Annotated in this window: 56 protein-coding genes, 5 pseudogenes and 1 other annotated feature (1 of these 62 only partly in view); of the genes and pseudogenes, 51 read left to right on the top strand and 10 right to left on the bottom strand. The window is 39.2% G+C overall.

Going from position 1 to position 57,671, the window contains the following annotated elements; translation table 11 throughout:
- Positions 1–277 carry the 3' portion of an alkyl hydroperoxide reductase subunit F gene (gene ahpF, locus HMPREF2933_RS02390; RefSeq protein ID WP_024052114.1) on the top strand. It extends 1,256 nt beyond the left edge of the window, so the window shows 277 of its 1,533 coding nt (coding positions 1,257–1,533); its start codon lies off the left edge, out of view; the stop codon is at positions 275–277.
- 46 nt (positions 278–323) lie between these two features.
- On the opposite strand, the gene HMPREF2933_RS02385 is transcribed toward ahpF, so the two are convergent.
- Positions 324–806: an S-ribosylhomocysteine lyase gene (locus HMPREF2933_RS02385; protein ID WP_024052113.1), complete on the bottom strand. Its 483-nt coding sequence runs from the start codon at positions 804–806 to the stop codon at positions 324–326.
- Between the two features lie 216 nt (positions 807–1,022).
- Here HMPREF2933_RS02385 and HMPREF2933_RS02380 point away from each other — a divergent pair, with 216 nt between their 5' ends.
- The 13 genes from HMPREF2933_RS02380 to HMPREF2933_RS02320 all read left to right on the top strand — a co-directional run bounded on the left by HMPREF2933_RS02380 (position 1,023) and on the right by HMPREF2933_RS02320 (position 15,538).
- Entirely contained in the window at positions 1,023–2,630 is a 1,608-nt protein-coding gene (locus tag HMPREF2933_RS02380; protein ID WP_024052112.1) for a ribonuclease Y, read from the top strand.
- Positions 2,631–2,791: 161 nt separating this feature from the next.
- The gene (gene gmk, locus HMPREF2933_RS02375) at positions 2,792–3,418 is read left to right on the top strand and encodes a guanylate kinase (RefSeq protein ID WP_070672439.1); all 627 of its coding nucleotides are present in this window, start codon (positions 2,792–2,794) and stop codon (positions 3,416–3,418) included.
- 25 nt (positions 3,419–3,443) lie between these two features.
- The gene (gene rpoZ / locus HMPREF2933_RS02370) at positions 3,444–3,758 is read left to right on the top strand and encodes a DNA-directed RNA polymerase subunit omega (RefSeq protein ID WP_003031464.1); all 315 of its coding nucleotides are present in this window, start codon (positions 3,444–3,446) and stop codon (positions 3,756–3,758) included.
- A 58-nt stretch (positions 3,759–3,816) separates the two neighbouring features.
- Positions 3,817–6,198: a primosomal protein N' gene (locus tag HMPREF2933_RS02365; protein ID WP_042754016.1), complete on the top strand. Its 2,382-nt coding sequence runs from the start codon at positions 3,817–3,819 to the stop codon at positions 6,196–6,198.
- A 73-nt stretch (positions 6,199–6,271) separates the two neighbouring features.
- Positions 6,272–7,207, top strand: a complete 936-nt coding sequence (gene fmt, locus HMPREF2933_RS02360) for a methionyl-tRNA formyltransferase (RefSeq protein ID WP_024052110.1) — start codon at positions 6,272–6,274, stop codon at positions 7,205–7,207.
- Positions 7,197–8,510, top strand: coding sequence for a 16S rRNA (cytosine(967)-C(5))-methyltransferase RsmB (gene rsmB, locus HMPREF2933_RS02355; protein ID WP_042754015.1), 1,314 nt, complete (start codon positions 7,197–7,199; stop codon positions 8,508–8,510). The genes fmt and rsmB overlap by 11 nt, the downstream gene beginning before the upstream one ends.
- An 18-nt stretch (positions 8,511–8,528) precedes the next feature.
- Positions 8,529–9,269, top strand: a complete 741-nt coding sequence (locus tag HMPREF2933_RS02350) for a Stp1/IreP family PP2C-type Ser/Thr phosphatase (RefSeq protein ID WP_022526377.1) — start codon at positions 8,529–8,531, stop codon at positions 9,267–9,269.
- Complete coding sequence (pknB, locus tag HMPREF2933_RS02345; protein ID WP_024052108.1) at positions 9,266–11,140, top strand: Stk1 family PASTA domain-containing Ser/Thr kinase; 1,875 nt, start codon at positions 9,266–9,268, stop codon at positions 11,138–11,140. The genes HMPREF2933_RS02350 and pknB overlap by 4 nt, the downstream gene beginning before the upstream one ends.
- 260 nt (positions 11,141–11,400) lie before the next feature.
- On the top strand, positions 11,401–12,099 hold the full coding sequence (gene liaF / locus HMPREF2933_RS02340; protein ID WP_024052107.1) for a cell wall-active antibiotics response protein LiaF: 699 nt from the start codon (positions 11,401–11,403) through the stop codon (positions 12,097–12,099).
- Positions 12,096–13,091, top strand: coding sequence for an envelope stress sensor histidine kinase LiaS (locus HMPREF2933_RS02335; protein WP_024052106.1), 996 nt, complete (start codon positions 12,096–12,098; stop codon positions 13,089–13,091). Before liaF ends, HMPREF2933_RS02335 begins: the two co-directional genes overlap by 4 nt.
- Before the next feature lies 1 nt (position 13,092).
- Complete coding sequence (locus tag HMPREF2933_RS02330; protein ID WP_024052105.1) at positions 13,093–13,725, top strand: response regulator transcription factor; 633 nt, start codon at positions 13,093–13,095, stop codon at positions 13,723–13,725.
- A gap of 39 nt (positions 13,726–13,764) precedes the next feature.
- Entirely contained in the window at positions 13,765–15,165 is a 1,401-nt protein-coding gene (locus tag HMPREF2933_RS02325; RefSeq protein WP_024052104.1) for a bifunctional Cof-type HAD-IIB family hydrolase/peptidylprolyl isomerase, read from the top strand.
- 1 nt (position 15,166) lies between these two features.
- Entirely contained in the window at positions 15,167–15,538 is a 372-nt protein-coding gene (locus tag HMPREF2933_RS02320; protein WP_024052103.1) for a S1 RNA-binding domain-containing protein, read from the top strand.
- 133 nt (positions 15,539–15,671) lie between these two features.
- Here HMPREF2933_RS02320 and HMPREF2933_RS02315 read toward each other — a convergent pair whose 3' ends face one another.
- The 4 genes from HMPREF2933_RS02315 to HMPREF2933_RS02300 form a co-directional block, all read right to left on the bottom strand.
- The gene (locus tag HMPREF2933_RS02315) at positions 15,672–15,989 is read right to left on the bottom strand and encodes a DUF960 domain-containing protein (protein WP_024052102.1); all 318 of its coding nucleotides are present in this window, start codon (positions 15,987–15,989) and stop codon (positions 15,672–15,674) included.
- A 119-nt stretch (positions 15,990–16,108) separates the two neighbouring features.
- Positions 16,109–16,642, bottom strand: a complete 534-nt coding sequence (locus HMPREF2933_RS02310) for a nucleoside tri-diphosphate phosphatase (RefSeq protein ID WP_024052101.1) — start codon at positions 16,640–16,642, stop codon at positions 16,109–16,111.
- Positions 16,643–16,719: 77 nt separating this feature from the next.
- Positions 16,720–17,505 (bottom strand): recombination regulator RecX, encoded by a 786-nt coding sequence (gene recX, locus HMPREF2933_RS02305; RefSeq protein ID WP_042754014.1) that lies wholly within the window; start codon positions 17,503–17,505, stop codon positions 16,720–16,722.
- A 63-nt stretch (positions 17,506–17,568) separates the two neighbouring features.
- Positions 17,569–18,345 carry an aminoglycoside 3'-phosphotransferase gene (locus tag HMPREF2933_RS02300; protein ID WP_024052099.1) on the bottom strand — a complete coding sequence of 259 codons (777 nt, stop codon included), beginning with the start codon at positions 18,343–18,345 and terminating at the stop codon, positions 17,569–17,571.
- A gap of 56 nt (positions 18,346–18,401) precedes the next feature.
- On the opposite strand from HMPREF2933_RS02300, the gene rlmD reads away from it, so the two are divergent.
- Positions 18,402–19,760: a 23S rRNA (uracil(1939)-C(5))-methyltransferase RlmD gene (gene rlmD, locus HMPREF2933_RS02295; RefSeq protein WP_024052098.1), complete on the top strand. Its 1,359-nt coding sequence runs from the start codon at positions 18,402–18,404 to the stop codon at positions 19,758–19,760.
- A 1-nt stretch (position 19,761) separates the two neighbouring features.
- Positions 19,762–20,192: pseudogene (locus HMPREF2933_RS02290) on the top strand (cytidine deaminase family protein).
- A gap of 290 nt (positions 20,193–20,482) precedes the next feature.
- Here the strand turns inward: HMPREF2933_RS02290 and HMPREF2933_RS02285 are convergent.
- Positions 20,483–21,415: a nitronate monooxygenase gene (locus HMPREF2933_RS02285; protein WP_070241556.1), complete on the bottom strand. Its 933-nt coding sequence runs from the start codon at positions 21,413–21,415 to the stop codon at positions 20,483–20,485.
- Between the two features lie 312 nt (positions 21,416–21,727).
- On the opposite strand from HMPREF2933_RS02285, the gene HMPREF2933_RS02280 reads away from it, so the two are divergent.
- From HMPREF2933_RS02280 to HMPREF2933_RS02245, 8 genes and pseudogenes are all read left to right on the top strand, one after another.
- Entirely contained in the window at positions 21,728–21,961 is a 234-nt protein-coding gene (locus HMPREF2933_RS02280) for a DUF1858 domain-containing protein (protein WP_070672434.1), read from the top strand.
- Complete coding sequence (locus HMPREF2933_RS02275) at positions 21,961–23,325, top strand: DUF438 domain-containing protein (RefSeq protein WP_024052095.1); 1,365 nt, start codon at positions 21,961–21,963, stop codon at positions 23,323–23,325. Before HMPREF2933_RS02280 ends, HMPREF2933_RS02275 begins: the two co-directional genes overlap by 1 nt.
- A 10-nt stretch (positions 23,326–23,335) precedes the next feature.
- Positions 23,336–23,590, top strand: coding sequence for a DUF1912 family protein (locus tag HMPREF2933_RS02270; RefSeq protein WP_024052094.1), 255 nt, complete (start codon positions 23,336–23,338; stop codon positions 23,588–23,590).
- Between the two features lie 401 nt (positions 23,591–23,991).
- The gene (locus HMPREF2933_RS02265) at positions 23,992–24,510 is read left to right on the top strand and encodes a GNAT family N-acetyltransferase (RefSeq protein WP_224783676.1); all 519 of its coding nucleotides are present in this window, start codon (positions 23,992–23,994) and stop codon (positions 24,508–24,510) included.
- Complete coding sequence (locus HMPREF2933_RS02260) at positions 24,510–25,073, top strand: shikimate kinase (protein WP_070241557.1); 564 nt, start codon at positions 24,510–24,512, stop codon at positions 25,071–25,073. Before HMPREF2933_RS02265 ends, HMPREF2933_RS02260 begins: the two co-directional genes overlap by 1 nt.
- Before the next feature lie 12 nt (positions 25,074–25,085).
- Positions 25,086–27,737: a valine--tRNA ligase gene (locus tag HMPREF2933_RS02255; RefSeq protein WP_070672431.1), complete on the top strand. Its 2,652-nt coding sequence runs from the start codon at positions 25,086–25,088 to the stop codon at positions 27,735–27,737.
- Positions 27,738–27,837: 100 nt separating this feature from the next.
- Positions 27,838–28,254 (top strand): hypothetical protein, encoded by a 417-nt coding sequence (locus tag HMPREF2933_RS02250; protein WP_024052089.1) that lies wholly within the window; start codon positions 27,838–27,840, stop codon positions 28,252–28,254.
- Positions 28,255–28,410: 156 nt separating this feature from the next.
- A pseudogene (locus HMPREF2933_RS02245) lies at positions 28,411–28,883 on the top strand (DNA cytosine methyltransferase); the annotation flags it as partial.
- Between the two features lie 294 nt (positions 28,884–29,177).
- Here HMPREF2933_RS02245 and cysK read toward each other — a convergent pair.
- Both cysK and HMPREF2933_RS02235 read right to left on the bottom strand, forming a co-directional pair.
- Positions 29,178–30,107, bottom strand: a complete 930-nt coding sequence (gene cysK, locus HMPREF2933_RS02240; RefSeq protein ID WP_024052086.1) for a cysteine synthase A — start codon at positions 30,105–30,107, stop codon at positions 29,178–29,180.
- A 99-nt stretch (positions 30,108–30,206) separates the two neighbouring features.
- Entirely contained in the window at positions 30,207–30,842 is a 636-nt protein-coding gene (locus tag HMPREF2933_RS02235) for a YigZ family protein (RefSeq protein WP_024052085.1), read from the bottom strand.
- Between the two features lie 56 nt (positions 30,843–30,898).
- On the opposite strand from HMPREF2933_RS02235, the gene HMPREF2933_RS02230 reads away from it, so the two are divergent.
- The 10 genes and pseudogenes from HMPREF2933_RS02230 (at position 30,899) to trpB (ending at position 39,658) form a co-directional block, all read left to right on the top strand.
- Positions 30,899–32,200 carry an ATP-dependent helicase ComFA gene (locus HMPREF2933_RS02230; RefSeq protein ID WP_070241559.1) on the top strand — a complete coding sequence of 434 codons (1,302 nt, stop codon included), beginning with the start codon at positions 30,899–30,901 and terminating at the stop codon, positions 32,198–32,200.
- Positions 32,197–32,862: a ComF family protein gene (locus HMPREF2933_RS02225; protein ID WP_024052083.1), complete on the top strand. Its 666-nt coding sequence runs from the start codon at positions 32,197–32,199 to the stop codon at positions 32,860–32,862. The genes HMPREF2933_RS02230 and HMPREF2933_RS02225 overlap by 4 nt, the downstream gene beginning before the upstream one ends.
- Positions 32,863–32,939: 77 nt before the next feature.
- Positions 32,940–33,482: a ribosome hibernation-promoting factor, HPF/YfiA family gene (gene hpf, locus HMPREF2933_RS02220; RefSeq protein ID WP_003025754.1), complete on the top strand. Its 543-nt coding sequence runs from the start codon at positions 32,940–32,942 to the stop codon at positions 33,480–33,482.
- Between the two features lie 187 nt (positions 33,483–33,669).
- Positions 33,670–34,218, top strand: coding sequence for a 16S rRNA (guanine(966)-N(2))-methyltransferase RsmD (rsmD, locus tag HMPREF2933_RS02215; protein ID WP_171021853.1), 549 nt, complete (start codon positions 33,670–33,672; stop codon positions 34,216–34,218).
- The gene (gene coaD / locus HMPREF2933_RS02210) at positions 34,208–34,705 is read left to right on the top strand and encodes a pantetheine-phosphate adenylyltransferase (RefSeq protein ID WP_021001374.1); all 498 of its coding nucleotides are present in this window, start codon (positions 34,208–34,210) and stop codon (positions 34,703–34,705) included. Before rsmD ends, coaD begins: the two co-directional genes overlap by 11 nt.
- Positions 34,686–35,741, top strand: coding sequence for a SepM family pheromone-processing serine protease (locus HMPREF2933_RS02205; RefSeq protein ID WP_024052081.1), 1,056 nt, complete (start codon positions 34,686–34,688; stop codon positions 35,739–35,741). Before coaD ends, HMPREF2933_RS02205 begins: the two co-directional genes overlap by 20 nt.
- A 138-nt stretch (positions 35,742–35,879) precedes the next feature.
- Positions 35,880–36,443 carry a YutD family protein gene (locus HMPREF2933_RS02200; protein ID WP_024052080.1) on the top strand — a complete coding sequence of 188 codons (564 nt, stop codon included), beginning with the start codon at positions 35,880–35,882 and terminating at the stop codon, positions 36,441–36,443.
- A gap of 40 nt (positions 36,444–36,483) precedes the next feature.
- Positions 36,484–37,566 (top strand): dual-specificity RNA methyltransferase RlmN, encoded by a 1,083-nt coding sequence (gene rlmN, locus HMPREF2933_RS02195; RefSeq protein WP_024052079.1) that lies wholly within the window; start codon positions 36,484–36,486, stop codon positions 37,564–37,566.
- Positions 37,559–38,089, top strand: a complete 531-nt coding sequence (locus HMPREF2933_RS02190) for a VanZ family protein (RefSeq protein ID WP_024052078.1) — start codon at positions 37,559–37,561, stop codon at positions 38,087–38,089. The genes rlmN and HMPREF2933_RS02190 overlap by 8 nt, the downstream gene beginning before the upstream one ends.
- A 73-nt stretch (positions 38,090–38,162) precedes the next feature.
- Positions 38,163–38,397, top strand: a binding site (T-box leader).
- Between the two features lie 52 nt (positions 38,398–38,449).
- Positions 38,450–39,658, top strand: a pseudogene (trpB, locus tag HMPREF2933_RS02185) (tryptophan synthase subunit beta).
- 160 nt (positions 39,659–39,818) lie between these two features.
- On the opposite strand, the gene HMPREF2933_RS02180 reads toward trpB, so the two are convergent.
- Entirely contained in the window at positions 39,819–40,478 is a 660-nt protein-coding gene (locus HMPREF2933_RS02180; RefSeq protein ID WP_024052075.1) for a prepilin peptidase, read from the bottom strand.
- 153 nt (positions 40,479–40,631) lie between these two features.
- On the opposite strand from HMPREF2933_RS02180, the gene HMPREF2933_RS02175 reads away from it, so the two are divergent.
- The 3 genes from HMPREF2933_RS02175 (at position 40,632) to HMPREF2933_RS02165 (ending at position 42,031) form a co-directional block, all read left to right on the top strand.
- Positions 40,632–41,159, top strand: a complete 528-nt coding sequence (locus tag HMPREF2933_RS02175; RefSeq protein ID WP_003032411.1) for a Dps family protein — start codon at positions 40,632–40,634, stop codon at positions 41,157–41,159.
- A 273-nt stretch (positions 41,160–41,432) separates the two neighbouring features.
- Entirely contained in the window at positions 41,433–41,657 is a 225-nt protein-coding gene (locus HMPREF2933_RS02170) for a YqgQ family protein (protein ID WP_003025724.1), read from the top strand.
- Positions 41,651–42,031, top strand: a complete 381-nt coding sequence (locus HMPREF2933_RS02165) for a rhodanese-like domain-containing protein (RefSeq protein ID WP_024052074.1) — start codon at positions 41,651–41,653, stop codon at positions 42,029–42,031. Before HMPREF2933_RS02170 ends, HMPREF2933_RS02165 begins: the two co-directional genes overlap by 7 nt.
- A 20-nt stretch (positions 42,032–42,051) precedes the next feature.
- On the opposite strand, the gene HMPREF2933_RS02160 is transcribed toward HMPREF2933_RS02165, so the two are convergent.
- On the bottom strand, positions 42,052–42,777 hold the full coding sequence (locus HMPREF2933_RS02160) for a 16S rRNA pseudouridine(516) synthase (RefSeq protein WP_024052073.1): 726 nt from the start codon (positions 42,775–42,777) through the stop codon (positions 42,052–42,054).
- 177 nt (positions 42,778–42,954) lie between these two features.
- Here HMPREF2933_RS02160 and typA point away from each other — a divergent pair, with 177 nt between their 5' ends.
- The 14 genes and pseudogenes from typA (at position 42,955) to ileS (ending at position 57,641) form a co-directional block, all read left to right on the top strand.
- Positions 42,955–44,796 carry a translational GTPase TypA gene (typA, locus tag HMPREF2933_RS02155; protein WP_003025716.1) on the top strand — a complete coding sequence of 614 codons (1,842 nt, stop codon included), beginning with the start codon at positions 42,955–42,957 and terminating at the stop codon, positions 44,794–44,796.
- A 64-nt stretch (positions 44,797–44,860) separates the two neighbouring features.
- Entirely contained in the window at positions 44,861–45,145 is a 285-nt protein-coding gene (locus HMPREF2933_RS02150) for a DUF3165 family protein (protein WP_024052072.1), read from the top strand.
- Positions 45,146–45,218: 73 nt separating this feature from the next.
- Positions 45,219–46,571 (top strand): UDP-N-acetylmuramoyl-L-alanine--D-glutamate ligase, encoded by a 1,353-nt coding sequence (murD, locus tag HMPREF2933_RS02145; protein WP_024052071.1) that lies wholly within the window; start codon positions 45,219–45,221, stop codon positions 46,569–46,571.
- A 1-nt stretch (position 46,572) separates the two neighbouring features.
- A complete protein-coding gene (locus HMPREF2933_RS02140; protein WP_070241564.1) occupies positions 46,573–47,643 on the top strand; it encodes a UDP-N-acetylglucosamine--N-acetylmuramyl-(pentapeptide) pyrophosphoryl-undecaprenol N-acetylglucosamine transferase in 1,071 nt (356 codons plus the stop codon).
- Positions 47,640–48,701, top strand: a complete 1,062-nt coding sequence (locus HMPREF2933_RS02135; protein WP_024052069.1) for a cell division protein FtsQ/DivIB — start codon at positions 47,640–47,642, stop codon at positions 48,699–48,701. Before HMPREF2933_RS02140 ends, HMPREF2933_RS02135 begins: the two co-directional genes overlap by 4 nt.
- A 122-nt stretch (positions 48,702–48,823) precedes the next feature.
- Positions 48,824–50,209 (top strand): cell division protein FtsA, encoded by a 1,386-nt coding sequence (gene ftsA, locus HMPREF2933_RS02130; protein ID WP_024052068.1) that lies wholly within the window; start codon positions 48,824–48,826, stop codon positions 50,207–50,209.
- Positions 50,210–50,227: 18 nt separating this feature from the next.
- Positions 50,228–51,502 carry a cell division protein FtsZ gene (ftsZ, locus tag HMPREF2933_RS02125; RefSeq protein ID WP_024052067.1) on the top strand — a complete coding sequence of 425 codons (1,275 nt, stop codon included), beginning with the start codon at positions 50,228–50,230 and terminating at the stop codon, positions 51,500–51,502.
- Position 51,503: 1 nt separating this feature from the next.
- Positions 51,504–52,175, top strand: a complete 672-nt coding sequence (locus tag HMPREF2933_RS02120; protein WP_003033946.1) for a YggS family pyridoxal phosphate-dependent enzyme — start codon at positions 51,504–51,506, stop codon at positions 52,173–52,175.
- Positions 52,176–52,184: 9 nt separating this feature from the next.
- Positions 52,185–52,275 (top strand): annotated as a pseudogene (locus tag HMPREF2933_RS10580) (cell division protein SepF); the annotation flags it as partial.
- An 86-nt stretch (positions 52,276–52,361) separates the two neighbouring features.
- Positions 52,362–52,727, top strand: a pseudogene (locus tag HMPREF2933_RS02115) (cell division protein SepF); the annotation flags it as partial.
- A 4-nt stretch (positions 52,728–52,731) separates the two neighbouring features.
- Positions 52,732–52,995: a YggT family protein gene (locus tag HMPREF2933_RS02110; protein ID WP_003033872.1), complete on the top strand. Its 264-nt coding sequence runs from the start codon at positions 52,732–52,734 to the stop codon at positions 52,993–52,995.
- Positions 52,996–52,999: 4 nt separating this feature from the next.
- Positions 53,000–53,791 (top strand): YlmH family RNA-binding protein, encoded by a 792-nt coding sequence (locus HMPREF2933_RS02105; protein ID WP_070672428.1) that lies wholly within the window; start codon positions 53,000–53,002, stop codon positions 53,789–53,791.
- A gap of 9 nt (positions 53,792–53,800) precedes the next feature.
- Positions 53,801–54,586 carry a DivIVA domain-containing protein gene (locus tag HMPREF2933_RS02100; protein WP_024052065.1) on the top strand — a complete coding sequence of 262 codons (786 nt, stop codon included), beginning with the start codon at positions 53,801–53,803 and terminating at the stop codon, positions 54,584–54,586.
- 262 nt (positions 54,587–54,848) lie between these two features.
- Positions 54,849–57,641, top strand: coding sequence for an isoleucine--tRNA ligase (gene ileS / locus HMPREF2933_RS02095; RefSeq protein WP_070672423.1), 2,793 nt, complete (start codon positions 54,849–54,851; stop codon positions 57,639–57,641).
- The last annotated feature ends 30 nt before the right edge of the window (positions 57,642–57,671 follow it).

The raw sequence follows: 57,671 nt of genomic DNA, 5'->3' as shown, positions 1-57,671 counted from the left end.
TTATCTCAATCGTGCGAATAATGAAGAACATAAAATTGAACTCAGCGGTGTCTTTGTTCAAATTGGTCTTTTGCCAAATACAGACTGGCTCAAAGATAGCTCAGTTGCTCTTAATGAACGCGGTGAAATTATTGTTGACAAACATGGTGCAACAAATGTTCCGGGAATTTTTGCGGCAGGTGATTGCACAGATAGCGCTTATAAACAAATCATTATTTCAATGGGTTCAGGAGCGACAGCAGCTCTGGGAGCATTTGATTATTTGATTCGTCAATAAAAAGAAAACGAGTAGGAAACTTGAAGTTCCTGCCCGTTTTTTTACTTCATACAAGATGACGCTCGAAGGCATCATCGGAAATGCCTTTTTCTAAGATCAGCTTGCACCATTCTTTAGCAGAAAAGAGACTGTGATCTTTGTAATTACCACAAGATTCGATAGTTGTACCAGGGACATCTTCCCACGTAGTGGTTTTTGCAATTTCTTCTAAAGAAGATTTAATGACTTTAGCAATTTCAGTTGAGCTATGTTGCCCCCACATAATCATGTGAAATCCTGTCCGACAACCAAAAGGTGAACAATCAATCATACCATCAATGTGAGTACGAATGAGCTTAGCTAGCAGATGTTCAATCGTATGAAGCCCAGCGGTCGGAATGGCATCTTCATTAGGCTGTACCAGACGAACATCAAAGTTGGAAATGATGTCCCCTTTAGGTCCCACCTCTTCGCCAATCAAGCGTACGTAGGGGGCTCTGACAATCGTATGATCTAACTCAAAACTTTCAACAATGACTTCTTTGACCATAAATAGAACTCCTTTTACTTTTAATAAATTATACCATATTTTGCTCTAGCAAAGAAAAAATTTTCTGCTTCACAAAGCCTGTCAGGAAAAAGGAATCACAAAAAAGAATGTGAAAACAGTCACGTATTTATAAGAATTTAGTTTGTGAAAAATTGATTTTTATGATAAAATAATTAAGAATTTTACAATTCAATATCAATAATTTGAGGTAAAAACATGGAAATAATTTTTGCAGGTGTTTTTGCCGTCATCATTGGTTTAGTCATTGGATATGTAAGTATCACAGTTCGCATGAAATCTGCGAAAGAAGCTGCGGAACTTACTCTTTTAAATGCTGAACAAGAAGCAACTAATTTACGTGGACAAGCTGAGCGCGAAGCGGATTTGTTATTAAAAGAAGTGAAGCGCGAAAGTAAATCCCTTAAAAAAGAAGCACTGTTAGAGGCAAAAGAAGAAGCCAGAAAATATCGAGAAGAAGTTGAGGCAGAATTTAAATCTGATCGTCAAGAATTGAAGCAATTGGAAAGTCGTTTGACAGAACGTGCGACAAGTCTTGATCGTAAAGATGACAATTTAACCAACAAAGAAAAAACACTCGAGCAGAAAGAACAAAGTATTTCTGATAGAAACAAAAACCTTGAGGCGCGTGAAAACAAACTGACAGAGTTGGAGCAGCACAAAGAAGCAGAATTAGAGCGTGTTGCTTCACTTTCACAAACTGAAGCCAGAGACATCATTCTCACTCAGACTGAGGATAAGTTATCAAAGGAAATTGCGATGCATATTCGTGAAGCAGAGCAAGAAGTCAAAGAACGTTCTGATAAAATGGCAAAGGATATTTTAGTCCAAGCCATGCAACGGATTGCAGGTGACTATGTTGCGGAGCAAACCAATTCAACAGTTCATCTGCCGGATGATACGATGAAGGGTCGCATTATTGGACGTGAAGGTCGGAATATTCGAACCTTTGAAAGTTTAACGGGTATTGATGTCATTATTGATGACACACCAGAAGTGGTGACTTTATCTGGTTTTGATCCTATTCGACGTGAAATTGCACGCATGACAATGGAAGCCCTGTTGAAAGACGGTCGTATCCACCCAGCTCGCATTGAAGAATTAGTAGAGAAGAATCGTCTGGAAATTGACCATAAGATTCGTGAATATGGTGAAGCAGCGGCTTATGAAATCGGTGCACCAAACTTACATCCGGATTTGATGAAGATTATGGGACGCTTGCAATTCCGTACGTCATATGGGCAAAATGTATTGCGTCATTCTGTTGAAGTTGCTAAGTTGTCTGGTGTCATTGCAAGTGAACTCGGTGAAAATGCTAACTTAGCTCGCCGTGCAGGCTTCCTTCACGATATTGGAAAGGCTATTGACCGTGAAGTGGAAGGTAGCCATGTGGAAATTGGAACAGAATTGGCTCGTAAGTATAAGGAACATCCAATTGTGGTCAATACAATTGCTAGTCACCACGGTGATGTAGAACCTGAAAGTGTGATTGCAGTTATTGTTGCAGCAGCTGATGCACTTAGTGCGGCTCGTCCAGGTGCTCGTAGCGAATCCCTTGAAAGCTATATCAAGCGCCTGCAAGATTTGGAAGAAATTGCCAATAGTTTTGAAGGTGTGAAAAATAGTTTTGCCTTACAAGCAGGTCGTGAGATTCGGATTATGGTCAATCCTGGTCAAATCAAAGACGATAAGATTACTATCTTGGCTCATGATGTGCGTGAAAAGATTGAAAACAACCTCGAATATCCAGGAAATATCAAAGTAACGGTCATTCGGGAAATGCGTGCTGTAGATTATGCAAAATAGACCTTGCTTAACATGAGCTACTCATCTATGATGTGCAGCTCCCTGTAAGCAAATGATGCCTATATTGATTTTCAAAAACAAGCACATATCTATGCGAAAAAGCAGTTGAAAAAATACTGCTTTTTTGTTACACTAGATAGAAAGACAATGAAGGAGATATGATGGCGGATCGTGGCTTGTTAATCGTTTTTTCTGGTCCCTCAGGTGTGGGAAAGGGAACGGTTCGACGTGAGATTTTTGAAAGCTCGGATAATCAGTTTCAATACTCTGTGTCCATGACAACTCGTGCTCAACGTCCTGGTGAAGTGGACGGAGTTGACTATTTTTTCCGTACGCGCGAAGAGTTTGAGGAGTTGATTCGGCAAGGTCAGATGTTAGAGTATACAGAGTATGTTGGCAACTACTATGGAACTCCTTTGACCTATGTGAATGAAACTTTGGATAAAGGGATTGATGTTTTCCTTGAGATTGAAGTTCAAGGGGCGCTTCAGGTGAAGAAAAAAGTGCCGGATGCTGTCTTTATCTTTTTGACGCCACCTGATTTGGCAGAATTACAAGATCGCTTAGTGGGACGTGGAACAGATAGTGCCGAAGTAATCGCCAAACGCATTGCCAAAGCAAGAGAAGAAATTGCTCTCATGCGCGAATATGATTATGCCATTGTCAATGATGAAGTTCCGTTAGCAGCGGAACGTGTCAAGCGCGTTATTGAAGCAGAGCATTTTCGAGTGGAACGTGTCATCGGTCACTATCAAGATATGCTGTCAGAACAACTTTCAGTAAGATAAGAATTTAGAAATTAGGTAAAGAATTATGATGTTAAAACCTTCAATTGACACCTTGCTTGATAAGGTGCCTTCAAAATACTCCTTGGTGATTCTTGAAGCAAAACGTGCTCATGAATTGGAAGAAGGAGCAGCTCCGACTCAAGAGTTTAAGTCTGTCAAATCAACACTTCGTGCTTTAGAAGAAATCGAATCTGGCAATGTCGGGATTCACCCAGATCCTGAAGGCAAGCGAGAAGCAGTTCGTCGACGTGCTGAGGAAGAACGCTTGCGCAGAGAAGAAGAAGAGCGTAAAATCAAAGAACAAATTGCGAAGGAAAAAGAAGAGGGTGAAAAAATTTAAGGTTGGGTCAGCTCAATCTTATTTTTTCTTTTACTGATAAATGAGAGGTGGTGAGAAAGTGCAGATTGCAAAAGTCATTGTGGATGTTCCTCTAATGCAGACAGATAAACCTTATAGTTATGCGGTGCCGAAAGAATTTTCGACTATGTTAGAAATTGGCATGCGTGTGCATGTGCCTTTTGGGAAAGCCAATCGCTTGATTCAAGGGATTGTCGTAGAGCTAGCAGAAGAAACGACAACAGAATTGAAGGAAATCGTGGAAGTGTTAGACTTTACACCAGTTTTAAATGAGGAGCAGCTGTGGCTGGCAGAAGAATTGAGAAAATCTGTCTTTTCTTACAAAATTTCAATTTTAAAAGCTATGTTGCCGGGGTTTCTGAACTCCAGCTATGATAAAATTCTTCATGCTCAACCCTCTTTGAATGAAGAAGATCGACTGCTCATTTTTGGCAATGCAGATCAGCAACATTTCTCATCGCTTGATAAAGAATTGCAGGCTAAGGTGATGCGTTTGACACGGCAAGGGGCGATTCAGGTAGAATACCAAGCGATAGACCAAAAACATATCAAAACAGAAAAATGGTATCAGGTTAATCACGAGATTTTAGCTCAATTGGTCATTCCTAATCGGGCGACAAAAAAGCAAGCCTTGCGAGACATTTTGCAAGTTCAGACTGGAATGCACCGTTTAGCAGATTTGAAAGAAACATTTTCACGGGAAATTATTCACTATTTTATAGAGCAAGCAGCTTTGCAAATCGTTGAAAAAGAGGTGAGTCGTTCTGAGGCTTATTTTGAAAATATTTCAGCGACTTCTGCCTTGGTGCTAAATGAAGAGCAGGAAGCTGCGGTTCAAGCTATCACGCAGCAGATCGGGCATGACGGCAAGCCATTTCTACTAGAAGGAGTGACAGGTAGCGGTAAGACGGAGGTTTATTTGCAGGTCATTCAAGAGGCGCTCAGCCGTGGCAAGACAGCCATTATGTTAGTGCCTGAAATTTCCTTGACACCACAAGTTACAAACCGCTTCATTTCGCGTTTTGGAAAGAAAGTAGCCATTCTTCACTCAGGTCTTTCAAATGGAGAAAGGTATGATGAATGGCGCAAAGTTGAGCGAGGAGCAGCACAAGTGGTTGTTGGTGCTCGTTCTGCTATTTTTGCTCCGTTAAAAAATATTGGTGCAATTATCATTGATGAGGAACATGAAGCGAGTTACAAGCAAGACTCCAACCCACGCTATCATGCGCGAGATGTCGCTTTACTACGTGCAAAGTACAATCAAGCCGTTCTGGTGTTGGGGTCGGCGACGCCGAGTTTAGAAAGCAGAGCGCGGGCTGGCAAAGGTGTGTATCACTTTTTGCAATTGACCAAGCGAGCAAATCCGCAGGCTCAGATTCCTGAAGTGGAAATTGTGGATTTTCGTGATTATATTGGACAGAATGAAGCTAGTAATTTCACGCCTGTTCTGTTAGAGGCAATCCAAGATCGACTAGATAAGAAAGAACAGGTTGTCTTGATGTTAAACCGACGTGGCTATTCTAGTTTTGTCATGTGTCGTGAATGCGGAACGGTTGACACCTGTCCAAACTGCGATATTTCCTTGACCTTGCATATGGATACGAAAAGTATGAATTGTCACTATTGTGGTTTCTCAAAAGGGATTCCCCACAGTTGCTCGAATTGCTCCAGCAGGAGCATTCGTTACTATGGGACTGGGACGCAAAAAGCCTATGATGAATTAGCAGAAGCCTTTCCGCAGGCTCGTATTTTGAGAATGGATATTGATACTACTCGGAAAAAGGGCAGTCATGAACAAATTCTCAAAGAGTTTGGAGACGGACAGGCAGATATTTTGCTGGGAACCCAGATGATTGCAAAGGGTCTGGATTTTCCAAATGTTACTCTCGTGGGAGTGCTCAATGCGGATACGGCTTTGAATTTGCCAGATTTTCGTTCATCTGAGCGCACCTTTCAACTCTTAACTCAGGTTGCTGGGCGTGCAGGACGAGCTGAAAAGGAAGGTCATGTGATTATTCAAAGTTACAATCCGAAGCATTATGCGATTACTTTTGCGAAAAATCAGGATTATGAGGGCTTTTATGCTTATGAAATGAGTATTAGAAAGCAGTTGGCCTATCCACCTTATTATTTTACGGTGGGACTTACCTTGTCTCATAAAATGGAAGCAGAGGTTGTTAAAAAGTCATACGAAGTTTTAAATATGATACGTTCTGGCTTGTCAGACAAAGTTCAGATATTAGGACCAACTCCTAAGCCGATTGCCCGCACTCACAACCTATATCACTATCAATTGATTATTAAATACCGTTTTGAAGAGCATTTGCAAGATGTGTTGAATCAGATTTTGGATTGGACTCAAGAAAAGGTCAATAAGGACTTACGTTTAAGCATAGACCATGAACCACAAAGTTTTATATAGCCTTATTTTAGCCTTTTTTAAAGAAATACACGACTTCTTCTGATATAATAGTAAAAAAGAATATGAGGAAACCATGACAAACATTATTTTTATGGGAACGCCAGATTTTTCTGCAACGGTGCTTAAAGGATTGCTGGAAAGCAAACAGTACGAGATTTTGGCAGTAGTTACACAGCCAGATCGCGCAGTAGGACGTAAAAAAGAAATCCGCATGACGCCTGTTAAAGAACTGGCTTTAGACTATGGCTTACCAATCTATCAGCCAGAGAAATTGTCTAAAAGTGCTGAATTAGATAGTTTGCTGAATTTAAACGCTGATGGTATCGTCACAGCAGCTTTCGGTCAATTTTTACCAAGCAAATTGCTAGATTCGGTCAATTTTGCCGTCAATGTGCATGCTTCGTTGTTACCAAAATATCGCGGAGGAGCTCCCATTCACTACGCCATTATCAATGGTGACAAAGAAGCCGGTGTGACTATTATGGAAATGGTCAAAGAGATGGATGCGGGTGATATGATTGCGCGTCGAGCGATTCCTATTGAGGAAACAGACAATGTTGGGACGATGTTTGAAAAGTTAGCGTTGGTCGGACGCGATTTGCTACTTGAGAGCTTGCCTAGTTATCTAGCTGGAGATTTAAAACCAGTTCCGCAAGACAAAAATCAAGTTACCTTTTCACCAAATATTTTACCAGAAAAGGAGAGAATTGACTGGACTAAGACAAATCACCAAATTTTTAACCAAATTCGAGGAATGAATCCTTGGCCAGTGGCACATACGCTTTTAAATGGAGAACGTTTTAAAATTTACGAAGCTACTCCAGTAGAGGGCTTAGGACAAGCTGGAGAAATCCTTGTTATCGGAAAAAAAGAATTGATTGTGGCAACTGGTGAAGGTGCACTTTCTCTTCAAACAGTACAGCCAGCTGGAAAGTCCAAAATGACTATCATTGATTTTCTGAATGGTCTGGGGCGGCAATTATCAGTAGGTGATTTCTTTGGTCAATAAAATAAAAACAGCGCGGCAAACGGCTCTTGCTGTTTTAGAAGAGGTTTTCTCAGAGGGAGCTTATTCTAATATCGCTCTTAATCAGGCTTTGCTAGAGGCGCCTTTAAGTTCTGTTGATAAAGGGCTTGTAACAGAAATCGTCTATGGAACGGTTGCACGTAAAATCACTTTAGAATGGTATTTGTCTCATGTTATTGAAAATCGAGATAAGTTGGATTCCTGGCTTTATATTCTTTTGTTGATGAGTTTGTATCAAATACAGTATCTTGATAAAATTCCAGCGCATGCGGTCGTCAATGAATCGGTGGAGCTGGCAAAGGCACGAAAAAAGGGAAGCGAAAAGTTCGTCAATGCAGTGCTGCGAAGACTATTGCGGAACGGTGTGGCAGATATAGGCAGTATTAAACGTAAAAACAAACGCTATTCTATTCAGTATTCTCTGCCAGTTTGGCTGGTTAAAGTGCTGATTGAAGAGTACGGTGAAAAACGAGCTCTAGCCATTTTTGAGAGTTTATTTCTTCGAAATAAAGCCAGCGTTCGAGTAGTGGACCTAAGCCGTAAAGAAGAATTAAAACAACTGTTGCAGGCAGAAGATTCGCTATTAGCTCCGAGTGCGTTGGTGAAAAGCCACGGTCATTTTGCAGGGCATGCCTTGTTTGAGGAAGGTGCTACTACTATTCAAGACGAATCTAGCCAATTGGTTGCGCCAACTCTTGAATTGCGCGGCGATGAAAAAGTGTTAGACGCATGCAGTGCACCCGGTGGTAAAACCATGCACATTGCTTCTTACTTAACGACAGGACAGGTCACGGCATTAGATCTCTATGAGCATAAGTTGGCTCTGATAAAAGAAAATGCACAGCGCTTAGGTGTGGCAGATAAAGTGATTACGAAAAAGCTAGATGCGAGAAAGGTTTTTGAAACTTTTGGAGCAGACGCCTTTGATAAAATTTTAGTAGATGCGCCGTGTTCAGGAATTGGTCTAATCCGACGGAAACCAGATATTAAATACAATAAAGAAAATGCAGATTTTGCCTCGTTGCAAAAAATTCAGCTTGAGATACTGGATAGTGTTTGTCAAAGCTTGCGAAAAGGTGGTATAATAACTTACAGTACCTGTACGATTGTTTCGCAAGAAAATTTTCAAGTTGTTGAGCAGTTTTTGGCAGCTCATCCAAATTTTAAACAGGTAAAACTAGAACATAATAGACAGGATATTCTAAAAGATGGCTGTATTTTAATTACGCCAGAATTGTATGGAAGTGACGGATTTTTCATCAGTCAATTCAAACGAATATCCTAATAGGAGGAAACTGACAGTATGGAAATTTCATTATTAACAGATGTTGGTCAGAAGCGTACAAATAATCAAGATTATGCCAATCAATTTGTTAATCGTGCCGGTATGACAATGGTTCTTTTAGCAGATGGTATGGGAGGTCACCGTGCCGGTAATATTGCTAGTGAAATGGCAGTAACAGACCTCGGTGCCGCTTGGGTGGATACTCAAATTGATTCCATTAACGGCGTTCGTGAGTGGTTCGCAGAACATCTCGAAACAGAAAATCAAAAAGTTCATCAATTTGGTCAAGATGAAGAATATAAAGGCATGGGAACGACGCTTGAAGCCTTAGCAATTATTGGCAATCAAGCAATTTATGCTCATGTAGGAGATTCTCGTATTGGTTTGGTGCGTGGTGATAGTTATAAGCAGTTGACAAACGACCATTCTTTGGTGAATGAATTGCTCAAAGCAGGACAAATTACACCTGAGGAAGCAGAACGTCACCCACAACGCAACATCATCACGCAATCAATCGGTCAAAGAGGCGAAGTGCAGCCTGATGTTGGCATGATTAGCTTAGAAGATGATGATTACATTATTTTGAATAGCGATGGTTTGTCCAATATGATTTCAGAAAGTGAAATTTATGATATTATGACAAGCGATATTGCTCTTTCAGAAAAAGCGGAAACCTTGATTCGCTTTGCAAATAATGCAGGCGGTCTGGACAATATTACAGTTGCCCTGGTTCATTATCATAAGGAGGACGCAGAATGATTCAAGTCGGCAAGATATTTGCCGGACGATATAGAATCATCAAACAAATTGGCCGAGGAGGTATGGCAGATGTCTACTTGGCGAAAGACTTGATTTTAGACGGGGAAGAAGTCGCAGTTAAGGTTCTAAGAACCAATTACCAGACAGATCCGATTGCTGTAGCACGTTTTCAAAGAGAAGCACGCGCCATGGCAGACTTGGATCATCCTCATATTGTCCGGATTACCGACATTGGAGAAGAAGAAGGCCAGCAGTATTTAGCAATGGAATATGTGGCTGGACTTGACTTAAAACGCTATATCAAAGAGCATGCTCCTTTGTCTAATGAAGAAGCGGTTCGAATCATGGGACAAATCCTTTTAGCGATGCGTTTGGCGCACACGCATGGGATTGTTCACCGTGATTTGAAACCTCAAAATGTCCTTTTAACTCCAGATGGCGATGCAAAAGTCACTGACTTTGGAATTGCGGTAGCTTTTGCAGAAACGAGTTTAACGCAAACCAACTCTATGTTGGGGTCTGTACATTATTTGTCACCAGAACAGGCGCGTGGTTCAAAAGCGACCGTTCAGAGTGATATTTATGCCATGGGGATTATTTTCTATGAAATGCTGACAGGACATATCCCTTATGATGGAGATAGTGCTGTTACGATTGCCCTACAGCATTTCCAAAAGCCTCTACCGTCCATTATTGCTGAAAATCCAAACGTTCCACAGGCATTGGAAAATGTAGTCATCAAGGCAACGGCAAAAAAATTGACGGATCGTTATCAGTCAGTTGCAGAAATGTATGTGGATTTATCAAGCTGTTTATCTGCTGACCGTCGAAATGAGAAAAAACTAGTTTTTGATGACACGGCTAAGGCAGACACAAAGACACTGCCGAAAGTGTCACAAAATACTTTGACTTCTGCGACGAAGCCAACACCTGCTCCCACAAAAGAAGCAGTCAGTAGTAAACCTACGCCTAAGCCAAAAGCAAAAAAGAAGCGCCGTTTAAGAACACGCTATAAAGTTTTGTTATCAGCAGTGGTTTTAGTTATCGCAGCTCTGGTGGCTTTGGTCTATTTGAGTCCATCAAATGTAAAAATTCCAGATGTTACTGGAAAAACTATTGCCCAAGCACGTTCTGCAATCGAAACTGCAGGTTTGAAAGTTGGCAAGGAAAAAGACGAATACAGTGATTCTGTTAAAAAAGATTCAGTCATTCGCACCAATCCAGAAGCGGGAACGCAACGTCGTGAGGGCAGTACGGTGGATCTGATTGTCTCAAAAGGGACTAAAACTTTTATTATGGAAGATTATAAAGGTCAGAAAAGAGCAGATGCCATCAACAATCTGGTACAAAAATACAAGGTTTCAAAAGGTTTAATTAAAACAGAAGAAGTTGAGAGTAGTGAGTATGCGGCAGGAACAGTTGTTGATCAAACACCAGCAGCAGGCAGCACTTATGATTTGACTTCAAAGACCCGTATTACGTTAAAAGTAGCGAAGTCCGTTTCAAGTGTCACGATGCCAAGCTATATCAGTTCAACCTATGAATTTGCTTATAATAATTTGACGGAAGTGATTGGTATTCAAGGTGCGAATATTGAAAAACGTTCGATTACAACAGCTCCAACGGGTACACAGGCAAATACGATTATCAGACAAACCCCAGAAGCTGGTCAGTCTTTGAATTTGAAGAGTGATCGCATTGTCTTATATGTATATGAGCCAAAAACCGAAGATTCTTCAACATCTGAAAGTAGTTCACAATCTGATAGCAGCTCAGATAAAACTAGCCCATCCTCTAGCAGTTCGTCAGCTAGTGGTAATGATGGGAGCAGCTCAAAAACACCAGACACAAGTGCTAGTGCAAGTAATTAAAAAAGAGAGAGGATAAAATCGTAGTTTTGTTAAACCGATTTCCCCTCCCTCTTTTTTTACACTCGTTTTACATCATTGATAAGCATTGCTTCTGCTCAATCAAGTTTATCCAGTATATTGTAATTAAAAATGTTAGCTTCTAGGACTACAAACTAGAACTTTAAAATATTTTCTTCCAGTTCACTCCCTTCTTTTCATACCTTAGCCGGAGGAATTTTTAAAAGTTTTTGATACAATAGAAGCAGAAAGGTATCGAGGCTATGAGAAAGATCCAATTTTTTATCTTTGTTGAATCTATTCTATTAACATTTGCATTAGTGACGATTTTGTCTGGTCACTTTTCACGTGTTATTCTTTTTTTGGTGCTTTTCTTGTTACTACTCTATTATTATTTTGGTAAACAAAGAGGAAATTTTCTGCTAGTAACTTCTACTATATTGCTTTTTTTCATTATTATGCTCAATCCTTATGTCATTGCTGCCTTGCTCTTTGCGGTCATTTATGGCATGATTGTGGCTTATCCTTACATTTATAAAGAAAATGGAGTGACGAATCTCATCTTTGATGATGCAGTAGAACAAAAACGTGAAAAAAATCAATGGTTGGGAAATCTTCATCATTTTGGCTCATCAGATACCTGTCGATTTGATGACATCAATCTTTTCCGTCTTATGGGTAAAGATACGATTCATTTGGAACAAGTCATTATCACAAACCATGATAATGTGATTATTTTGCGAAAATTTTTTGGAAATACAAAAATCATCGTGCCAGTTGATGTGGCAGTTAGCCTGAAAGTGAATAATCTATATGGTGAATTGCAGTTTTTAGATCAACCTGTTTATGAATTGCGAAATGAAAGTATCAGCCTAACGACACCGGACTTCAAGCGATCACATAAAAGCGTCAAAATTGTCCTGTCAACGTTTGTAGGGAATGTTGAGGTGGTTCGCAAATGAAAAAAGTCTACTACCTTTTGATTAGCTTTTATTCCCTACTCATTTTAGGACTCATTATTCATTATATTTTTAGTCTATTTAATTTTGACTGGCAACTGATTTTTAGTAATGTAGAGTGGCTAGAAAAATTTAGTTTCTTTGTAATTGTGCTGACTTTATCTCTGACGATGCTGATGATTTTAGGTGTTAAAGTGATTCAAATGGTCACTTTGTCTACCATTCAAACAAACCTAAAAAATGTTTTAGAAGGTCGAGAATTGCAAGAGATTCATCAGCCTGAAATTGATGTCTCTTTTCGGCAGATTTCAGAGAAATTAACTCATTTGACAGAAAATCTGCAAAAGTCAGAGAACCGCGCCCTGCAAAATGAGGAGACGATTATTGAGAAAGAACGCAAGAGAATGGCGCGTGACTTACATGATACGGTCAGTCAAGAACTTTTTGCTGCCAATATGATTTTGTCAGGTGTGACAGGTCAAGTGGAGAATTTAGATACAGATGCATTATCAAAACAATTGACGGGTGTATCAGGAATTTTAAATACTGCTCAGAGGGATTTGCGTATCTTGCTTTTACATTTGAGGCCGACAGAGTTGGAAGGGAAAAGCTTGGTTGAAGGGCTGAACCTCATTTTGAAAGAGCTATCAGATAAAAGCGATATTGAGGTAAGTTTTCACCATGATGTGCAAAAATTACCGAAACAGATTGAGGAGCATATTTTTAGAATTGCTCAGGAAATTATCAGTAACACGCTCCGTCATGCAAATGCGAATCATTTAGATGTTTATTTGTATCAAACTCGGAATGAATTGCAGTTGAAAATGACAGATGATGGAATTGGCTTTGAGCATACCTCGCCTGATGAATTGAGCTATGGTTTGAAAAATATGGAAGAAAGAGTAAATGATATGGCAGGAACAATGCAAATTTTAACCGCTCCGAAGCAGGGAGTGGCAATTGACATTCGTGTGCCGTTATTGAAAGGAGCTTAGGATGCAGATTTTATTAGTAGATGACCATGAAATGGTAAGACTTGGCTTAAAAGGTTATTTGGATTTACAAGACGATGTGGATGTAGTGGCAGAAGCTTCAAATGGTCGCGAAGGAGTTGAAAGAGCTTTGGAGTTGCGTCCAGATGTGATTATGATGGACATTGTCATGCCTGAAATGAGTGGGATTGAAGCGACACTTGCTATTTTAAAAGAATGGCCTGAAGCTAAAATTCTCATTTTGACTTCTTATTTGGATAATGAAAAAATTTATCCGGTTTTAGATGCGGGTGCTAAAGGATATATGCTCAAAACTTCTAGCGCGGATGATATTTTACGAGCGGTCCGAAAAGTAGCCAAGGGTGAACTTGCTATTGAAACAGAAGTCAGCCAAAAAGTAGAATATCATCGAAATCATATTGAATTGCACGAAGATTTGACTGCGCGTGAGCGAGATATTTTAGGACTACTGGCAAAAGGTTATGAAAATCAACGCATAGCAGATGAATTATTTATTTCTTTAAAGACAGTGAAAACACATGTGTCCAATATCTTATCAAAGCTAGAAGTGAGCGATCGTACACAAGCTGTTGTTTATGCTTTCCAACATCACCTTGTTCCACAAGATGACATTTAGTGGTATAATAGAAAACAGAATAATTGCTAGAGGGAGATTATGGACGCAAAATTAAAATACAAATCCAAGAAGATCAAAATCGTCTTTTTTGATATTGATGATACCTTGCGAGTAAAAGCAACTGGCTACATTCCAGAATCGATCAAAACGGTTTTTAAACAATTAAAAGAAAAAGGAATTTTGACGGGAATTGCTTCAGGGAGAGGAATTTTTGGTGTGGTGCCGGAGTTGAAAGCGTTGCAGCCTGATTTTTTTGTCACCTTGAATGGGTCCTATATTGAAGATAAAGCAGGAAAGGTTATTGCGCAAACCCCGATTGATCGAAATTTAGTAGAAACTTATATCGCTTGGACGAAGGAAGTTGGGATTGACTTTGGCCTCGTTGGTAGTCATGAGGCAGCGCTTTCGATGCGAACACCGCTTATTGACGAAGCCATTGATATTGTTTATCCTAATTTACCTATTCAGCCAGATTTTTATCAAGATAACAACGTTTATCAAATGTGGACATTTGAAGATATTGGAGATAGCTTGCAATTGCCTAAAGAGTTAGAAGAACAGTTACGATTGGTTCGCTGGCATCCACATTCATCAGATGTAGTTCTAACAAATGGTTCAAAAGCATCTGGAGTTGCGACAGTTGTGGAGCATCTAGGATTGAAACCTGAAAATGTCATGGTTTTCGGAGACGAGCTTAATGATTTAGAATTATTTGATTATGCAGGTATCAGCGTTGCTATGGGCATTTCCCATGAAAAGATCAAAGCAAAGGCTGACTTTGTGACAAAAACAGTAGAAGAAGACGGCATTTTTTATGCCTTAGAGGAGTTAGGAATGGTAGAAAAAGAATTGCATTTTCCACAAACAACGATTGAATTAGCGAAAGGTCCGAAAGCGACTATTAAAACCAACCACGGAGATTTGAAAATTCAACTATTTCCAGAGCAAGCGCCGAAGACAGTAGCGAATTTTATCGCTTTGTCAAAGGATGGCTACTATGATGGCGTGATTTTCCACCGCATTATCAAGGATTTCATGATTCAAGGTGGAGATCCAACTGGTACGGGTATGGGTGGCGAATCCATTTATGGTGAAAAGTTTGAAGATGAATTTTCACCAGAATTGTATAATATCCGTGGAGCACTTTCAATGGCTAATGCTGGTCCAAATACAAATGGCAGTCAATTTTTCATCGTGCAAAATAGCAAGATTCCTTATGCACAAAAGGAATTGGAACGGGGTGGTTGGCCAGCACCGATTGCTGAAATTTATGCAAGCAAAGGTGGAACGCCGCATTTGGATCGTAGGCATACTGTATTTGGTCAATTGCTAGATGAAGCTTCTTATCAAGTGTTAGATAAGATTGCGGCAGTTGAAACTGGTGCAATGGATAAACCGCTTGAGGATGTCGTGATTGAAACCATTAAAGTTGAGGATTGAGATGAAAATTGGTGAAAAACTAAAAGGCCAAATTACTGGTATTCAGCCTTATGGTGCTTTTGTGGAACTAGAAACGGGTGACATGGGATTGATTCATATCTCAGAAATTCGGACAGGATATATCGAAAATATCCATGAAATTCTGCATGTCGACGATCAAGTATTGGTGCAGGTGATGGACTATGATGAATTTTCGGGTAAGGCTAGTTTGTCAATGAGAACTCTGGAAGAAGAGAAGCATCATTTGCCTAAACGCCATCGCTTTTCAAATGACCGTTACAAGATTGGTTTTGCACCGCTCGCCAAAAGTTTGTCGACTTGGACAAAGGAAGCAATGGATTTTCTGAATCAATCAAAAGAAGAAACCAAATGACAAGAATTGTGATATTTTCACATAAAAGACCCCCTCAATAAGAGATTGTTGTGAGTACCTTATTGAGGGGGGTTATTTATTCTCATACATTTTCAGGTGGATATCAATTCTGTATTCTTTGTTCAGGTCACTATCACATTAAAGCATATTCATCTGGCAGCATAATGGTTTCTTTTCCCTTGTTGTCCGTTACAAAGATTTCTCTCGGAAAAAATGGATCGAAAGCGTCATTAAAATCAAAAGAGACAGTAGTTGACAGACTTGTTTCGGAAAATCGAAATGTTAATTTTCCTTGACGGTTGATGAGTTCAAATCGAAGAAGCTCATCTAATTCAAACACACCTTTTAAAAAATTATCAATGATGTACCAGAAAGAATCAATAATGTCATCTGGCAAACTTGTTACAACGCCAAAGCTGGCATAACGTCCACGTGTATTTGTAAAAGCCATTGTTCCTTCCTTTCTGTGCTAATTCATCAAAGTATTTTCTATATGATACATAAAATAAGCTTGAATTGCAAGAAATTGTTCTTTGAAAATCAAAAAGGACCAGAGGTCCCTTGGCAACTTTAGCGATTCTTTAGTTCTACATAACGTTTGTACCAAATATTGACATAGGCTTGTGAAAAAGGTCCACGCTCATTATTAATCCAGTCTACTAAGATTTTCACATTCTCCTTGAGAATGTAATCTAAATCAGTGGAGTAGTTCATTTGCCGCTTGTGGCGCTCGTATTCATCTACATCCAGCAATCGCTTTTCACCATTGGTGAAGACTTTGACATCTAAATCATAATCTATGTATTTTAATGCTTCTGCATCAAGATAATAGGGACTGGCTAGATTGCAATAGTAGGAAATCCCATTTTCGCGAATCATAGCGATAATGTTAAACCAATATTTTTTATGAAAATAGACAATAGCTGGCTCGCGTGTCACCCAACGCCGCCCGTCACTTTCTGTGACCAAGGTATGGTCGTTGACACCAATAATGGCGTTTTCTGTTGTTTTTAGTACCATGGTGTCGCGCCAAGTGCGGTGCAGACTTCCATTATGCTTATAACTTTGAATTGTAATAAAGTCGCCTTCTTTTGGAAGCTTCATCATCTACCAACTTTCTACAATTTATCAGGTTATCGCTTTTATTGTAACATATTTTCATGAAAAAACATAAATAAACCTTACATTTTTTGTAGATATTCTTTGAGAGCGCTTGCAATGTCGGAGAAATCATAGCCTTTGCGTGCGAGTGCTTGGGTGAGGCGTTGTTTTAACTCATATTCGTCATATTTTTTAGAATATTTGCGGTATTGCTTGTCTAATTCTTTGTACAGTAATTTCTGCTGAATTTCCTCATCTTCTTTGATGTCTAAGGTTTGATAAGCTGCCTTAGCTTCGGTATAGGAAAAGCCTTTGCTCAACATAGATTGAAGAATTTTATCCTGCAGGGCCTTACTTGGTAGTTTGCTTTGATAGTTGCGGAGTAGTTTTGCAGCGACTTTTTGGCTTACTTCTGTAAAATCAAATTTGCATAATTCTTCATCAATAATAGGAGCTGTGATACCTTTTTGAGCCAATTTTTGCTTGAGGACAAAAGCACCTTTATCACCAGATAGAAGATTGGAATGAATAAAGGAATAAGCATATTGTCTGTCATCTATCCAATTATCTTTTATGAGAATCGTTAGGACTTTCTCGATAGTATCTAAGGAAATCTCGTGTTTTGTCAAATAATCCCGCACTTCTTTGACAGTTCTTTGCTTGAAAGAAAGATAATATAAAGCTAGATTTTTTCCGTAAGAAAACTGTGCGTAGTTCTGAATTTCTTTTAATTCTTGCTCACTAATGTTCATGCCTTTTGATAACATAAAGTGAACGATAGTATCTTCAGTGATGTAAATTTTGTCAGTTTCGTCCAATTCTAAAAGATAGAGACGCTTTTTCTTTTCAATTTTAGTGATTTTCATAATCATTCTTTCGATAACTTGTGTGAAATTTGGAGCTAATGAATGGGATAGTAAGTGTGACTATTAGCCAAATGCTTCAAAAGCTGCGATAAGTCGTAATTTCTCGGAGTTGATATTTTCTCGACCATAGTAGTCCAAAAATAGGTCGCCATATTTTGGATTGCCTAGATTATAATTCAGTGACCAGATAGCCCAGTAAAGGTCAATGTGGCGATCGCTAAAGCCAGATAGCCCAACATCAATGAAACAGGAGAACGTCTTAGCGTCTTTTAAGATAAAGTTGGGCAAACAAGCGTCACCGTGAATAAATGCATCTCTTGTAAGAAGATGTCCCTGTTCTTGGATAAGCTGATAGGCTCCTTTTCTACTGCGAATCTGAAATTGTGGCAGGAGAGCTTTTTCATAGAAAAGCCCTTTTTGATAATTCTCTTCCGCTAGCTGAATATAGTTCTTTAGAAGTGAGTTTGTGGGAAAGTGGACTGGTTGGAGGTTATGGAGCTGTCTTAGCGCTGTTGCCATGGTTTGGCAGAGGACTTCTGGTTGGTCTAGCACTTCCAATCCTGATATGCCGGATGCTTCTTTAGTGAGCAAGTAGTCCCTGTCTTGGCTGATGTATGTCAATACAGGAACACCGAGCCCTTGTTTGTCAAACCATTTAGCACATTGTGCCTCTCGTGCTAGCTTTCCTTTTTGGTCTATTTTAAGATAGTAGCCTGTGTCTAGATAAAGCACGGTTGCGCCTGAGTGGGAAGAACTGTCATACAAAGTGGCTTTCTCTGTATATATTCGTAATTCTTCTGGGAATTGAGAAATTGTGAGAGTTACTTTTTCTTTTTTCATACTGATTATTGTACCATATTCTCAACATTATCGTGTTGGCATGGTATAATAGGCTTATGAATCTGAAAGTAAAACAAAAAATCCCCTTGAAAATCAAAAAAATGGGAATCAACGGGGAAGGGATTGGATTTTATAAAAAGACATTGGTCTTTGTACCAGGTGCTTTAAAAGGTGAGGATATTTTTTGTCAAATCACGACGGTTAAGCGTAATTTTGTTGAAGCGAAACTGTTGACGATTAACAAACGCTCCAAGTATCGAGTAGAGCCTCCTTGTGAGATTTATGAAAAATGCGGGGGCTGCCAGATTATGCACTTGCATTATGATAAGCAACTGGAGTTTAAGACGGATCTGTTGCGGCAGGCTTTGAAAAAATTTGCGCCTCAAGGTTATGAAAACTATGAGATTCGTCCAACGATTGGTATGCAAGAACCTCAATATTATCGAGCGAAGTTGCAGTTTCAAACACGGAAATTTAAGGGAGATGTAAAAGCGGGTCTTTATGCGCAGAATTCTCATTATCTGATTTCTTTGAAAAACTGTTTGGTTCAGGATAAGGTAACGCAGAAAATCATCAATAAAGTGGCTCTCCTTTTGGGAAAGTACAATCTTCCTATCTATGATGAGCGAAAAAATGCCGGCATTCGGACGGTTATGATTCGCAGGGCTCGGAAAACAGGTCAGGTACAGATGATTTTTGTCACGGGAAAGAAGTTGGACTTTTCTCCAGTCATTCGTGATTTGTCAGCAGAATTTCCAGAGTTGGAAACAGTGGCGGTCAATTACCATACGACAAAATCAAGTGAAATCTATGGAGATAGGACGGAGATTATCTGGGGGAAAGAAACCATTCAGGAAGGTGTTTTGGATTACGAGTTTTCCTTATCGCCTAGGGCTTTTTACCAGCTTAATCCAGAGCAAACAGAGGTGCTTTACAGTGAAGCTGTTAAGGCTCTGGATGTCGATTCAGAGGATTGTCTGATTGATGCTTATTGTGGTGTGGGAACGATTGGCTTTGCTTTTGCTAAAAAAGTGAAGTCTCTTCGTGGCATGGATGTTATACCAGAAGCTATTGAGGATGCTAAGCGAAATGCCAAGAAGATGGGCTTTGACAATGCTTATTATGAGGCTGGGACTGCTGAAAGCATTATGCCTCGTTGGTACAAGGAAGGTTACCGAGCAGATGCCTTGATTGTGGATCCGCCACGGACTGGCTTAGATGAAAAGCTGCTTGGAACGATTGTTCGTTATGCACCAAAGAAAATGGTTTATGTCTCCTGTAATGTCTCTACTCTAGCTAGAGATTTGATACAATTGAGCAAGGTCTACGATGTTCATTATATTCAATCTGTGGATATGTTTCCACACACAGCCAGGACCGAGGCTGTAGTGAAATTGGTAAAGAAAGAGGATTAGAATGGATATTTGGGAAAAATGTATGAAGAAGCCAAGAAGCTCTATGATCCGCATGAGGTATCGCCCTTTGTGTACGCTAATCATGTTGTAGCAGCTATTGAAGCAGAGGATGGAAAGATTTATACCGGCTTTTGCTTTGAAGGAACCTGTGGTGTTTTTCATCTCTGCGCTGAAAGGGCAGCAGCTTTTAATATGTATCAGTGTTCTGGACAGACAAAAATGAAACGAGTATTGGCTTTTCGTGATAAACCACCTTATGGAGGAGGTTCTGGTATGCCTTGTGGGGCGTGTAGAGAATTTTTAATGGAGTTGAATCCTGAGAATCGTCATCCAGAGTTTATGCTAGATTTTGAAAAACGAGAAACGATTACTTTGGGAGAACTCATGCCTTACTGGTGGGGACAAGAACGTACTGAAAATGACGGGAAATGATATGAAACACTTTTACTGTATGTTAGAATAATATACGAGGCACTTTCTAACAACGAAAGTTCAAAGAATCAGGATGTAAAAATTGCAAAGAAGGTATACTGTAGCAATGCTATTGATATTTTATAGCGTTTGGTAAATGGGTTAGAATGACTTGTTCATGAGTGAGCCTAGTTTAAGGCAGATGACAAATAGGCGACAGAAGTTGAGCAGTAAAATGAAACGCAAATATTTTCAACTACTTCAGCAATAGAAAAACTTGTAGAGATCATTTTCTACAAGTTTTTTCGATTTTACAAGGAAATCTCTGTGTTTTTCAATGCTTTTTGTGCATCTGAGACGATTGTTTCAATGATTTCTTTGCATGGTCGGATTTCTTTTATCATACCAGCAATTTGACCGCACATCATGGAGCCGTTTTTTGTGTCTCCGTCATATACAGCTTTTGAGAGAGCTCCAATAGTAATCTCTTCCAGTTCCTCACGGCTGGTACCTTTATTTTCAAGTTCTATATAATGGTCTGTCATTTCGTTTCGAATACAACGAACGGGGGCACCCGCCCTCCTGCCTGTGACAGCTGTATCTGTATCATTTGCCTTGAGAACGGCTTCTTTATAACTTTCAGCGATTGGGCATTCTTCTGATGCGAGAAATACCGTACCGAGTTGAACTCCTTGTGCGCCTAAAACGAAAGCAGCAGCAAGCCCGCGACCGTCTGCAATACCTCCTGCACCAATCACGGGAATATCAACTGCATCAGTAATTTGTGGCAGCAAAGCCATGGTATTGGTGCTACCGATATGACCACCCGCTTCAGATCCTTCAGCGATAACAGCGTCAACACCTAATTCTTGCATTTTTTTAGCATGTTTCACGCTGGCAATGACCGGAATAACCTTGATACCTGCTTCTTTGAGAGCAGGCAGAATAAATTTAGGGGTGCCAGCACCAGTTGTCACAATAGGAACTTTTTCTTCGATGATAACATTCACAAGCTCTTCGACATTTTTCAGCATCAGCACCACATTAACAGCGAATGGTTTGTCTGTGAGTTTACGCAATTCACGAATTTCTTCGCGCAATTGGTCGCCAGTCATACCACCTGAAGCAATAATCCCCAAGCCACCCGCTTCTGAAACAGCAACAGCCAACTGATAGTGAGAAATTTGCGCCATAGCACCTTGAAAAATTGGATATTTGATGTTTAGTAAAGTTGTAATAGACATACTATCTCCTTCATCCTGTTTTTGAAATTAGTATATCACGATTATAAAAACGTTTTCAAAATTGTGATTTAATAAATTTTCTTTTGTTTGTGAAATATTTTGCTTTGAAAAGAGAATTTATCAATTGTTTTACTTGTGAAAAACAAAGAGTCGTTTTATTATAACAAATACTTATACTATATTAAAAATAGTTATAGATGATGATTGATTCAGAAAAATGGAATGAGGCAAAGATAAAGAGCGTTTTGGTTTTGCTTAGAAAGCAACTACTTTTTGTGTTATAATAATAGAAAAATGTTCATGAGGTGAAGTATGGACAATATTATTGATGTATCCATTCCTGCGGCAGAAGTAGTTGACAAACACCCAGAAGTGTTGGAGATTTTGGTGGAACTTGGTTTTAAACCGCTTGCCAATCCAATCATGCGCAATACGGTTGGTCGCAAGGTGTCGTTAAAGCAAGGATCGAAGCTAGAAGGAACCCCTATGGATAAAATTGTCATGACATTGGAAGCAAATGGCTATGAAGTGGTGGGGCTAGACTGATGGCAGATGAACGAATTGAGATTTTGAAATCCATTTTGCTGGATTTGCATCATGGTGCAACAGCAGAAGAGGTTCAAGAGCAGTTTAACAAGCATTTTACAGGTGTTTCGGCTATTGAGATCAGTCTTATGGAGCACGAACTGATGAACTCGGATACGGGTGTAACCTTTGAGGATGTTATGTCGCTTTGCAATGTTCATGCGAATCTTTTTAAGGGAGCAGTGAAAAATGTAGAAGTGGCTGACACAGATCATCCAGGACATCCAGTTCAAATTTTTAAGCAGGAAAATCTGGCTCTGAGAGCAGCTCTTTTGCGGGTTCGGCGTCTCCTTGATACTTATGCTCAAACAGATGATGCAGAAATGAAGACAGAGTTGGAAAGGGGACTGATGCGCCAGCTGGTCTTGGTCGGTCAATTTGACATTCATTATCAGCGCAAGGAAGAGCTGATGTTTCCGATTATGGAGAAATACGGTCATGACTCACCACCCAAGGTTATGTGGGGTGTGGACGACCAGATTCGAGAGCTTTTTCAGGAAGCAAAGACTGCTGCTGAAGATTTGTCCAATCTAGGTATCGAGCAAGTTCGAGCAACATTTGAAAATTTTGCAGCTGAGTTTGAAGCGATGATTTTCAAGGAAGAGTCCATCTTGCTTATGATTTTGCTGGAATCTTTCACACAGGACGATTGGTTGAAAATTGCAGAAGAAAGTGGTGCCTATGGTTATGCCATTATCAAGCCGACTGAGAAATGGGTACCAGATCGTCAATCATTCACGGAGGCAGAAAAAGAGACTGCTGAGAAGACTGGAAGCGAAGCGGCAGCCAGTGACGAGTTTGTGTCAGACGGTACTATTCAGCAAGTCATTGAGACGCCTGATGGACAGGTCACCATTTCCTTTAAACCAAAAAAGAAAAAGACAGAAAACAATTTTGATTGGCAGAACCAACAGCCGTTTGGACATGGCTATTTATCAGTGGAAGAGGCTAATTTGATTCTCAATCATCTGCCAATGGAGATTACCTTTGTTAATAAGGAGGATATTTTCCAGTACTACAATGACAGTGTGCCAGCTGATGAGATGATTTTCAAACGGACGCCGGGTCAAGTGGGGCGCAATGTCGAGCTGTGCCACCCGCCTAAGTTTTTGGAGAAAGTTCGCTTTATTTTTAAGGAATTGCGTGAAGGCAAGCGAGACAAGTTTGTTATGTGGTTCAAGTCTGAGTCGCGGGATAAATTTGTTCATGTGACGTATGCGGCAGTGAGAGATGAAGCAGGAGAATTTCAAGGTGTGCTGGAATATGTCCAAGATATTCAGCCTTTCCGTGATATTGAAGAAGATTTCTACCGAGGAGTAGATTAGAAGGAATATGATGATGTACGAACAGGAATTTTTAAAGGATTTTGAAGCTTGGGTCAAAACTCAAGTAGCAATCAACGAAATGGCTCTTCAAGAGAGTCAGAAAGTCTATGAAGAAGACCAAGATGAACGTGCTAAAGAAGCTGCGATTCGTTATGAGAGCCGTCTGGATGCCTATCAGTTTTTATTGGGTAAATTTGCCAACTATCAAGAGGGCAAGGGATTTCATGACTTACCAGACGGACTTTTTGGGCAGAGAAATTATTGATTTTCTCTAGAAAACATGTTAAACTAAATACATTAGAGGTGTTTTGAATCCCATTTGTCACAGAAAGCGGCACTGCTGAGAAATCCGCACAAATGTCAAAACTGGTTGCTAAGGCTAAAATTGAAATAATGGTGTTTTTTTGTTTACTTTTAGGACTAAGCCACAAGCCACAAGTTGCGGGTTGCACTGGCGTACGTCTAAGCGAGCTAACAACGTAATAAAAGATAAACAAGAAGACCAGAGTTGCGGGCGTCTGCCCGAAATTGGGTGGTACCGCGGAGTGATTCGTCCCTGTCATGTATGGCAGGGACGAATTTTTATAATCGTAACAGGGAGAGATTATGATAAATATTTTAGGTCAAATTGAAGACAATAAACTTCCTGATATTGAGACATAACGGCTGTATTTGCGCCAACGTCTAGTCTCAGATGCTGAGGATATTTTTGCTTATGCAAGCTTGCCAGAAGTAACTTGGCCAGCTGGTTTTCCACCTGCAGAAAGCGTGGAAGAAGAGGAAAATTATCTCGAAAACATTATGCCAAAGCGCTGGATTGAGCAAAAAATACCGTCTGGTTATGGTATCTGCTTGAAAGGAACAGATGAAGTCATTGGCTCGATTGATTTTAATAATCGCCATGCTGATGATGTTCTTGAAATGGGCTATTTGCTTCACCCAGATTATTGGGGGCAAGGGATTGTGACAGAAGCTGCGCGTGCGCTGTTGAAAGATGGCTTCACCCTACTCAATCTCCACAAAATCGAAATTGAATGTTATGGATACAACAAAGCAAGCCAACGTATTGCTGAAAAACTTGGCTTCACCCTCGAAGCTCGTATCCGAGACAGAAAGGATGCCCAAGGAAATCGCTGTGACAGTCTGATATATGGCTTACTGAGGAGTGAGTGGGAGGGGAGATGATGAATGTTGTCATTATTGGTGTACAAGCTTCAGGTAAGATGACGATTGGTCAAGAAATTGAAAAGATGACTGATATGACTTTGTTTCATAATCACGATAGCATTGATTTTGTTAGGCGTTTTATGGAATATGGGCCTATCTCAACTGAACTTATTCGGAAAATTAGAATGAATTTTTTTGAAGCTTTTGCTCAGAGCAACAAACCTCTTATTTTTACTGTTGTGATTGATTTTAATGATTCAAATGATATTGATTTTTTGAGACAGATTCAAGATGTTTTTCACTCATTTAATAGAGAGGTCTTGTTTGTAGAACTTGAAACGGATTTAACTGAACGGCTTCGGCGTAATCGTACTGAGCATCGCTTGCAGTGCAAACCATTAAAGCGTGATTTGGAATGGTCTGAAAATGATATTTTGTCAACGATGACATTTGCCCAATTTAATCCAGAGAAGTCACCAGAATTTCTTAAGTATTATTATAAAATCAATAATACCGAGCTATCCGCTCGTGAATCAGCACAGCTTATTTTACAAAAATTAAATGATATTGAAAAAATGTAGAAAGGACATATTATGTCAAAAGAACTTTCACCAAAATATAACCCAGCTGAGGTTGAAGCTGGGCGTTATCAAAAATGGTTAGATGAGGATGTTTTCAAGCCTTCTGGCGATAAGAAAGCTCATCCGTATTCTATCGTTATTCCACCACCAAACGTAACTGGTAAACTTCACCTTGGTCACGCTTGGGATACTACTTTGCAAGATATTATTATCCGTCAAAAACGGATGCAAGGTTTTGATACTTTATGGCTTCCTGGTATGGACCATGCGGGGATTGCAACACAGGCAAAAGTTGAAGCACGTCTTGCTGAAGATGGTATCTCACGTTACGACCTTGGTCGTGAAAAATTCCTTGATAAAGTCTGGGAATGGAAAGATGAATATGCATCAACAATCAAACAACAATGGGGTAAAATGGGTATCTCTGTTGATTATTCACGTGAACGTTTCACCCTTGATGAAGGCTTGTCTAAAGCGGTCCGCAAGGTTTTCGTAGAACTCTATAAAAAAGATTGGATTTACCGCGGCGAATTCATTATCAACTGGGACCCTAAGGCCCGCACAGCTTTGTCCGACATCGAAGTCATCCATAAGGATGTGGAAGGTGCCTTCTACCATATGAATTATCTGTTGGAAGATGGCTCGCGCAGTTTAGAGGTTGCGACAACTCGTCCAGAGACTATGTTTGGGGATACGGCTGTCGCTGTCAATCCAAATGATGATCGTTACAAAGATTTGATTGGTCAAAATGTCATCCTTCCAATCGTTAACAAAGCTATTCCAATCGTTGGTGATGAACACGCTGACCCAGAATTTGGTACTGGTGTCGTGAAAATCACACCTGCCCATGATCCAAACGACTTCTTGGTTGGTCAACGCCATAACTTGCCACAAGTCAACGTCATGAACGACGACGGAACTATGAATGACTTGGCCTTTGAATTTGCAGGCATGGATCGTTTTGAAGCTCGTAAGGCAGTCGTTGCTAAGCTGGAAGAAATAGGTGCTCTTGTCAAAATCGAAAAACGCGTCCACAGTGTTGGCCACTCAGAACGTACAGGTGTCGTGGTTGAGCCACGCTTGTCTACTCAGTGGTTCGTCAAGATGGACCAATTGGCCAAAAATGCTATTGCCAACCAAGACACAGATGACAAGGTAGAATTCTACCCACCTCGTTTCAACGATACCTTCCTCCAATGGATGGAAAATGTCCACGACTGGGTTATCTCACGTCAGCTCTGGTGGGGTCACCAAATCCCTGCTTGGTACAATGCTGAGGGTGAAATGTATGTCGGCGAAGAAGCTCCAGAAGGTGACGGTTGGACTCAGGATGAAGATGTCTTGGATACGTGGTTCAGTTCTGCCCTTTGGCCATTCTCAACCATGGGCTGGCCTGATGTCGATTCAGAAGACTTCAAACGTTACTTCCCAACTTCAACCTTGGTGACTGGTTATGATATTATCCCATTCTGGGTATCTCGGATGATTTTCCAAGGTTTGGAATTTACTGGCAAGTCGCCATTCAAAAATGCCTTGATTCACGGTCTCATCCGTGACGAGCAAGGACGCAAGATGTCTAAATCTCTCGGTAACGGGATTGATCCAATGGATGTTATTGATAAGTACGGAACAGATAGCCTTCGTTGGTTCCTATCAAACGGTTCTGCACCAGGACAAGACGTGCGCTTCTCTTATGAGAAAATGGATGCAGCTTGGAACTTCATTAACAAAATCTGGAACATCTCTCGTTATATTTTGATGAACAATGAAGAGTTGACACTTGACCAAGCGAGTGAAAATGTTGCAAAAGTTGTGGTTGGTACAGCCGGGAATGTTACTGACCGCTGGATTCTTCACAACTTGAATGAAACAATTGCTAAAGTTACTGAAAACTTTGATAAATTTGAATTTGGTGTGGCTGGTCATATCCTTTACAACTTCATCTGGGATGAATTTGCTGACTGGTACGTTGAGTTGACCAAGGAAGTTCTTTATAGTGACAATGAAGAAGAGAAAGTTATCACACGCTCTGTTCTCCTTTACACCTTGGACAAGATCCTTCGTCTCCTTCATCCAATCATGCCATTCGTGACAGAAGAAATCTTTGAACAAATTTCTGAAGGTTCAATCGTAACAGCTGAATACCCAACAGTTAATCCAGCATTTGAAAATGAAGCTGCGCATAAAGGTGTTGAAAGTCTTAAAGACCTTATCCGTGCTGTCCGTAACGCACGTAGCGAGGTGAATGTTGCTCCAAGTAAACCAATCACACTTCTCGTGAAAACAAGTGATAAAGAATTAGAAGCATTCTTCAACGCCAATGTCAACTACATCAAGCGTTTTACAAATCCAGAGCATTTGGAAATTGCGGAGGACCTTGCTGTGCCAGAACTAGTCATGTCCAGCATCATCACAGGAGCAGAAATCTATCTGCCTCTCGCTGACTTGCTCAATGTTGAAGAAGAACTAGCCCGCCTTGACAAAGAACTTGCTAAATGGCAAAAAGAATTGGATATAGTTGCACGCAAACTTGGCAACGAAAAATTCGTCGCTAACGCCAAACCCGAAGTCGTCCAAAAAGAACGCGACAAACAAGCCGACTACCAAGCTAAGTATGATGCGACCGTAGCACGTATTGATGAGATGAAGAAGTTGGTGAAATAGTGGCTGAAGATTAAGGAAAATATAAATCGTGGTTTAATCAACCATTGAATATATTAGATTCAAAAGACTTAAACGAGACTATTTGAATAATAATTTCAAAATGATTGATTATTATCAAGATATATATCATGATGAGATTGTAATAGATGAACTGATTAATAAATTAAAACAAGGTCAATTTGATAATTTAAGTATTATTGATTTAAATAGATTTAGAATATTTCTGGATGCAGTATTATTAACTTTCAATAATGAGAAGGTTTATAATGCTTATTTGAAAGACAAATTTGCCTTTCAACCATTTTTTGACAGATTGAATGATTCAAAACTCTTTATACGAGAACGCCCATTTTTAGAAAATCATAAGAAGTATTTGAATAATCTTTTTAAAATACGCATTAATAAATTTGATTCATTTTTTTACTCACTAGATGGAGAAGATAGACGAGTTTGGGATCAATTTAAGATAGTAAGAAATGCTTACTCACATATGAAATATTGTGACGTATATATTTGAAGATAAGTTTAATCATAGAAGTGAGTTACTTGAAGTTCCTGAGGAATCATTGCTTCGTTTTATAAATCAGGATATTTTTAAGATAAGATAATTAAAAAATTAATGAGTTTGGTTAACCATATTAAAGCTAATAATTTTTAGAAAGCAGGTAACTACATGACAAATTCTGTAAGTTCGAACCGCTCTGAGAAGTATAACATTGCAGCTTTCTTCTCAGGTGTTGGGGGAATTGAGTTGAGATTTGAACAGACCAACGAGTTCAGAGTGGTGTATGCCAACGAGTTTGACAAGTACGCACGGCTTACTTATGAGTTAAACTAGCCAGATACTTTTTTGGATAGTCGTGACATCATGCGGTGAAGCTGGAGGAGATTCCAGCTGAGCGTGTGGATGTGGTGATGGGAGGTTTCCCATGCCAAGCCTTTAGTATTGTGAGTTATCGCAAGGGATTTGATGATGATCGTGGGGATTTGTTTTTTGAACTGTTTCGTATGATTGAAGGGTAGAAACATTGGGTAATTTTCATTGAAAATGTTAAAAATATGGTTGGTCATGACAACGGTAATATCTTCAAGGCCATTTGCGAAGCCTTGACTGAAAACAAAGATATGCAAAACTATGTTGTTCTGATTATCAATTCTAAGTTTCAAGAGACTGTTTTTTAACGAGCTTTTCACGCTGTAGGGGAGGATATTTCTAATACATCTTATACTAAAGAATTTTAATAATTGTTGATTGTTAGCTAGTAAAAGCAACAAATCGAATGGATACAGCATTTTTATAGATTTGAACATACAGAAAAAAGAGAACGAATTTCGTTCTCTCTAGCTGTTAATTAGCTGACATTGATATATTACAGTTATCATTGGTAAACTGTTAGCAAATCCAAATTTAAAGTTTATACGTGTATATAACCTTGATTTTTAAACCTCAAAATTGTAGAGAGCTGTTGATAGGTAACGCTCGCCGTTATCTGGAGCAAGAGCTAGGACTTTTTTGCCTGCGCCTAATTTTTTGGCGACTTCAAGTGCGGCATAGATAGCTGCGGCAGAAGAAATTCCTACAAGAAAGCCTTCTTGTCCACCGACACGGCGTCCAAGGTCAAGCGCTTGATCAGAAGTAACGCGGACAATACCGTCATAAGCTTGAGTGTCCAGTGTTTCTGGGATAAAACCAGCTGAAATTCCTTGAATCTTGTGTGGCCCAGGCTTTTCACCAGACAGGATAGCGGACTCATCGGCTTCAACTGCGTAAACTTGTATATTCGGATTGACTTTTTTGAGAGCATGAGAAACGCCAGAAATTGTACCACCTGTGCCAACTCCTCCGACAAAAGCATCCAATCCTTTTTCACCGAAAGCAGCGATAATTTCAGCTCCTGTTGTTCTTTCGTGTACTTCAGGATTAGCTGGATTGTTGAATTGTAGCGGCAGCCATCCGTTACGTTCCTTGGCGATTTCTTCAGCTTTGGCAATCGCACCTTTCATTCCCTCACTTCCGGGAGTGAGCACCAATTCGGCGCCATAAGCTTGGATAATTTTGCGGCGCTCTACACTCATGGTTTCTGGCATAACAATAACAACCTTATAACCTTTAGCAGCACCGACCCAAGACAAACCGATTCCGGTATTTCCGCTGGTTGCTTCGACAATGGTTGCACCTGGTTGAAGCAAGCCCTCTTGCTCAGCAGTCTCAATCATGCTGAGAGCAATGCGATCTTTGACAGACGATCCTGGATTGAAAGCCTCTAGCTTGACATAAACATCAGCAGCGCCTTCTGGAACCAGCTTGTTCAATTTCACAATAGGAGTATTTCCAATGAGTTCTGTAATGTTATGATAAATTTGTGCCATAAAATGATACCTCAATTCTGTTGATACAATCAGTATAAAACGAAAAAGAGTCTTTGTAAAATATAAAAAAACTATCAAGTTGATAGCTTTTTTTAATATTTAGGATAAAGAAATGGGAACTTCAACTTTCCGAAATCCCTGCTCAACAATGTCAATTTTTCCATTAAACAGCTCAATCAAACTTTCTATAACGCTCTCCTTATCGTCTTTGTCAATGAAAATAGTCGTTTGTACTTGATCTGTAAAAGCTGTATCCTGTTCTTGCAACTGTTTGGCTTTAAGAAAATTTGGTAACTCTTGATATTGACTGTAGGAAAGAGTAAGCCTTAGTCCAAGTTGTTCTTTTATGTGGACACTTCCGATTTCTTTGATAGCTAAGGCAACACTGCCAGCATAAGCCCGAATGAGTCCACCTGCTCCTAACTTGATGCCCCCAAAATAGCGCGTCACGACAGCACAGACGTTGGTTAGTTGGTGATTTTCTAAGACGCCTAGCATAGGCACGCCAGCAGTTCCGCTGGGTTCGCCATCATCGCTGCTTCGCTTCATTTCGCTCCGCTCTCCTAAAATAAAGGCAGAGCAGTTGTGAGTAGCTTTATAGTGTTCTTTTTTGACAGCCTGAATAAAATTTCGTGCCTCGTCCTCTGTTGTCACACGCTTGATATGACAGATAAAGCGCGATTTTTTGATTTCTTCTTGGACTTGACCGTCCTCTTTGATTGTTCTAAATTCCATATCTTCATTTTACAAAAAAACTTTTATTTTGCCAAAGTTTTTCCGAATAAATAGATATGACAGAATTACAAGATTGTTTAGGTCGCATTTTTACAAAAAATCAACTGTCACCAGAATTGCAATTGCAAGCACAAACCTTAACTGGAATGGTAGAAGAAAAAGGGAGATTAAGCTGTAATCGCTGTGGACAAGCCATTGACAAAGAAAAACACCAACTGCCAATCGGTGCTTATTATTGTAGGTCTTGCTTGATCTTAGGAAGAGTTAGGAGTGATGAAGATCTCTACTATTTTCCACAGGAAGAATTTCCCAAAGCGAATGTCTTGAAATGGCAAGGAAAGTTGACAGAATTTCAAGCCAAGGTTTCTCAAGGACTTGTAGAGGCGGTTACCAAACGCAAAGATAGCTTGGTTCACGCAGTCACGGGAGCCGGAAAGACGGAAATGATCTATCAAGTGGTGGCACAAGTCATCAATCAGGGCGGAGCAGTCTGCTTGGCTAGCCCCAGAATTGATGTCTGCTTAGAACTTTATCGCAGACTGAAAGTGGATTTTACTTGTGATATTTCACTCCTGCACGGTGAATCAGAAGCATATTCTCGCAGTCCTCTCGTGATTGCCACCACACATCAGCTTATCAAATTTTACCGAGCATTTGATCTTCTTATTGTTGATGAGGTAGATGCCTTTCCTTATGTGGACAATCCGATGCTTTATCATGCAGTTCATCAGGCAGTCAAAGTAGAGGGGACGAAGATTTTCTTAACAGCAACTTCCACAGATGAGCTGGATAAAAAAGTGGCTAAAGGAGAATTAACTCGTTTGAGTCTACCCAGACGTTTTCATGGCAATCCTTTGATTGTTCCGCAAAAAATTTGGTTGGCGGATTTTCAAAAATATCTTGGTCAAAAGAAGCTAGTTCCCAAGTTAAGGCAGTTTATTCAAAAGCAGAGAAAAACAGGATTTCCACTTCTTATTTTTGCTTCCGAGATCAGAAAAGGGCAGGAGCTGGCAGAGATTCTTCAAAGCACTTTTCCTAATGAAGAAGTTGATTTTGTAGCCTCGACGACTGAAAATCGACTAGAAATTGTAGAGAAATTTCGTCAAAAAGAAATCACGATTTTGGTAACGACGACAATTTTGGAGCGTGGGGTGACTTTTCCTTGTGTAGATGTTTTCGTGGTGGAAGCCAACCACCGTCTGTTTAGTCGCAGCGCTCTGGTACAAATTGCTGGACGCGTTGGTCGCAGTATGGAGCGACCGACAGGCGAGTTAATCTTTTTTCATGACGGTACGACTATGGCGATAGAAAAAGCGATTAAAGAAATTCAGGAGATGAATCAGGAGGCCGGTTTATGAATTCATGTGTTTTATGTGAAAATCCACTTGATGAAAAGCTGAAATTCTGTGATTTATTGACCTTGACGAAGCCAAAAGCAAGGGCTTGTGATGCCTGCTTTGAAAAATTTCAACGCATTTCAGGGCAGCATTGCCCGAAGTGTTATCGTGACGGGGCAAGTGAAGTCTGCATGGATTGCCAAGTGTGGATAGAAAAAGGAAAAGAAGTTTACCATAAAAGCTGTTTTGTGTATAATGAAGCCATGAAAGACTTCTTCAGTCAATATAAATTTCAAGGAGATTATGCCCTTTATTCTGTATTTGCTGCAGTTTTGCAAAAGGAATTGAAAGTTTACCGTGATTATGCGCTTGTTCCCATTCCGGTAAGTGCCGAAAAGTATCAGACAAGAGGGTTTAATCAAGTAACAGCTCTTCTTGAGGGCGCAAAGTTGCCATTTAAGGAAGTTTTAGAAAAGTATGATACAATTGCTCAATCCAGTAAAACAAGAGAGGAGCGATTGCAAAGCCGGCAGTGTTTTAAATTGAAAGACAACGTTCAACTTCCACCTAAAATCCTTTTGATAGATGACATTTATACAACAGGCTCAACCCTACAATTAGCCAAGGAAATTTTAGTGGAAGCAGGAGTGAAAGAAATTGTGACATTTTCATTAGCCAGATGATAAAAAATTTGCAAAAAAAAAATGAAAGCGTTATAATAAAATAAAGAAAAACAAATGCTTAGAAAGAAGGTACTTATATGATTAAATATAGTATCCGTGGTGAAAACCTAGAAGTAACAGAAGCTCTTCGTGATTACGTAGTTTCTAAACTTGAAAAAATCGAAAAATATTTCCAAGCTGATCAAGAATTGGATGCGCGTGTAAACTTGAAAGTCTATCGTGAAAAAACAGCCAAAGTTGAAGTAACTATTCCACTTGGTTCTATCACTCTTCGTGCAGAAGATGTTTCTCAAGATATGTATGGTTCGATTGACTTGGTGACAGATAAAATTGAACGTCAAATTCGTAAAAATAAAACAAAGATTGAGCGTAAAAACCGTAATAAAAAATCAACTAGCCAGTTGTTTACAGATGCTGTCGTTGAAGAAGCGGAAGCTGCACCTGCAAAAGTCGTTCGCTCCAAACAAATTGACTTAAAACCAATGGATTTAGAAGAAGCTCTTCTTCAAATGGATTTATTGGGACATGACTTCTTCATCTATACTGATGTAGAAGACAACACAACCAATGTTTTGTATCGTCGTGAAGACGGTGACGTTGGCTTGCTTGAAGTGAGATAATCAATCAATCCTCTGATTCATATCAGGGGATTTTTTATGTGGTCTGCAATCAGCCCAAGATAATTGCAAAAAACTGTATTAAAAATCATCATGTTTGAACGGCATTTCAAAAGTTAGACAGAAAAACCAATTGACTTACAGTTATCACAGAAGAAAAACTGATACATTCTTTCGAGATTTTGTTATAATATTCTTTATGAGAGTTGTTGCAGGGAAATATGGGGGGCGTCCTCTTAAAACATTGGAAGGCAAAATAACCAGACCGACGACAGACAAGGTTAAGGGAGCTATCTTTAATATAATTGGTCCTTATTTTGATGGAGGACAGGTTCTGGACTTGTATGCTGGAAGCGGCAGTTTAGCGATTGAAGCTATTTCGCGAGGCATGGTTTCGGCTGTTTTGGTTGAAAAAGACCGCAGGGCGCAAGCGATTATCAGCCAAAATATCAGTATGACTAAGGAAAAAGAACGATTTGAACTTCTGAAAATGGAGTCCAATCGAGCACTTGAATTGGTCACAGGACAGTTTGACTTGGTTTTGTTAGATCCACCCTATGCAAAAGAACAGATTGTTTCAGATATTATAAAAATGATTGAACGAGAGCTTCTGAGCGATGATGTACTGGTTGTTTGTGAGACAGACAAGTCGGTGGATTTACCAGAAGAAATCGCAGGGCTAGGTATCTGGAAGCAAAAAATATATGGAATTTCAAAGGTGACGGTTTATGTCAGATAAAATTGGATTATTTGCGGGCTCTTTTGACCCGATTACAAAGGGGCATATTGACTTGATTAAGCGAGCTAGTAAGCTCTTTGATTGCCTTTATGTTGGTATTTTTTATAATCTTGAGAAAACGAGTTTTTTTAGTATTGAAGCGAAAGAAAAAATGATAGCAGCTGCTCTAGTTCATTTGGAGAATGTAAAAATTGTTACTTCTCATGATGAATTGGCAGTGGAAGTAGCTAGAAAGCTAGGAGTGACAACTTTTGTACGGGGATTACGTAATAGTCAGGATTTGGATTATGAGGGGAATCTCAACTTTTTCAATCATGAATTAGCACCTGAGATAGAAACCATTTTTTTGATAAGCAAACCAGCTTATCAGCATCTCAGCTCATCAAGAATTCGTGAATTGATTTCCTTTGAGCAGGATATTTCAAAGTATGTGCCCGAAAGTGTCATAAAGGAGTTAAAGAAACAATATGGAAAAACCAAGAAATAAATTTAAAAAATGGCCGATAATTGCAGTAGTAGGGGTGATTTTGCTTTTCTTATCTTTTGTAGTTCCCTTGCCTTATTATATTGAGGTGCCAGGTGGTGCAGCGGATGTCCGTCAGGTATTGCGCGTGGACAACAAAGAAGATAAGGAAAAAGGTTCTTATAATTTTGTAACGGTTGGAATTCAGCATGCGACCCTCGCTCATTTGGTTTATGCTTGGCTGACACCTTTTACGGATATTTATTCGGCGAAGGATTTGACTGGTGGAACTTCTGATAAAGAATACATGCGGATCAATCAGTTTTATATGGAAACGTCGCAAAACCTAGCTAAATACCAAGGGTTGAAAAAAGCTGGCAAAGACATTACTCTGAAATATCTAGGGGTTTACGTCTTGCAAGTCACAAAGAATTCTACTTTTAAAGGTATTTTAAATATTGCAGATACCGTGACAGGTGTGAATGATAAGACTTTCAATAGTTCAAAAGAATTGATAGACTATGTCGGAGCGCAAAAGATTGGCAGCAAGGTCAAGGTGAACTATGTAGAAGACGGTCAGAAGAAGTCTGCTACAGGTAAAATTATTAAACTTGAAAATGGGAAAAACGGGATTGGCATTAGTTTGATTGACCGAACAGAAGTCACAAGCAACACACCAATTGAATTTTCAACTGCCGGTATTGGTGGACCAAGTGCGGGCTTGATGTTTAGTTTGGCAATTTATACGCAAATTGCAGATCCAACATTGAGAGACGGCAGAAATATTGCTGGGACAGGTTCGATTGACCGAGAAGGAAAAGTTGGCGACATTGGTGGGATTGACAAAAAAGTTGTTTCAGCAGCTAAAAATGGCGCAGAAATTTTCTTTGCGCCAAATAATCCAGTCACCAAGGAAGTGAAAAAATCCAATCCTAAAGCGAAAACAAACTATGAGACAGCTTTGGCAGCTGCTAAAAAAATTAAAACTAAAATGAAAATTGTACCTGTCAAGACCTTGCAAGACGCAATTGATTACCTCAAGAGCACAAAAAAGTCGTAAAAATAATTCAATAAAAGAGCAAGTTAATGATAGAAAATTGACTTTGCTCTTTTCTTCTTTCTCTATTTCAACTATCAAAAACACTTCTTTTTATGGTAAAATAAGTTTATACAAGAAATAAGGTGATAAAGGATGACTATGCGAAAAGAAATTGCACCTGAATTATACAATTACAATAAATTTCCTGGACCGGAGTTTCGGCAAATAGGAACCAAAATCTTGACTGAGACAATTGAATTTGACTTGGTAGAGACTTTCAAGGAAGGTTTTGATATAACGGCTTTTAATCAGCGCTTTTCAGAAATTTTAACAAAATTTGATTATATTGTTGGCGACTGGGGAAATGAGCAGTTGCGTTTGCGTGGATTTTATAAAGATGACAAGGCAAATGAAAGTGAAGAAAAAATCAGCCGTTTAGAAGAATATTTACTAGAATACTGCAATTATGGCTGTGCTTATTTTGTCTTGGAAAATTTACAGCCGCGTTGCGCATCGTTTGATAAAAAATCACATCACAAGAAAGAAAGTGAGAACAAGCCACGTCGTTCTAAACAAGCTCGCTCCTATAAAGAAGAACAACCCAGGCGAGAAAATCGCCAGCGCAGTAAGCGACAAAATCAAAAGCAAAGATCAAGAAAGCAAAGTTCAACGAAGCAACAACAAACAAGCAGCCAGCGCCACTTTGTCATTCGTCAAAAATAGTGTATGGAATGGGGTTTTGTAACGAAATGAAGGAGAAAAAATGAAACCATCGATTTATAGCTTGACCCGTCAGGATTTGATAGATTGGGTAGAAAGTCAAGGAGAAAAGAAATTTCGAGCCAGCCAGATTTGGGAGTGGCTTTATCGCAAACGGGTTCAGTCTTTTGCAGAAATGACAAACATTTCAAAGGGGTTATTAGCAAAATTAGAAGATGAATTTGTTGTCAATCCACTGAAGCAACGAATTGTGCAGGAATCGGCTGATGGAACAGTCAAATATCTCTTTGAATTGCCAGACGGTATGTTGATTGAAACAGTTCTCATGCGTCAGCACTATGGTCTGTCGGTCTGTGTAACTACTCAGGTTGGCTGCAATATTGGCTGTACTTTTTGTGCCAGCGGGCTGATTAAAAAGCAGCGTGACTTGAATAATGGGGAAATTATGTCTCAGATTATGCTGGTGCAAAAATATTTTGATGAGCGTGGACAAGGTGAGCGCGTCAGCCATATTGTTGTTATGGGGATTGGCGAGCCTTTTGATAACTATGACAATGTTCTCAAGTTTGTGCGAACTGTCAATGATGACAAGGGGCTGGCTATCGGAGCTCGTCACATTACGGTTTCCACTTCCGGTCTAGCACATAAAATTCGTGATTTTGCAAACGAAGGGGTGCAGGTTAATTTAGCTGTTTCTCTTCATGCACCCAATAATGAATTGCGTTCTAGCATTATGAAAATCAATCGTGCTTTTCCAATTGAGAAGTTATTTGCGGCAATTGAATATTATATTGAAACGACCAACCGCCGAGTGACCTTTGAATATATTATGTTAAATGAAGTCAATGACGGAGTAGAGCAGGCATTGGAATTGGCTGAATTGCTCAAAAACATCAAAAAGCTATCGTATGTCAATTTGATTCCTTACAATCCGGTTAGCGAACATGATCAATACAGTCGCAGTCCCAAAGAACGTGTAATGGCTTTCTACGATACTCTGAAAAAGAATGGTATTAACTGTGTTGTTCGTCAGGAGCATGGGACAGATATTGATGCAGCCTGCGGTCAATTGCGCTCAAACACCATGAAGCAAGACAAGGAGAAAGCTCTTACCAAGCATGCTTAAATTGAACAATCTATTGAAAACAGATGGTGAATTAACCGTTAAGGGACGTACTTTTCTTACTTGGGGAAGCATTTTCTACATTTTATTATTATGTCTGATGTGTTTTCTCCCTCAAGTGCCAGAAAAGGGAATGGAAACACCGGGAATTCAGCAGTTTGGTCGTATTGTAGTGCTTCTCATTCCTTTTAATTCTTTTATCAATCTTGGGCAAATTACGTCCTTCTTTCAATTGGTCAAAGTTTTTGTACAAAATCTAATGAATATATTTCTGCTGAGCCCACTGATTTTTCAGCTTCTCTGGTTGTTTCCGAACTTGCGAAATACCAAACGTGTACTCTCTGTCAGCTTTGCGATAAGCCTTTTCATTGAATGTACACAGATTTTGTTAGATATTTTAATTGATGCCAATCGTGTTTTTGAAATAGATGATTTATGGACAAATACATTAGGCGGATATCTGGCTTTTCTGTTGTATAAGACTTGTGTCAGCCATTGGAAAGATAAGTTTCTGACTTCTAAGTAAAAATAAGGGTTATTGTTCGGATTTAGGATGCTTTTTCACTATTTTATTGACAGAATGGTAGAAAAACTCTATAATAATGCTCAAACATCAGAAAAGTAGTAAATTGATACTTCCAGAGAGCTTGTGCTAGGTGTAAACAAGTAGTAGATATTTATGAAATGGGCTGATGTAAATGATATGAATTTTAAACGATAAAAATTCGGTGAGCACACCTTATAGTGCAACTTGTTGATAGACAAGATAGAGATATGCGGATAAGGTCTACTTTTCCCATAATTGAGGTGGTACCGCGCTCATACGCCCTCACACAGTTTTTGTGTGGGGGCATTTTGTTGTTTAAATTCAAGAATACTAAAGATTGTGAGGAGGCATCATGGTAGAAATAAAGGATATTTTGGTCAATTTGGTGGTAGCTTTGTACTGGAACTGATTCAAGTTTTATTAGACGAGCTAGAGGGGACATTTGAAAAGTATAAGAAAGATCCAGAATTCCTAGCAGAATATCATCGTTATTTAGCAGATTATGCAGGTCGAGAGACACCGCTTTATTTTGCAGAAAGTTTGACGGACTATTTAGGATGTGCAAAAATCTATCTCAAACGAGAAGACTTGAATCATCTAGGTTCTCATAAATTAAACAATGTTTTAGGGCAAATTCTCCTAGCAAAACGAATGGGTAAGAGTAGAGTTATCGCAGAGACTGGAGCTGGTCAACATGGAGTAGCAACAGCTGCAGCGGCTGCTAAGTTTGGCATGAAATGCGATGTGTATATGGGAGCAGAAGATGTGGAACGCCAGCGATTGAATGTTTTCCGAATGGAAATGATGGGAGCAACTGTCCATGCGGTCGAAACAGGGACTAAAACATTAAAGGATGCGGTGGATGCTGCTTTTGCTGCTTGGATGACAGATTTAGATGCTTTTTATGTCCTGGGTTCGGCTGTTGGTCCTCATCCTTATCCAACGATTGTGCATGAGTTTCAAAAGGTTATTAGTCAGGAATCCCGCCGTCAAATTCTAGATAAGGAAGGTCGTCTACCAGATTATATTATTGCCTGTGTCGGCGGAGGTTCTAATGCAATTGGAGCATTTTCTGAATACGTGGCAGATAAAGAAGTCAATTTAGTTGGTGTTGAAGCAGCTGGTCATGGCTTGGATACAGACAAGCATGCGGCTACAATGACTAAAGGGTCCATTGGAGTTATTGATGGCATGAAAACGTATGCTGTATTTTCAGAAGACGGTTAGGTGGCTCCTGTTTATTCTATTTCCGCTGGATTGGACTATCCGGGAGTTGGTCCTGAACATGCCTTTTTTAAAGATTTAGGTCGAGTTGAATATGTGGCTGCGACAGATGATGAAGCAGTAGATGCACTGTTATTGTTGACGCGAAAAGAAGGGATCCTTCCTGCCATTGAAAGTTCCCACGATATTGCAGAAGCAGTTAAACGCGCGCCTCGATTGAGTAAGGACAAGATTATCATTGTCAATGTATCTGGGCGTGGTGATAAAGATGTAGCCGCTATTGCTGATTATTTAGAAAAAAGAAACATGAAAAATCAAGAGTGAAATAGACGACCATGATTGCTGGTACATTATTCCCCAAAAATTATGAAATCTGGGAAAATTATGTCTAAAAACTAAAATTTGAAAATTGTAATCATCGCTCTCTTATTTCGAGAATCCGGATACATCCATCCTAGCCTCATGATAGGATGTCATTCTAATTTTATTGAAGTAACAACTCATACATAAGTAGAACAATCACTCCAATCAAAAGACAGGGAACGAAAGCTATCCTGTCTTTTCTCTTTTTTAAGCAAAAGAGACATAAGCCCACTAAGCTGGCAATTTGAATCAGCCAAAGAATCTCTGTCAACTTGAAAACAGTTGAACAAGAAGCTAGAAAAAGAAAGTCTCCTGCGCCAATTCGTAAGTCAAAGAAAAAAGCTACTATTCCAAGGGCTAAAAAACTAATCATTAGAAGATTAAAACCTACCAAAAATAGGAGAAGAAGATGAAAGAACAACCAAATGAGGATAGGATATTCCTGTTCTCTTTGATCATAAAGAGCTAGTGTAATTCCCATTATGAGCAAGACAAGTTGGCTGATAGTTAAGTAGCTTAAGGAAGTTGCGAGAAAGAGTAAACTACCTACCAACTCTAATATCAAGTAGCGAATGGGAATTTTTGACTGACAAAACCGACAGCGCAGTCGATTGATAAGCTGTGAAAGGACAGGGACTAAATCACGAGGTGCTAATTTCTGCCCACAAGCATTACAATGACTGGAAGGAACGATAATGGACTGTTCAGGAAAGCGATCAACAACCAGCCCTAAAAAAGAAGCCACAATGCTTCCAACCAAGAAAAAATAAAAATGAATCATACTTTTTTATTCGCAAATAATTCTAAAAAATTGCAACTTTTCTAATAAAAGAAATTTCTGAGTTCAATCATTTGACTTTCTTATTTAGAAACATTATAATTAAATCATAATCAAAAAGATTATAATCATTCTAAATAAAAGCGAGGTAGGATAATGGTTAATCTAAAAAATGAAGCAGCAAAAGATGTTGCAACTTTCTCAAGTGTTGAGTCTTTCAGTAAGTCTCTTCCCAAAACAAAAGCAGTTTTAAACCAAGTGGTAGCGGATTTATACACCGCTCACATTGCTCTTCACCAAGTACATTGGTACATGCGTGGAGCTGGTTTTATGGTTTGGCATCCTAAGATGGATGAGTACATGGAAACCTTGGATACGACTTTGGATGAAGTAAGTGAACGTTTGATTACTTTAGGTGGAACGCCGTATTCAACTTTGAGTGAATTTATCCAACACAGCAATATTGAAGAAAAAGAAGGAAAATTCAGTAAGAATGTTGCAGAAAGTTTGGAACGTGTCATCGAAATCTTCCGTTACTTGGTAGGCCTCTACCAAGAAGCTCTGGATGTAACAGATGAAGAAGGGGATGATGTGACCAACGATATTTTTGTCGGTGCAAAAGCAGAACTTGAAAAGAATATCTGGATGTTAACAGCAGAAATCGGTCAAACTCCGGGTTTGTAAGTAAATTTTTGAGAGTAGAAAATAAATTTTTAAAATCTTTTAGAATTTAAGATAAGTTTAAGGAGGTGGCGTTATACTAACATCATCAGATGAAGACCTCCTAACTTTATTTGATAAAAATCCTAAACTTTTCTTTTTCATAATAATCTCCCTATAAGAGTCGCCCAATCGGCGGCTTTTTTGTTGTTTTTGAGCACTTGAAGAATGTTTTACTTACAAAATGAGTTCTTTTCAACCTTGAAATACTCCTAAAATTCTGGTAAAATAAGCCTCATGAAAACACTTTATGATGTGCAGCAATACCTCAAAAGTTTTGGCATTATTATCTATATGGGTAAGCGCTTGTATGATATTGAAATGATGAAAATTGAGTTAGAGAGGATTTATGATGCGGGCTTGATAGAAAGAATGGACTATCTAGAAGCTGAGCGGGTCTTGCGAAAGGAACATCAGTTGGAGTTACAATATTTGAAGAAGAATGAGGAGAAAACATGTTAAACTGGATTTTATTGGCAATTATTGTTGGAACGTTAGGCTGGATGGGCTTTAACTATATTCGTGTTCGTCGTGCGGCTAAGGTAGTAGACAATGCAGAATTTGGTGATATGATTCGTCAAGGTCAGTTAATTGATTTACGAGATCCAGCCGATTTTCGTCGTAAACATATTTTAGGGGCACGAAATATTCCGTCACAGCAATTAAAAACAAGCTTAGGAGCGATTCGTAAGGACAAGACTGTTTTACTATATGAAAATAGTCGTGGACAACGTGTGATGAATGCAGCTATTCTATTAAAAAAACAAGGTTATCAAAATATTTACATCCTCTCTACAGGACTAGATGGATGGAAAGGAAAAATCAAAAGTGAGTAATCCAAGCGGGTTGCTCACTTTTAATAGCTTTTTTCTAGATAGTGCCTCACTATTTCGAGTTCTGCTTGGTTCAATACTCGGTATTCTCCTGTGGCTAAGTTTGGGTTTAATTCAAAATCTCCGAAATGCGTTCGTTTAAGAGAAGTAACTTTGACACCAACAGTTAAAAACATCTTTTTGATTTGGTGAAATTTTCCTTCAGAAATAGTGACAGTTGCACTGCTTTTGTTTGAGCTAGAAGAATGAATTGTAAGAGTAGCTGGTTTACAACTTGTTCCGTCAAGAAAAACGATGCCCTTTTGAAAGGATTGCACTGCTTGGTCGTCTAGGGGACCATTAACTTCAACCTCATATGTTTTTGTGACGTGATATTGAGGATGAAGCAATTGAAAACCGAGCGGACCGTTGTCAGTGATTAACAGCAGTCCAGAAGTATCTCGATCTAGTCGCCCGACAGAATATAACTTATCATTGAAATCTTCTGGTTTGATGAGATCTAGAACCGTTTGGGATTTGGCATCGGAGTTAGCTGTCACGACACCAAGGGGTTTATTCATCATAAAATACTGATGAGGCTTGCCCAGAACAGGTTGTTCTTCTAGCGTAATCGTCTGCAGACCTGTATCAACATTTTGACTGAGTTTTCGAGCAGGACAGTCATCTACCAAGATTTTCTTTTTTAGGAGAGCTTGCTTCATTTTTTTACGACTAATGTGAGCTTGAGCTAGTAGAACATCTAAACGCATACAGTTTCCTTTGTTTTTTTCTTATCATATCATAATTTTGCAATAAAGAATGTAAATAAATTTGTCGGGCATTGATTTTCTAATGAAAACATTTACACCCGGTTTAACCGTGTTTTTTACTGTAATCTGTGGTATAATTGTTCAGTTAGAAATAAAACTTAAGATTTAGAGGATAAAATGACAAAATTAAGAGAAGATATTCGCAATATCGCTATTATCGCTCACGTTGACCACGGGAAAACAACGCTGGTGGACGAATTATTGAAGCAATCACATACATTGGACGAACGCAAAGAGTTGCAAGAACGCGCAATGGACTCTAACGATCTTGAAAAAGAACGCGGAATTACCATTCTTGCTAAGAATACAGCTGTTGCTTACAACGGTGTTCGTATCAATATCATGGACACTCCAGGACACGCGGACTTCGGTGGAGAAGTTGAGCGGATTATGAAAATGGTGGACGGGGTTGTTTTGGTTGTTGATGCTTATGAAGGAACCATGCCACAAACTCGTTTTGTATTAAAAAAAGCTCTTGAGCAAGATTTAGTGCCGATTGTTGTGGTCAATAAAATTGACAAACCATCTGCACGCCCTGCAGAAGTGGTGGATGAAGTCTTGGAACTTTTCATTGAGCTGGGTGCAGATGATGACCAATTGGATTTCCCTGTCGTGTATGCTTCTGCTATCAACGGAACGTCTTCTATGTCAGACGATCCTGCTGACCAAGAGCACACTATGGCACCGCTTTTTGATACTATTATTGATCATATTCCAGCACCAGTGGATAATTCAGACGAGCCACTTCAATTCCAAGTTTCTCTTTTGGACTACAATGACTTTGTAGGTCGTATTGGGATTGGCCGTGTTTTCCGCGGGACTGTAAAAGTTGGAGACCAAGTGACACTTTCTAAACTAGACGGCACAACGAAAAACTTCCGTGTCACCAAGCTATTTGGTTTCTTTGGACTAGAACGTCGTGAAATCGACGAAGCCAAAGCAGGTGATTTGATTGCCGTGTCTGGTATGGAAGATATCTTTGTTGGAGAAACGATTACTCCGACAGATGCAGTAGAACCATTGCCAATTCTTCACATTGACGAACCAACGCTGCAAATGACTTTCTTGGTGAACAATTCACCATTTGCTGGTCGTGAAGGGAAATGGGTAACATCTCGTAAGGTTGAGGAACGCCTGCAAGCGGAATTGCAAACGGACGTCTCACTTCGTGTGGATCCGACTGATTCACCAGATAAATGGATTGTGTCAGGTCGTGGAGAATTGCACTTATCAATCTTAATTGAAACCATGCGCCGTGAAGGCTATGAGTTACAAGTATCGCGCCCAGAAGTTATCGTCAAAGAAATTGACGGTGTGCAATGTGAGCCATTTGAACGTGTGCAAATTGACACCCCAGAAGAATACCAAGGTTCGGTTATCCAAAGTCTTTCTGAGCGCAAGGGTGAAATGTTAGACATGGTGGCTACCGGAAACGGACAAACACGTTTGATTTTCCTTGTGCCTGCGCGTGGCTTGATTGGATACTCAACTGAATTCCTTTCTATGACGCGTGGTTACGGGATTATGAACCATACCTTTGACCAATATCTACCATTGATTCCAGGTGAGATTGGCGGACGCCGTCGCGGAGCTCTTGTTTCGATTGATACAGGAAAAGCAACGACTTATTCAATCATGTCTATTGAGGAACGTGGAACCATTTTTGTTAATCCAGGTACAGAAGTTTACGAAGGAATGATTATTGGTGAAAATTCACGTGAAAACGACTTGACGGTCAATATTACAAAAGCCAAACAAATGACTAATGTACGTTCTGCAACGAAAGATCAAACGGCGGTTATAAAAACACCTCGTATTTTGACATTGGAAGAATCACTCGAATTTTTGAATGATGACGAATACATGGAAGTGACACCAGAATCGATCCGTTTGCGGAAACAAATTCTTGATAAAAATCAACGTGCCAAAGCTGCTAAAAAGAAAAAATCAGCTGAATAATGAAAGGACGATTTGCTTCGTTGCTAATATATTAAAGAAGTAAATAGGCTAGAAAGGAGCAGAAATGTTTTATTTAATCTTTGGAATTCTCATTCTATTATTTTACATTTTTGCTACTCCGCAAAGCATTAAAGGGACTTTAAATGTAGTAGTTTTAGTGATTGCTCTAGTCGCTTTTATCATTTTATTAGGATTGGCAGTATTTCAGATTTTTCAATTACCGTCTGAATTTTTCGTAGGAATTGCAATGATTGGCGTAGCTTATTTTTCTCTACGTGATATTTCAAAATTGTCACAAAAAGATAGAAAAGTATCGTTTCGCTCAAAACTTCGTAACAGACAAGAATAAAAAGCCGTAAAGGCTTTTTTATTTTCTGAAAAAAAGGTAAAATAGATACAGAAGAATTAAAAAGAGGCATGTTATGAAGCACATTACAAATTTTGCAAATAAGAAAGTTTTAGTTTTAGGCTTGGCCAAGTCTGGTGAATCCGCTGCTCGTTTACTAGATAAGTTGGGAGCGATTGTCACAGTGAATGACGGAAAGCCATTTGAGGAAAATCCTGCTGCACAGTCTCTTCTTGAAGAAGGCATCAAAGTAGTAACAGGTGGTCATCCTTTGGAACTCTTGGATGAAGAATTTGAACTAATGGTCAAAAATCCTGGTATTCGTTACGACAACCCTATGGTCAAGAAAGCATTGGAAAAGGAAATCCCAGTCATCACTGAAGTTGAGTTGGCTTATTTGATTTCAGATGCTCCAATTATTGGGATTACGGGCTCTAATGGAAAAACAACAACGACAACAATGATTGCGGAAGTCTTGACTGCAGGTGGTCAAAGTGGTCTACTTTCTGGAAATATTGGTTTTCCAGCCAGTCAAGTTGCAACAACTGCAACCAAAAATGATACTCTAGTCATGGAGTTGTCTTCTTTCCAACTCATGGGTATTGAAACCTTTCACCCAGAGATTGTAGTGATTACCAACTTGATGCCAACTCATATTGATTATCATGGCTCTTTTGAAAATTATGTGGCGGCTAAATGGAACATTCAAAAAAATATGAGCAAATCTGACTTCCTCGTATTGAATTTCAACCAAACATTAGCGAAAGAGCTGGCTGCAAAGACGCAAGCAACCGTTGTACCATTTTCAACGACAGAAAAGGTAGACGGCGCTTACTTAGAGGGAAACATGTTGACCTTCCGTGGAGAGCCTGTTATGGCAGCAGATGAGCTTGGCGTTCCGGGCAGTCATAATGTTGAAAATGCCCTCGCAACTATTGCAGTTGCGAAACTGCGTGGCATTGAAAATCAAGTCATCAAAGAAACTTTGGCAGGTTTTGGCGGTGTTAAACATCGTCTCCAATATGTCGGTGAAATCAACCATGTTAAATTTTATAACGATAGCAAATCCACAAATATTCTTGCAACGCAAAAGGCTTTATCTGGTTTTGACAATAGTAAGGTCATCTTGATTGCTGGTGGGCTGGACCGTGGCAATGAATTTGACGAATTGGTGCCAGATATTCAAGGATTGAAGAAAATGGTTATTCTTGGAGAATCTGCAGCACGTGTCAAGAGAGCAGCGGATAAAGCAGGTGTTAGCTATATGGATGCTGCTGATGTGAAAGATGCGACGAAAAAAGCTTTTGCTGAAGCACAAGCAGGTGACATTGTTCTTCTCAGTCCTGCAAATGCTAGCTGGGATATGTATCCAAATTTTGAAGTTCGTGGCGATGAATTTATTGCAACATTTGAAGAATTAAAGGGTTAAGATGAAAAAGATTATATTTACAGGTGGAGGGACGGTTGGTCATGTGACTCTAAACCTTTTGCTCATTCCAAAATTCCTAGAAGCAGGATGGCAAGTCCACTATATTGGTGATAAGCATGGGATTGAATACCAAGAAATCCAGAAGTCGGGGTTGGACATCGCTTTTCATTCTATAGCGACGGGGAAATTACGACGTTACTTTTCTTGGCAAAATATGTTAGATGTATTCAAAGTGGCTTGGGGCATTTTGCAATCTTTAGGAATTATGCTAAAGGTTCGTCCGCAAGCTCTCTTTTCTAAAGGTGGTTTTGTATCAGTTCCTCCTGTCATTGCAGCTCGCTTAGCTGGGATTCCAGTTTATGTACATGAATCAGACCTCTCTATTGGTCTAGCAAATAAAATTGCTTACAAATGTGCGATAAAAATGTATTCTACTTTTGAACAAGCCCATGCGTTGACAAAAATTGAGCATGTGGGAGCTGTGACAAAAGTAGGAGAAAAAACAACTGCTCCAAATGAGCAGATTCAAGCGATTCGGCAGCGTTTTGATGAAAACTTTCCGACACTTCTGTTTGTTGGTGGATCAGCGGGAGCAAAGGTTTTTAATGATTTTGTAACGGCAAATAAAGCAGAGCTAACTCAGCATTACAATATTATCAATTTATCAGGCGATGCTCATTTAGATGAATTATCAAATCATCTGTACCGAATTGCCTATGTGACTGATCTCTATCAACCGTTGATGGATTTGGCGGATGTCGTTGTTACACGTGGCGGATCTAATACTATTTTTGAATTGTTGGCTATGGCAAAACTCCATGTAATTGTTCCTTTGGGACGCGAAGCAAGTCGCGGTGATCAGATTGAAAATGCAGATTATTTTGTAAAAAAAGGTTATGCTAAAAAATTAGACGAGTCTCAATTGAATTTGGAAAATCTTCAAAAAATGATAACAGAGTTGCTTGAACAGAAAGAATTTTATGAAGAAAACATGAAACAGTCCCACGAAATAAAATCGTTAGATGAATTTTATAACCTTTTAAAAAATGACATGAACAAAGGAAGAAAATGACAAAAAAGAAGCAAGAGGATCAGAAAGAGCAAGAAATAGAAAAACTTTCTGAGTGGCAAAAAAGAAACAAGGAATACCTTAAAAAAAAGGCTCAAGAAGAAGCTGAAAAAGTGAAAGAACTAGCAGAGCAAAAAAAGCAGCATTTGCCAAATTCTGAAAAAAAGAAAGTCGAAAAGAATGATGAAAGTGCAGAAGAAGTGACAGCGGATACTCAAGAGAACGAGTCAGAGGAGGCAGAAAAGCCTACCGAGACAGAAACTTCTGAGGAAGAACAAGATGAACCTCTTGATAAAGCAGCCTTGCGAAAAAAGAAGAAAGCAGAACGCAAACAAGCTAAGCGGGAAGCAAAAGAGACAAGAGAACAAATCGCTCCTCGCCATGTTTACCGTGCTTTACCAGTATTGATTCTAAGTTCTATTTTGTTAATTTTAGCTGTTTATTTTATAAGTCCCTATTCAAAATTAAAGAATATAGAGGTAACGGGTAATAAACAGCTTTCAAAAACAGAGGTGCTGGATGCTTCTAGTATTCAAAAAGAGGATTACACCTTGACGACATATTTAAGTCAAAAGGCACATGCTAGAAATATTAAATTGTCAAGTCTATGGGTGAAAAAAGCAGAGATAAGTTACCAATTTCCAATTACATTTAAAGTAAAAGTAACAGAATACACGGTTGTTGCTTATGATTATTCTGGGGAGCAGTATTTCCTAGTATTATCTAGTGGAGAAGAAATTGCTACTCCGGTTAAAAAATCCCAGTTGCCAAAAAGTTATATAACACTTGATTTTTCAGATAAAGCAATGCTTAAGAAATTTGTGCAACAATTATCAGGTATTTCTAATACAATCAAATCAGAAATTCAAACGGTTCAGCATACACCAAGTAAAGCGACTGAGGATTTGCTGACAATCACTATGACAGATGGAAATAAAATCTTAGTTCCTTTGTCAGAAGTAGCTAAAAAACTACCTTATTATGAAAAAATTAAACCACAATTGACGGAAACAAGTGTTGTGGATATGGAAGCAGGAATATTTAGTTATAGAAATAGCTAAAATAATGCAGAAAATCTACCCAATTTTTATTTTTTTATGTTATAATATGCTTTGAATAACTATAGCTTTTTGATAGTTAAATTGATAAGTGAGAAACTTGGTAGATAGAGAGGAATGGTCTAATGGCTAGAGATGGCTTTTTTACAGGATTAGATATAGGAACCAGCTCCATTAAGGTCTTGGTAGCAGAACATGTAAACAATGAATTAAACGTAATCGGAGTTAGTAATGCAAAAAGTGCTGGCGTAAAAGATGGTATTATTGTAGATATCGAAGCGGCAGCAAGTGCTATAAAATCAGCAATTTCACAAGCAGAAGAAAAAGCAGGAATTTCCATTAAGTTGGTGAACGTTGGTTTGCCTGCTAACCTGTTGCAGATTGAAGCAACACAAGGTATGATTCCTGTGACAAGTGAAACGAAAGAAATTACAGATGCAGATGTTGAAAATGTTGTACGATCTGCTTTGACAAAAAGTATGACTCCAGACCGGGAAGTTATTACCTTTATTCCAGAGGAATTCATCGTAGATGGTTTTCAAGGAATTCGTGATCCTCGCGGAATGATGGGAATTCGTTTAGAAATGCGTGGTCTTCTATATACAGGTCCACGTACTATTCTTCATAATTTGAGAAAAACGGTTGAGCGTGCAGGAGTTCAAGTTGAAAACATTATCATTTCTCCGCTCGCTATGACAAAATCCGTTCTGAATGAAGGAGAGCGTGAGTTTGGTGCAACTGTCATTGATATGGGGGGCGGCCAAACAACTGCAGCTTCTGTTCGCAATCAAGAATTACAATTTACCAATATCTATCAAGAAGGTGGCGAATATGTTACAAAAGACATCTCTAAGGTTTTAAAAACATCTAAGAAGTTGGCAGAGAGCTTGAAGTTTAACTATGGAGAAGCATACGTACCTGCCGCTAGCAATGAGTCTTTCCAAGTGGAAGTAATTGGTGAAGTGGAACCAGTTGAAGTGACAGAGCGTTATTTAGCAGAAATTATTTCAGCGCGTGTTAAACATATCTTTGAACAAATCAAGCAAGATTTAGAGAGAAGACATTTATTAGAGCTTCCAGGTGGTATTGTTATTATTGGAGGCGGTGCGATTTTGCCGGGCGTGGTTGAATTGGCACAAGAAGTTTTCGGTGTTCCCGTTAAATTATATGTTCCAAATCAAATCGGTATTCGTAATCCAGCGTTTGCCCATGTTATTAGTTTATCAGAGTATGCAGGAAACTTATCTGAAGTGGATGTTCTAGCACAAGCTGCTGTTCATGGTGATGAACTTTTACGGCATCAGCCAGTTGAATTCTCTCGTTCAACACAGCAAAGTCAGTCGTTCAATCCGTTGCAACGCTTTACTCAACCACAACAGCCAACTGCGTCTTTGGTTGATGAAGCAGTAGAAGAAGTTGAACGTCCAGAACCACTTCCAACACAATCTCAACAGCCAAAAGAAAAATTGACAGATCGTGTTCGAAATCTACTTGGCAATATGTTTGATTAAAGGAGAAGGTAATACATTATGACATTTTCATTTGATGCAGCTGCGGCACAGGGAGCAGTAATTAAAGTTATTGGTATCGGTGGTGGTGGTGGTAATGCCATTAACCGCATGATTGATGAAAGAGTATCAGGCGTTGAATTTATCGCTGCCAATACAGATGTGCAAGCTCTGAGTGGCTCAAAAGCAGAAACAGTTATTCAGCTTGGACCAAAGTTGACTCGCGGTCTAGGTGCTGGAGGACAGCCTGAAATCGGTCGTAAAGCGGCTGAAGAAAGCGAAGAAGTGTTGACGGAAGCTCTTACGGGAGCTGATATGGTGTTCATTACTGCTGGTATGGGCGGTGGCTCTGGTACAGGTGCTGCACCAGTTATTGCTCGTATTGCAAAAGGTCTTGGTGCCTTAACTGTTGCAGTTGTTACTCGTCCGTTTGGCTTTGAAGGAAGTAAGCGTGGTAACTTTGCTATTGAAGGAATCAATGAACTTCGTGAGCATGTAGACACACTTCTTATCATTTCAAACAATAATTTACTTGAAATTGTTGATAAGAAAACTCCTCTTCTTGAAGCATTGAGCGAAGCAGACAATGTCCTTCGTCAAGGTGTACAAGGAATTACGGACTTGATTACAAGCCCAGGACTTATTAACCTTGACTTTGCCGATGTAAAAACCGTTATGGCAAATAAAGGTGATGCTCTTATGGGAATCGGTATTGGTAGTGGCGAAGAACGTGTTATTGAAGCTGCACGTAAGGCTATCTATTCACCGCTTCTTGAAACAACGATTGATGGAGCTGAAGATGTCATTATCAACGTTACAGGTGGTCTTGATATGACCTTGATTGAAGCAGAAGAAGCATCAGAAATCGTCAATCAAGCAGCAGGTCATGGTGTTAATATTTGGTTGGGTACTTCTATTGACGATAGCATGAAAGATGAAATTCGTGTGACAGTTGTTGCAACGGGTGTTCGTCAAGAAAAAATTGATCGAGTAAGTGGTGTTCGTCCAGTTGCTCAACAAAATTCTTATGCAGCTGGAACTCGTGAAAATCGTAATTCTAGAGGAAGCCAAGGTTATGACCGTAACTTTGATTTGACTGAACATCTTGAAGTTCCAAAGCCAAGTCGTCAACGGACAGAAGCGCCACAGGCTTCAGCATTTGGTGATTGGGATTTGCGTCGTGAAAATATTGTTCGCTCAACAGATGCGAGTGCTGCACCAGCTATAGAGCGTTATGAAGACACTAGTTCTGATGACGATGAATTAGAAACACCACCTTTCTTTAAAAACCGTTAAAATGGATTTAGAAAAGAATACATATCAAGTTTTGGAAAATGTAGCGCAAGCTACTCAAAAAGCCAATCGCTCAAAAAATTCAGTAGAAGTAATAGCTGTCACCAAATATGTTGACAGCTCTACTGCTAAAGAGCTGGTTAAAGCAGGAATTCATCATATCGGTGAAAATCGAGTTGATAAATTTCTAGAGAAATATCAGGCTCTGAAAGATGAACGTGTAACTTGGCACTTAATTGGTACACTTCAAAGGCGGAAAGTGAAAGATGTCATCAATTATGTTGACTATTTCCATGCCTTAGATTCAGTAAAATTAGCTCAAGAAATCAACAAAAGAGCTGAACATATCATTAAATGCTTTTTACAAGTAAATATTTCCAAAGAAGCTAGTAAACATGGTTTTGCTATAGAGGAAATAGATACGATTTTACCTGAGCTAGAAAAACTTGAAAACATTCAGATTGTAGGTTTGATGACAATGGCACCGATTGAAGCAGATGAAGCGGAATTAAATGCCATTTTCCAACAAGCCTATAAATTACAGCAAAGATTACAACGTAAACAGTTACCTAATATGCCTTTTACTGATTTAAGTATGGGAATGAGCCGTGATTATGCAATAGCTATTGCAAATGGTTCGACTTTTGTCAGAATTGGTATTGCATTTTTTAAATAGGAAAGTATTATGTCTCTTAAAGATAGATTTGATAAATTCATTGATTACTTTACAGAAGATGGTGAAGACGCAAGCGTTCAAACGCCAGAGTTGCCACCACGTGTGAGTAATCAATCTACACCTACCAAAGAAAGACTAGTACATACAGCGAGTAGCTCTTCACAATCTTCTACAAAGTCGGGAGCAAATGAGAACATTACTCGTCTGCATGCACGTCAGCAAGAATTGGCACAACATCGGACAATTTCAGATGACAAAGTGACAATCAATGTTCGTTATCCAAGAAAATATGAAGAAACAACTGAAATTGTTGATTTGTTAATTGTTAATGAAAGCATTTTGATTGATTTTCAATATATGACAGAAGTGCAAGCTCGTCGTTGTTTGGATTATTTGGATGGTGCTCGTTATGTGCTTGCAGGAAATATAAAAAAAGTTGCAAGTACAATGTACCTTTTAACACCAATCAATGTTGTTGTAAATGTTGAGGATTTGAAATTACCTGAGGATTTACAAAGTGGCGAATTTGATTTTGATATGAAACGTAGATAAAAACATGGTTTGGATTGTAAATATACTTTATAATTTAGTGAGATTATATTCATTTATTTTAGTGGTGTATGCTCTTTTATCATGGTTTCCAGGTGCCTATCAAACGTCGTTTGGTCAGTTGATTCTGCGGATAGTAGAGCCTGTTTTAAAACCATTTCAACGTTTCAACCTACAATTTGCTGGGATTGATTGGACGGTTCTTGTCGTTATCTTTCTTCTGAATTTTGTTTCTGGCATCATTTTGAATGCCCTTTTGCTTTTAGCTTAAATTCATGAAGAATACCAAATATTTATACCAACATTTTGCTGAAGAAGATCGTGAATTTGTTGATAAAAGTTTAGAACAGATGCAGCGAGTTGAAGATTCTTATTCTTTTGAAGTGACTTCATTTGTAAATCCACATCAAGTTGAAGTTTTGCGAAATCTTGGGAATCGCTTACAATTGCAAATGTTTTCAAGTTCGGATTATTATACGAGTGAATTTGCTAAAGTCATTATTGCTCCTCTCTACTATGAGTTGCAATTAAATGATTTTGAAATGGATCTGTTAGAAATCAGCTATGCGAATAAATTTCACCATTTCACCCATTCGCAAATAATGGGAACGTTATTGAATCAATTAGGGATTGAACGTAAAGTTTTTGGTGATATTCTTGTAGCTTCAGGTAGAGCACAAATTATGGTAGATAAGAAATTTACTCAATTTTTCATCGATCATATCTCAAGGATAGCAAAGATACCTGTAAAATTAAAGCAAGTAGATTTTTCACAACAAATTATCGCTCAAACTGATTCAAAACTAAGAGATGTGCTTGTCTCTAGTATGCGTTTGGATAAAGTGGTAGCTGCCTCATTTCATTTGTCACGAAGCATTGCCACTCGGCTGATAGCAACAAAGCAAGTTAAGGTAAACTATTCTACGCTGGATAATCCCAGTCATCATTTGTTATTAAATGACTTGATTAGTGTACGAGGATATGGGAGAGTAAAAGTTTTAAGAGAAAATGGCTTTTCAAAAAATGGAAAGTACAAATTAACTGTTGAATTATTGTCTAGTAAGTAAGGAGAAAATATGGCTATTACATCATTAGAAATTAAAGATAAAGCTTTTGCTCATAAATTTAGAGGATATGATGTTGACGAAGTAGATGAATTTCTTGATATCATTGTCCAAGATTACGAAGATTTAGTGCGTGTCAATCATGAACAAGAGTCAAAAATTAAAAATCTGGAAGAACGTTTGACCTATTTTGACGAGATGAAGGATTCCCTTAGCCAGTCTGTATTGATTGCACAAGATACAGCAGAACGTGTAAAACAAGCGGCAAATGACCGTTCTGAAAACATTGTTCATAAGGCTGAGCAAGAAGCCCAACATTTGTTGGATGAGGCAAAATACAAGGCTAATGAAATTCTTCGTCAAGCGACTGATAATGCTAAGAAAGTGGCTGTTGAAACAGAAGAGTTGAAAAATAAAACGCGTGTTTTCCACCAACGTTTAAAATCAACCATTGAAAGTCAATTAAGCATTGTGAATTCTTCAGAATGGGAAGATATTCTTCGCCCAACAGCTACTTACTTGCAGACTAGTGATGAAGCCTTTAAAGAAGTTGTTCAGTCTGCTTTGGGTGAAGTCGTAACGACTCCAGAAGAAGATGAAGTGGATGTGACGCGTCAGTTCTCTCCAGAGGAAATGGAAGAATTACAAAGACGCATTGAAGAAGCAAATCGTGAATTAGCCGAAACACAAGCGTTTGAAACATTAGATGAGTCTGTCTTAGGATTAAATCTGACAAATGCTGAGACTTCAACAGATAACTCAGAAGCTACTTCAATAGAATCTGTAGATATTTTATAAGAGAATGTAAAAACAAGATGCTAACAAAATATTCGCAGCGAGCAGGTGACGGTGAGAGACCTGTAATTCCTTTTGTTAGGATTATCATTTTGCAAACTTAAATCTGAAAACAGTAAGATTTAACGCTTAACTCACGTTACGAGTAAGAGGGATAGGAATCTTATTCTTGTCTAAATGAAGGTGGTACCACGAATTTTCGTCCTTTGGATGAATTTGTGGTTTTTTTATTTTAATTTGTTACTAATATGAAAAAGGAGAACTTATGAAATTAAAAGAAACTCTTAATCTTGGAAAAACAGCTTTTCCAATGCGTGCTGGTTTGCCGAATAAAGAACCTCTTTGGCAAAAAGAATGGGAAGATGCAAAATTGTATCAACGCCGTCAAGAATTGAATGAAGGAAAACCGCACTTCACACTTCACGACGGGCCTCCGTATGCTAATGGAAATATTCACGTTGGTCATGCCATGAATAAGATTTCAAAAGATATTATTGTGCGTTCAAAATCGATGTCTGGCTACTATGCACCTTACATTCCAGGTTGGGATACTCATGGCCTTCCAATTGAGCAAGTCCTAGCGAAGCAAGGTGTGAAACGCAAAGAAATAGATTTGGCAGAGTATTTAAAACTTTGTCGCGATTATGCACTGAGTCAAGTAGACAAGCAACGGGAAGATTTCAAACGCTTAGGTGTTTCTGGTGATTGGGAGCATCCGTATGTGACGTTGACTCCGGATTATGAAGCTGCTCAAATTCGCGTATTTGGAGAAATGGCGAAAAAAGGCTATATCTACCGCGGTGCGAAGCCGGTTTATTGGTCATGGTCATCTGAATCAGCTCTTGCAGAGGCAGAAATTGAGTATCATGATTTGGTTTCAACCTCTCTTTACTATGCAAATAAGGTAAAAGACGGCAAAAATGTGCTAGATACAGATACTTATATTGTAGTTTGGACGACAACACCATTTACTATTACGGCTTCTCGCGGTTTGACAGTAGGTGCTGACTTTGATTATGTTGTGGTAAAACCAGCTGGGGAAAGCCGTAAATTTGTTGTTGCTGCTGACTTGCTCAATAGCTTGTCTGAAAAATTTGGCTGGGAAGATGTGGAGGTCTTGGCAACTCATCGCGGTGCTGAACTGAACCATATCGTGACAGAGCACCCGTGGGATGAGGAAGTAGATGAATTGGTGATTCTTGGTGACCACGTTACACTAGATTCAGGTACAGGGATTGTCCATACAGCTCCTGGTTTTGGTGAGGACGACTACAATGTTGGAGTTGCAAATGGCTTAGAAGTAGCCGTTACAGTCAATGAACGTGGTATCATGATGGAAAATGCTGGCCCAGATTTTGCAGGGCAATTTTATGACAAGGTAGTTCCTACAGTAATTGAAAAGTTAGGTCAACTTCTCCTTGCGCAAGAAGAAATTTCTCACTCCTACCCATTTGACTGGCGGACGAAAAAGCCAATTATTTGGCGTGCGGTACCGCAATGGTTTGCTTCAGTTTCAAAATTCCGTCAGGAAATTCTTGATGAGATTGAAAAAGTGAAGTTCCACTCTGAATGGGGTAAAGTTCGTCTTTACAATATGATCCGTGACCGTGGAGATTGGGTCATTTCGCGTCAGCGGGCTTGGGGAGTGCCACTTCCAATCTTCTATGCGGAGGACGGCACACCGATTATGACAGAGCAAACAATTGAGCATGTGGCTGAGCTCTTTGCGGAACATGGCTCTATCATTTGGTGGCAACGAGAAGCGAAAGATTTGCTTCCAGAAGGATTTACTCATCCAGGATCACCAAATGGTACATTCACTAAAGAAACGGACATCATGGACGTGTGGTTTGATTCTGGTTCTTCTTGGAATGGTGTGGTGGTCAATCGTCCTGAATTGACTTATCCTGCTGACCTTTATCTTGAAGGGTCAGACCAGTATCGTGGTTGGTTCAACTCATCGCTTATCACATCGGTTGCCAACCATGGTGTAGCTCCTTATAAACAAATTCTTTCACAAGGGTTTGCTTTGGACGGTAAAGGCGAGAAAATGTCGAAGTCTCTCGGCAACACGATTTCTCCAAGTGATGTTGAAAAACAATTTGGTGCGGAAATCTTGCGGCTTTGGGTGACGAGTGTGGATTCTAGCAACGATGTGCGTATCTCTATGGATATTCTTGGTCAAGTGTCTGAAACCTACCGAAAAATCCGTAACACCTTGCGCTTCTTGATTGCGAATACCTCTGATTTTAATCCAAAAGAAGACGCTGTTGCTTATGATGACCTTCGCTCTGTTGATAAGTATATGACCGTTCGATTTAATCAACTTGTCAAGACGATTCGTGAGGCTTATGCCGACTTTGAATTTTTAGATATTTACAAAGCGATTGTAAACTTCGTGACAGTTGATTTATCAGCTTTTTATCTTGATTTTGCAAAAGATGTTGTCTATATTGAAGCAGCTAAATCATTGGAACGCCGTCAAATGCAGACCGTCTTTTATGATATTTTAGTAAAAATTACAAAATTGTTGACCCCAATTCTTCCACATACAGCAGAAGAAATCTGGTCTTACTTAGAACATGAGCCAGAAGAATTTGTTCAATTAGCGGAATTGCCAGATGCGTTGACTTTCCCTAATGAGGAAGAACTGTTAGATACTTGGACAGCCTTTATGAACTTCCGTAGTCAAGCGCAAAAAGCTTTGGAAGAAGCACGTAACAAAAAAGTGATTGGAAAATCCTTGGAAGCTCACTTGACTGTTTATCCAAATGAAGTCGTGAGAATGCTACTTGAAGCGGTTAATAGCGACGTTGCGCAACTTCTCATTGTCTCTAAATTAACAATCGCAGACGGGGAAGCTCCTGAAAGTGCTATTGCTTTCGAGGATGTAGCTTTTACAGTTGAGCATGCAGAAGGACAAGTTTGTGAACGTTGCCGTCGGGTAGATGAAACAGTCAAAGAACGTAGCTATCATGCAATTGTTTGTGACCACTGTGCAGAAATCGTTGAAGAACATTTTGCGCAAGCAGTTACAGAAGGATTTGAAACAAAATAATCAAAAGGGAGTGGGACAAAAATCGGTAAT

Source organism: Streptococcus sp. HMSC066F10 (assembly GCF_001813805.1).
GTDB lineage: Bacteria > Bacillota > Bacilli > Lactobacillales > Streptococcaceae > Streptococcus > Streptococcus vaginalis.
Note: the sequence above shows the minus strand (reverse complement) of the source record. Positions and strands in the feature narration are given on the sequence as shown.

Bases quoted from the DNA above. Each gene is read 5' to 3' on its own strand.
- rlmD (WP_024052098.1), top strand. From the start codon at position 18,402: ATGAATCTGAAAGTAAAACAAAAAATCCCCTTGAAAATCAAAAAAATG.
- hpf (WP_003025754.1), top strand. From the start codon at position 32,940: ATGATTAAATATAGTATCCGTGGTGAAAACCTAGAAGTAACAGAAGCT.
- gmk (WP_070672439.1), top strand. From the start codon at position 2,792: ATGGCGGATCGTGGCTTGTTAATCGTTTTTTCTGGTCCCTCAGGTGTG.
- fmt (WP_024052110.1), top strand. From the start codon at position 6,272: ATGACAAACATTATTTTTATGGGAACGCCAGATTTTTCTGCAACGGTG.
- HMPREF2933_RS02330 (WP_024052105.1), top strand. From the start codon at position 13,093: ATGCAGATTTTATTAGTAGATGACCATGAAATGGTAAGACTTGGCTTA.
- HMPREF2933_RS02230 (WP_070241559.1), top strand. From the start codon at position 30,899: ATGACAGAATTACAAGATTGTTTAGGTCGCATTTTTACAAAAAATCAA.
- HMPREF2933_RS02150 (WP_024052072.1), top strand. From the start codon at position 44,861: ATGTTTTATTTAATCTTTGGAATTCTCATTCTATTATTTTACATTTTT.
- pknB (WP_024052108.1), top strand. From the start codon at position 9,266: ATGATTCAAGTCGGCAAGATATTTGCCGGACGATATAGAATCATCAAA.
- recX (WP_042754014.1), bottom strand. From the start codon at position 17,505: ATGAAAATCACTAAAATTGAAAAGAAAAAGCGTCTCTATCTTTTAGAA.
- rpoZ (WP_003031464.1), top strand. From the start codon at position 3,444: ATGATGTTAAAACCTTCAATTGACACCTTGCTTGATAAGGTGCCTTCA.
- HMPREF2933_RS02310 (WP_024052101.1), bottom strand. From the start codon at position 16,642: ATGAAGCTTCCAAAAGAAGGCGACTTTATTACAATTCAAAGTTATAAG.
- HMPREF2933_RS02320 (WP_024052103.1), top strand. From the start codon at position 15,167: ATGAAAATTGGTGAAAAACTAAAAGGCCAAATTACTGGTATTCAGCCT.
- HMPREF2933_RS02260 (WP_070241557.1), top strand. From the start codon at position 24,510: ATGAATGTTGTCATTATTGGTGTACAAGCTTCAGGTAAGATGACGATT.
- HMPREF2933_RS02175 (WP_003032411.1), top strand. From the start codon at position 40,632: ATGGTTAATCTAAAAAATGAAGCAGCAAAAGATGTTGCAACTTTCTCA.
- HMPREF2933_RS02180 (WP_024052075.1), bottom strand. From the start codon at position 40,478: ATGATTCATTTTTATTTTTTCTTGGTTGGAAGCATTGTGGCTTCTTTT.
- HMPREF2933_RS02190 (WP_024052078.1), top strand. From the start codon at position 37,559: ATGCTTAAATTGAACAATCTATTGAAAACAGATGGTGAATTAACCGTT.
- HMPREF2933_RS02200 (WP_024052080.1), top strand. From the start codon at position 35,880: ATGCGAAAAGAAATTGCACCTGAATTATACAATTACAATAAATTTCCT.
- typA (WP_003025716.1), top strand. From the start codon at position 42,955: ATGACAAAATTAAGAGAAGATATTCGCAATATCGCTATTATCGCTCAC.
- HMPREF2933_RS02300 (WP_024052099.1), bottom strand. From the start codon at position 18,345: ATGAAAAAAGAAAAAGTAACTCTCACAATTTCTCAATTCCCAGAAGAA.
- HMPREF2933_RS02140 (WP_070241564.1), top strand. From the start codon at position 46,573: ATGAAAAAGATTATATTTACAGGTGGAGGGACGGTTGGTCATGTGACT.
- HMPREF2933_RS02235 (WP_024052085.1), bottom strand. From the start codon at position 30,842: ATGGAATTTAGAACAATCAAAGAGGACGGTCAAGTCCAAGAAGAAATC.
- HMPREF2933_RS02225 (WP_024052083.1), top strand. From the start codon at position 32,197: ATGAATTCATGTGTTTTATGTGAAAATCCACTTGATGAAAAGCTGAAA.
- HMPREF2933_RS02170 (WP_003025724.1), top strand. From the start codon at position 41,433: ATGAAAACACTTTATGATGTGCAGCAATACCTCAAAAGTTTTGGCATT.
- ftsA (WP_024052068.1), top strand. From the start codon at position 48,824: ATGGCTAGAGATGGCTTTTTTACAGGATTAGATATAGGAACCAGCTCC.
- murD (WP_024052071.1), top strand. From the start codon at position 45,219: ATGAAGCACATTACAAATTTTGCAAATAAGAAAGTTTTAGTTTTAGGC.
- rlmN (WP_024052079.1), top strand. From the start codon at position 36,484: ATGAAACCATCGATTTATAGCTTGACCCGTCAGGATTTGATAGATTGG.
- HMPREF2933_RS02335 (WP_024052106.1), top strand. From the start codon at position 12,096: ATGAAAAAAGTCTACTACCTTTTGATTAGCTTTTATTCCCTACTCATT.
- HMPREF2933_RS02255 (WP_070672431.1), top strand. From the start codon at position 25,086: ATGTCAAAAGAACTTTCACCAAAATATAACCCAGCTGAGGTTGAAGCT.
- HMPREF2933_RS02285 (WP_070241556.1), bottom strand. From the start codon at position 21,415: ATGTCTATTACAACTTTACTAAACATCAAATATCCAATTTTTCAAGGT.
- HMPREF2933_RS02135 (WP_024052069.1), top strand. From the start codon at position 47,640: ATGACAAAAAAGAAGCAAGAGGATCAGAAAGAGCAAGAAATAGAAAAA.
- ileS (WP_070672423.1), top strand. From the start codon at position 54,849: ATGAAATTAAAAGAAACTCTTAATCTTGGAAAAACAGCTTTTCCAATG.
- HMPREF2933_RS02275 (WP_024052095.1), top strand. From the start codon at position 21,961: ATGGCAGATGAACGAATTGAGATTTTGAAATCCATTTTGCTGGATTTG.
- HMPREF2933_RS02165 (WP_024052074.1), top strand. From the start codon at position 41,651: ATGTTAAACTGGATTTTATTGGCAATTATTGTTGGAACGTTAGGCTGG.
- coaD (WP_021001374.1), top strand. From the start codon at position 34,208: ATGTCAGATAAAATTGGATTATTTGCGGGCTCTTTTGACCCGATTACA.
- liaF (WP_024052107.1), top strand. From the start codon at position 11,401: ATGAGAAAGATCCAATTTTTTATCTTTGTTGAATCTATTCTATTAACA.
- HMPREF2933_RS02280 (WP_070672434.1), top strand. From the start codon at position 21,728: ATGGACAATATTATTGATGTATCCATTCCTGCGGCAGAAGTAGTTGAC.
- HMPREF2933_RS02100 (WP_024052065.1), top strand. From the start codon at position 53,801: ATGGCTATTACATCATTAGAAATTAAAGATAAAGCTTTTGCTCATAAA.
- HMPREF2933_RS02160 (WP_024052073.1), bottom strand. From the start codon at position 42,777: ATGCGTTTAGATGTTCTACTAGCTCAAGCTCACATTAGTCGTAAAAAA.
- HMPREF2933_RS02205 (WP_024052081.1), top strand. From the start codon at position 34,686: ATGGAAAAACCAAGAAATAAATTTAAAAAATGGCCGATAATTGCAGTA.
- HMPREF2933_RS02120 (WP_003033946.1), top strand. From the start codon at position 51,504: ATGGATTTAGAAAAGAATACATATCAAGTTTTGGAAAATGTAGCGCAA.
- HMPREF2933_RS02270 (WP_024052094.1), top strand. From the start codon at position 23,336: ATGATGTACGAACAGGAATTTTTAAAGGATTTTGAAGCTTGGGTCAAA.
- HMPREF2933_RS02250 (WP_024052089.1), top strand. From the start codon at position 27,838: ATGATTGATTATTATCAAGATATATATCATGATGAGATTGTAATAGAT.
- HMPREF2933_RS02380 (WP_024052112.1), top strand. From the start codon at position 1,023: ATGGAAATAATTTTTGCAGGTGTTTTTGCCGTCATCATTGGTTTAGTC.
- HMPREF2933_RS02110 (WP_003033872.1), top strand. From the start codon at position 52,732: ATGGTTTGGATTGTAAATATACTTTATAATTTAGTGAGATTATATTCA.
- HMPREF2933_RS02325 (WP_024052104.1), top strand. From the start codon at position 13,765: ATGGACGCAAAATTAAAATACAAATCCAAGAAGATCAAAATCGTCTTT.
- ftsZ (WP_024052067.1), top strand. From the start codon at position 50,228: ATGACATTTTCATTTGATGCAGCTGCGGCACAGGGAGCAGTAATTAAA.
- HMPREF2933_RS02350 (WP_022526377.1), top strand. From the start codon at position 8,529: ATGGAAATTTCATTATTAACAGATGTTGGTCAGAAGCGTACAAATAAT.
- HMPREF2933_RS02385 (WP_024052113.1), bottom strand. From the start codon at position 806: ATGGTCAAAGAAGTCATTGTTGAAAGTTTTGAGTTAGATCATACGATT.
- HMPREF2933_RS02105 (WP_070672428.1), top strand. From the start codon at position 53,000: ATGAAGAATACCAAATATTTATACCAACATTTTGCTGAAGAAGATCGT.
- HMPREF2933_RS02315 (WP_024052102.1), bottom strand. From the start codon at position 15,989: ATGGCTTTTACAAATACACGTGGACGTTATGCCAGCTTTGGCGTTGTA.
- cysK (WP_024052086.1), bottom strand. From the start codon at position 30,107: ATGGCACAAATTTATCATAACATTACAGAACTCATTGGAAATACTCCT.